This window comes from Tenacibaculum adriaticum (genome assembly GCF_008124875.1).
Classification (GTDB): Bacteria; Bacteroidota; Bacteroidia; order Flavobacteriales; family Flavobacteriaceae; genus Polaribacter; species Polaribacter adriaticus.
Window position 1 is genome coordinate 685,734 of record NZ_VNIA01000001.1, and the last position, 57,671, is coordinate 743,404.

General features: G+C 31.0%; 52 protein-coding genes and 1 tRNA gene (2 of these 53 cut by a window edge). 44 read left to right on the forward strand and 9 right to left on the reverse strand.

The window, feature by feature from the left end; translation table 11 throughout:
- From C7447_RS03185 to pdxA, 4 genes are all read right to left on the reverse strand, one after another.
- Window positions 1-259, reverse strand: the 5' end (the start) of a protein-coding gene (locus C7447_RS03185) for a beta-ketoacyl-ACP synthase III (RefSeq protein ID WP_148868729.1). It extends 737 nt beyond the left edge of the window; only the first 259 of its 996 coding nucleotides appear in the window; the start codon lies at window positions 257-259; the stop codon falls past the left edge of the window.
- A gap of 149 nt (window positions 260-408) precedes the next feature.
- Window positions 409-603: a 50S ribosomal protein L32 gene (gene rpmF / locus C7447_RS03190; RefSeq protein ID WP_148868730.1), complete on the reverse strand. Its 195-nt coding sequence runs from the start codon at window positions 601-603 to the stop codon at window positions 409-411.
- A gap of 1 nt (window position 604) precedes the next feature.
- On the reverse strand, window positions 605-1,147 hold the full coding sequence (locus C7447_RS03195; protein ID WP_148868731.1) for a YceD family protein: 543 nt from the start codon (window positions 1,145-1,147) through the stop codon (window positions 605-607).
- Window positions 1,148-1,220: 73 nt separating this feature from the next.
- Window positions 1,221-2,255 (reverse strand): 4-hydroxythreonine-4-phosphate dehydrogenase PdxA, encoded by a 1,035-nt coding sequence (gene pdxA / locus C7447_RS03200; RefSeq protein WP_148868732.1) that lies wholly within the window; start codon window positions 2,253-2,255, stop codon window positions 1,221-1,223.
- Window positions 2,256-2,312: 57 nt separating this feature from the next.
- Between pdxA and C7447_RS03205 the strand changes: the two genes are divergently transcribed.
- The 9 genes from C7447_RS03205 (at window position 2,313) to cydB (ending at window position 9,465) form a co-directional block, all read left to right on the forward strand.
- Window positions 2,313-2,900 (forward strand): riboflavin synthase, encoded by a 588-nt coding sequence (locus C7447_RS03205; RefSeq protein ID WP_148868733.1) that lies wholly within the window; start codon window positions 2,313-2,315, stop codon window positions 2,898-2,900.
- A 14-nt stretch (window positions 2,901-2,914) separates the two neighbouring features.
- Window positions 2,915-3,556 carry a Crp/Fnr family transcriptional regulator gene (locus C7447_RS03210; protein WP_148868734.1) on the forward strand — a complete coding sequence of 214 codons (642 nt, stop codon included), beginning with the start codon at window positions 2,915-2,917 and terminating at the stop codon, window positions 3,554-3,556.
- 108 nt (window positions 3,557-3,664) lie between these two features.
- On the forward strand, window positions 3,665-4,660 hold the full coding sequence (locus C7447_RS03215; RefSeq protein ID WP_246143005.1) for a Tll0287-like domain-containing protein: 996 nt from the start codon (window positions 3,665-3,667) through the stop codon (window positions 4,658-4,660).
- Window positions 4,661-4,664: 4 nt separating this feature from the next.
- The gene (trxA, locus tag C7447_RS03220) at window positions 4,665-4,964 is read left to right on the forward strand and encodes a thioredoxin (RefSeq protein ID WP_148868736.1); all 300 of its coding nucleotides are present in this window, start codon (window positions 4,665-4,667) and stop codon (window positions 4,962-4,964) included.
- Window positions 4,965-4,968: 4 nt separating this feature from the next.
- A complete protein-coding gene (locus C7447_RS03225; RefSeq protein WP_148869491.1) occupies window positions 4,969-5,565 on the forward strand; it encodes a methyltransferase domain-containing protein in 597 nt (198 codons plus the stop codon).
- A gap of 132 nt (window positions 5,566-5,697) precedes the next feature.
- Entirely contained in the window at window positions 5,698-6,423 is a 726-nt protein-coding gene (locus C7447_RS03230) for a peroxiredoxin (RefSeq protein WP_148868737.1), read from the forward strand.
- Window positions 6,424-6,530: 107 nt separating this feature from the next.
- The gene (locus tag C7447_RS03235; protein ID WP_148868738.1) at window positions 6,531-6,968 is read left to right on the forward strand and encodes an OsmC family protein; all 438 of its coding nucleotides are present in this window, start codon (window positions 6,531-6,533) and stop codon (window positions 6,966-6,968) included.
- Window positions 6,969-7,054: 86 nt separating this feature from the next.
- Window positions 7,055-8,386 (forward strand): cytochrome ubiquinol oxidase subunit I, encoded by a 1,332-nt coding sequence (locus C7447_RS03240; protein ID WP_148868739.1) that lies wholly within the window; start codon window positions 7,055-7,057, stop codon window positions 8,384-8,386.
- A gap of 2 nt (window positions 8,387-8,388) precedes the next feature.
- The gene (gene cydB / locus C7447_RS03245; protein ID WP_148868740.1) at window positions 8,389-9,465 is read left to right on the forward strand and encodes a cytochrome d ubiquinol oxidase subunit II; all 1,077 of its coding nucleotides are present in this window, start codon (window positions 8,389-8,391) and stop codon (window positions 9,463-9,465) included.
- Here the strand turns inward: cydB and C7447_RS03250 are convergent.
- Window positions 9,462-10,448, reverse strand: coding sequence for a helix-turn-helix domain-containing protein (locus tag C7447_RS03250; RefSeq protein WP_148868741.1), 987 nt, complete (start codon window positions 10,446-10,448; stop codon window positions 9,462-9,464). The two genes, cydB and C7447_RS03250, sit on opposite strands and share 4 nt — an antisense overlap.
- 110 nt (window positions 10,449-10,558) lie before the next feature.
- On the opposite strand from C7447_RS03250, the gene C7447_RS03255 reads away from it, so the two are divergent.
- The 27 genes from C7447_RS03255 (at window position 10,559) to ppsA (ending at window position 45,881) form a co-directional block, all read left to right on the forward strand.
- Window positions 10,559-12,904 carry a TonB-dependent receptor gene (locus C7447_RS03255; protein ID WP_148868742.1) on the forward strand — a complete coding sequence of 782 codons (2,346 nt, stop codon included), beginning with the start codon at window positions 10,559-10,561 and terminating at the stop codon, window positions 12,902-12,904.
- Window positions 12,905-12,973: 69 nt separating this feature from the next.
- Window positions 12,974-14,101 carry a PepSY-associated TM helix domain-containing protein gene (locus tag C7447_RS03260; RefSeq protein WP_148868743.1) on the forward strand — a complete coding sequence of 376 codons (1,128 nt, stop codon included), beginning with the start codon at window positions 12,974-12,976 and terminating at the stop codon, window positions 14,099-14,101.
- 12 nt (window positions 14,102-14,113) lie between these two features.
- On the forward strand, window positions 14,114-15,289 hold the full coding sequence (locus tag C7447_RS03265; RefSeq protein WP_148868744.1) for an alpha/beta hydrolase-fold protein: 1,176 nt from the start codon (window positions 14,114-14,116) through the stop codon (window positions 15,287-15,289).
- Window positions 15,290-15,494: 205 nt separating this feature from the next.
- The gene (locus C7447_RS03270; protein ID WP_148868745.1) at window positions 15,495-15,959 is read left to right on the forward strand and encodes a MarR family winged helix-turn-helix transcriptional regulator; all 465 of its coding nucleotides are present in this window, start codon (window positions 15,495-15,497) and stop codon (window positions 15,957-15,959) included.
- Between the two features lie 10 nt (window positions 15,960-15,969).
- The gene (locus C7447_RS03275; protein ID WP_148868746.1) at window positions 15,970-17,085 is read left to right on the forward strand and encodes an efflux RND transporter periplasmic adaptor subunit; all 1,116 of its coding nucleotides are present in this window, start codon (window positions 15,970-15,972) and stop codon (window positions 17,083-17,085) included.
- 3 nt (window positions 17,086-17,088) lie between these two features.
- Complete coding sequence (locus tag C7447_RS03280; RefSeq protein ID WP_148868747.1) at window positions 17,089-20,289, forward strand: efflux RND transporter permease subunit; 3,201 nt, start codon at window positions 17,089-17,091, stop codon at window positions 20,287-20,289.
- A complete protein-coding gene (locus C7447_RS03285; RefSeq protein ID WP_148868748.1) occupies window positions 20,276-21,592 on the forward strand; it encodes a TolC family protein in 1,317 nt (438 codons plus the stop codon). The genes C7447_RS03280 and C7447_RS03285 overlap by 14 nt, the downstream gene beginning before the upstream one ends.
- A gap of 122 nt (window positions 21,593-21,714) precedes the next feature.
- Window positions 21,715-22,329, forward strand: coding sequence for a DUF2202 domain-containing protein (locus tag C7447_RS03290; RefSeq protein ID WP_148868749.1), 615 nt, complete (start codon window positions 21,715-21,717; stop codon window positions 22,327-22,329).
- Between the two features lie 67 nt (window positions 22,330-22,396).
- On the forward strand, window positions 22,397-22,903 hold the full coding sequence (locus C7447_RS03295; protein WP_148868750.1) for a ferritin-like domain-containing protein: 507 nt from the start codon (window positions 22,397-22,399) through the stop codon (window positions 22,901-22,903).
- Window positions 22,904-23,078: 175 nt separating this feature from the next.
- Window positions 23,079-24,539, forward strand: a complete 1,461-nt coding sequence (locus C7447_RS03300; RefSeq protein WP_148868751.1) for an NAD(P)/FAD-dependent oxidoreductase — start codon at window positions 23,079-23,081, stop codon at window positions 24,537-24,539.
- Between the two features lie 38 nt (window positions 24,540-24,577).
- Entirely contained in the window at window positions 24,578-24,712 is a 135-nt protein-coding gene (locus C7447_RS15030) for a hypothetical protein (RefSeq protein ID WP_262712196.1), read from the forward strand.
- 42 nt (window positions 24,713-24,754) lie between these two features.
- Complete coding sequence (locus C7447_RS03305) at window positions 24,755-25,474, forward strand: peroxiredoxin (RefSeq protein WP_148868752.1); 720 nt, start codon at window positions 24,755-24,757, stop codon at window positions 25,472-25,474.
- A gap of 177 nt (window positions 25,475-25,651) precedes the next feature.
- Window positions 25,652-26,329, forward strand: coding sequence for a DUF6799 domain-containing protein (locus C7447_RS03310; RefSeq protein ID WP_148868753.1), 678 nt, complete (start codon window positions 25,652-25,654; stop codon window positions 26,327-26,329).
- A gap of 62 nt (window positions 26,330-26,391) precedes the next feature.
- Window positions 26,392-27,300 carry a hypothetical protein gene (locus C7447_RS03315; protein WP_148868754.1) on the forward strand — a complete coding sequence of 303 codons (909 nt, stop codon included), beginning with the start codon at window positions 26,392-26,394 and terminating at the stop codon, window positions 27,298-27,300.
- Between the two features lie 101 nt (window positions 27,301-27,401).
- On the forward strand, window positions 27,402-28,706 hold the full coding sequence (locus tag C7447_RS03320; protein ID WP_148868755.1) for a TolC family protein: 1,305 nt from the start codon (window positions 27,402-27,404) through the stop codon (window positions 28,704-28,706).
- A gap of 8 nt (window positions 28,707-28,714) precedes the next feature.
- Window positions 28,715-29,797 (forward strand): efflux RND transporter periplasmic adaptor subunit, encoded by a 1,083-nt coding sequence (locus C7447_RS03325; protein ID WP_148868756.1) that lies wholly within the window; start codon window positions 28,715-28,717, stop codon window positions 29,795-29,797.
- A gap of 198 nt (window positions 29,798-29,995) precedes the next feature.
- A complete protein-coding gene (locus C7447_RS03330) occupies window positions 29,996-33,190 on the forward strand; it encodes an efflux RND transporter permease subunit (protein ID WP_148868757.1) in 3,195 nt (1,064 codons plus the stop codon).
- A gap of 89 nt (window positions 33,191-33,279) precedes the next feature.
- On the forward strand, window positions 33,280-33,585 hold the full coding sequence (locus C7447_RS03335; RefSeq protein ID WP_148868758.1) for a hypothetical protein: 306 nt from the start codon (window positions 33,280-33,282) through the stop codon (window positions 33,583-33,585).
- A gap of 18 nt (window positions 33,586-33,603) precedes the next feature.
- On the forward strand, window positions 33,604-33,789 hold the full coding sequence (locus C7447_RS03340) for a YgaP family membrane protein (protein ID WP_148868759.1): 186 nt from the start codon (window positions 33,604-33,606) through the stop codon (window positions 33,787-33,789).
- 139 nt (window positions 33,790-33,928) lie between these two features.
- A complete protein-coding gene (locus C7447_RS03345) occupies window positions 33,929-34,318 on the forward strand; it encodes a hypothetical protein (protein WP_148868760.1) in 390 nt (129 codons plus the stop codon).
- 70 nt (window positions 34,319-34,388) lie between these two features.
- On the forward strand, window positions 34,389-38,702 hold the full coding sequence (locus C7447_RS03350; RefSeq protein ID WP_148868761.1) for a CusA/CzcA family heavy metal efflux RND transporter: 4,314 nt from the start codon (window positions 34,389-34,391) through the stop codon (window positions 38,700-38,702).
- Between the two features lie 13 nt (window positions 38,703-38,715).
- Window positions 38,716-39,840 carry an efflux RND transporter periplasmic adaptor subunit gene (locus tag C7447_RS03355; RefSeq protein ID WP_148868762.1) on the forward strand — a complete coding sequence of 375 codons (1,125 nt, stop codon included), beginning with the start codon at window positions 38,716-38,718 and terminating at the stop codon, window positions 39,838-39,840.
- Between the two features lie 88 nt (window positions 39,841-39,928).
- Window positions 39,929-40,753, forward strand: a complete 825-nt coding sequence (locus tag C7447_RS03360) for a 5'-nucleotidase, lipoprotein e(P4) family (protein ID WP_148868763.1) — start codon at window positions 39,929-39,931, stop codon at window positions 40,751-40,753.
- 124 nt (window positions 40,754-40,877) lie between these two features.
- Complete coding sequence (locus C7447_RS03365) at window positions 40,878-41,726, forward strand: universal stress protein (RefSeq protein ID WP_148868764.1); 849 nt, start codon at window positions 40,878-40,880, stop codon at window positions 41,724-41,726.
- A gap of 463 nt (window positions 41,727-42,189) precedes the next feature.
- Entirely contained in the window at window positions 42,190-42,837 is a 648-nt protein-coding gene (locus C7447_RS03370) for a dienelactone hydrolase family protein (protein WP_148868765.1), read from the forward strand.
- On the forward strand, window positions 42,830-43,486 hold the full coding sequence (locus C7447_RS03375; RefSeq protein WP_246143006.1) for a phosphoribosyltransferase: 657 nt from the start codon (window positions 42,830-42,832) through the stop codon (window positions 43,484-43,486). Before C7447_RS03370 ends, C7447_RS03375 begins: the two co-directional genes overlap by 8 nt.
- Window position 43,487: 1 nt before the next feature.
- A complete protein-coding gene (gene ppsA / locus C7447_RS03380) occupies window positions 43,488-45,881 on the forward strand; it encodes a phosphoenolpyruvate synthase (RefSeq protein ID WP_148868767.1) in 2,394 nt (797 codons plus the stop codon).
- Window positions 45,882-45,969: 88 nt separating this feature from the next.
- Here the strand turns inward: ppsA and C7447_RS03385 are convergent.
- Window positions 45,970-46,043, reverse strand: a tRNA-Ile gene (locus C7447_RS03385).
- Between the two features lie 52 nt (window positions 46,044-46,095).
- The gene (locus C7447_RS03390; protein WP_148868769.1) at window positions 46,096-47,067 is read right to left on the reverse strand and encodes a polyprenyl synthetase family protein; all 972 of its coding nucleotides are present in this window, start codon (window positions 47,065-47,067) and stop codon (window positions 46,096-46,098) included.
- A gap of 125 nt (window positions 47,068-47,192) precedes the next feature.
- Here C7447_RS03390 and C7447_RS03395 point away from each other — a divergent pair, with 125 nt between their 5' ends.
- The 5 genes from C7447_RS03395 to C7447_RS03415 all read left to right on the forward strand — a co-directional run bounded on the left by C7447_RS03395 (window position 47,193) and on the right by C7447_RS03415 (window position 54,373).
- Window positions 47,193-47,789, forward strand: coding sequence for a TetR/AcrR family transcriptional regulator (locus C7447_RS03395; RefSeq protein ID WP_148868771.1), 597 nt, complete (start codon window positions 47,193-47,195; stop codon window positions 47,787-47,789).
- Between the two features lie 6 nt (window positions 47,790-47,795).
- Window positions 47,796-49,139 (forward strand): TolC family protein, encoded by a 1,344-nt coding sequence (locus C7447_RS03400; RefSeq protein ID WP_148868773.1) that lies wholly within the window; start codon window positions 47,796-47,798, stop codon window positions 49,137-49,139.
- Between the two features lie 7 nt (window positions 49,140-49,146).
- Window positions 49,147-50,328 (forward strand): efflux RND transporter periplasmic adaptor subunit, encoded by a 1,182-nt coding sequence (locus C7447_RS03405; RefSeq protein ID WP_148868775.1) that lies wholly within the window; start codon window positions 49,147-49,149, stop codon window positions 50,326-50,328.
- Between the two features lie 23 nt (window positions 50,329-50,351).
- A complete protein-coding gene (locus C7447_RS03410; RefSeq protein ID WP_148868777.1) occupies window positions 50,352-53,816 on the forward strand; it encodes an efflux RND transporter permease subunit in 3,465 nt (1,154 codons plus the stop codon).
- 86 nt (window positions 53,817-53,902) lie between these two features.
- Window positions 53,903-54,373 carry a regulatory protein RecX gene (locus tag C7447_RS03415; protein WP_148868778.1) on the forward strand — a complete coding sequence of 157 codons (471 nt, stop codon included), beginning with the start codon at window positions 53,903-53,905 and terminating at the stop codon, window positions 54,371-54,373.
- A gap of 2 nt (window positions 54,374-54,375) precedes the next feature.
- Here the strand turns inward: C7447_RS03415 and C7447_RS03420 are convergent, their stop codons facing one another.
- Both C7447_RS03420 and C7447_RS03425 read right to left on the reverse strand, forming a co-directional pair.
- Window positions 54,376-54,894: a nuclear transport factor 2 family protein gene (locus C7447_RS03420; protein WP_148868780.1), complete on the reverse strand. Its 519-nt coding sequence runs from the start codon at window positions 54,892-54,894 to the stop codon at window positions 54,376-54,378.
- The gene (locus C7447_RS03425; RefSeq protein ID WP_148868781.1) at window positions 54,894-55,541 is read right to left on the reverse strand and encodes a hypothetical protein; all 648 of its coding nucleotides are present in this window, start codon (window positions 55,539-55,541) and stop codon (window positions 54,894-54,896) included. Before C7447_RS03425 ends, C7447_RS03420 begins: the two co-directional genes overlap by 1 nt.
- Before the next feature lie 181 nt (window positions 55,542-55,722).
- On the opposite strand from C7447_RS03425, the gene C7447_RS03430 reads away from it, so the two are divergent.
- The 3 genes from C7447_RS03430 to C7447_RS03440 form a co-directional block, all read left to right on the forward strand.
- Window positions 55,723-56,691 (forward strand): NAD-dependent epimerase/dehydratase family protein, encoded by a 969-nt coding sequence (locus tag C7447_RS03430; protein WP_148868783.1) that lies wholly within the window; start codon window positions 55,723-55,725, stop codon window positions 56,689-56,691.
- 46 nt (window positions 56,692-56,737) lie between these two features.
- Entirely contained in the window at window positions 56,738-57,325 is a 588-nt protein-coding gene (locus C7447_RS03435; RefSeq protein WP_148868784.1) for a thioredoxin family protein, read from the forward strand.
- A 77-nt stretch (window positions 57,326-57,402) separates the two neighbouring features.
- On the forward strand, window positions 57,403-57,671 hold the 5' portion of the coding sequence (locus C7447_RS03440; protein ID WP_148868786.1) for an ABC transporter ATPase. It continues 211 nt past the right edge of the window; 269 of the gene's 480 nt are visible here — the first part of the coding sequence; the start codon lies at window positions 57,403-57,405; the stop codon falls past the right edge of the window.

Below are 57,671 nucleotides of genomic sequence, written 5' to 3' on the forward strand. Positions count from 1 at the left end.
GAGTTGCAGTTGCAACTATAACAAGGTCAATTTCTTTTGGGTTAACTCCCGATTTTTGAAGCAAATCTTCGGCAGCTTTGATAGCCATAAAAGAAGTGCCTGCATTTTTTTCTTTTAAAATCCTTCGTTCTTTTATTCCTGTTCTTGAGGTAATCCACTCGTCATTAGTTTCTACCATTGTTTCTAACTCTTTATTGGTTAGAATGTATTCTGGAAGGTATTTTCCCACTGCTGTAATAGCTGCAGTTAATTTAGTCATAGTTGTTTGTTTGTTATGAAACTAGTTTTCAAAAATAGTGATTTTTTTCTCACTTTTTGAAGTAAAAAACGTCAAAAACATTCATTTTTGACGTAAAAAAGCAAAAATCCCCCAAAATGAGAGATTTTTAATTTTATGTAACTTGTTTACTAAGCTTCAGCAATTGTACCATCTAATACAACTTGCCCACGGTAATATAATTTACCTTCGTGCCAGTGTGCTCTGTGGTATAAATGTGCTTCACCAGTTGTTGGATCTGTAGCTATTTGAGGTACAGAAGCTTTATAATGAGTTCTTCTCTTATCTCTTCTAGTTTTAGATATTTTTCTCTTTGGATGTGCCATTTTATGTGTTTTTTCCTGTTAGTAAATCCTTTAATTTATCCCATCTTGGGTCTGTTGATTCTTCCTCAACAATCTTATCTTCTTTAATCTCTAATTCTTCTAACTTCTTTAAAGTTTCAGATTCCATAGTGCCATCTAACACTTTTGGGTGAATCCTTTTTGTCGGAACAGACAATACAATTAATTCATATATGTATTGTGCAACGTTGATTTCATATGCTTCGTGTGGTAGCACTAAAATATCTTCATTATCATCGTTGTATTCTGGACCAAATTTTACAATTAATAGCAAATCTCCTTCAAACTCTAAATCGAAAGGTTCGTTAGTGGTATCGCAAGGAACATTTACCGTACCTTTTGCTTTAAAATTAAGCTCCATTAAGGTGCTTTTTTTAATAAAGCTGATATCCACTTTTATTTGCGCATTGTTAAATTCATCAAACTGAAATGCTTCAAAGAACTTCTTGTCAATTTGATACTCGAATGTATGACTACCTTCTTTTAAACCTATAAAAGGTATATTGAATTGTTTTAAGTCTTTCATCTACAACATCAATTTGAGCGTGCAAAGATATAAAAAATGTTTTTATATTTATATATTGTTGTAAAAATTTAAACTATTTCGCTTTTAGTGCGTTAGCTTCTAGTTCTGACAACTCTTTTCTGTTATTAAATATCTGTATTGAAGCAAATAAAGCCTCTTTAAATGATTCATGATTTGCGATTCCTTTTCCTGCAATATCATAACCTGTACCATGGTCTGGGGAGGTTCTTATTTTACTTAAACCTGCAGTAAAGTTTACTCCATTTCCGAAAGATAAAGCTTTAAAAGGTGCCAATCCTTGATCGTGATACATGGCCAATACTCCGTCAAACTGGGTATAATTTTTCGAACCAAAGAAACCATCTGAAGCATAAGGCCCAAAAACCAACTTACCAGTTTCTTTAATTTTTTCAATAGTTGGACGGATAATTTCATCATCTTCTTTACCTATTACACCTTTGTCACCACAATGTGGATTCAAGCCTAAAACTGCAATTTTAGGTTTGTTAATGTTAAAGTCTTGCTTTAAAGAACGGTGCATAATTTCAACTTTTTCTTTAATGAGTTCTGGTGTAATAGTGCTTGCAATTTGCGAAACAGGAATATGCCCTGTAATTAAACCAATGCGTAATTCATTAGTCATTAGAATCATTAAACTCTTACCTTCTAAATTAGCTTCTAAATATTCTGTATGTCCTGGAAAATTAAATTCATCCGATTGAATATTTTCTTTGTTAATTGGAGCAGTAAGCAAAACATCAACTTGGTTGTTTTTTAAAGCATCAACTGCTGCTGAAAGTGATTTTAAAGCATAATTACCACCTTCTTTAGTCGTTTTTCCTAATTCAACTTTAACATCTTCTTTCCAAACGTTAACTAAGTTTATTTTTCCATGTACAATTTTATCTACAGATGGAATGCCGTGGATATTATTTTCTAGATTTAATATTTTTTTATGAAGAGAGACCACTCTGTTAGAACCAAATAATACGGGAGTGCAAAACTCCAACATTCTCTTGTCTTCAAAGGTTTTTAAAATTATTTCTAAGCCTATACCATTTATATCTCCTATCGAAATCCCTACAATAATTTTATCTGATTTATCCATATTTCCTTACGTAATGTCGTATTTTTGATCTTAACAAAAGTAACTAAATTTTATAGAATGTTTACAGGAATTATAGAAACTCTTGGTGTGGTAACTGAGCTAAAAGCTGAGCAGAAAAACTTACACATCACTGTAAAGAGTAATATAACAGGTGAGTTAAAAATAGATCAAAGTGTAGCGCATAATGGGGTTTGTCTAACGGTTGTTGCAATTAATAACGAAGAGTACACGGTTACTGCAATTAAAGAAACACTCGATAAAACAAATATAGGAGATTTAAAAGTTGGTGATGAAGTAAATCTAGAACGAGCAATGAAGTTAGGAGATCGATTAGATGGGCATATTGTACAAGGTCATGTAGATGAAACAGGAATTTGTAAATCTATTAAAGACGAAAAAGGAAGTACAATTTTTACTTTTGAATACAAGTCTGCAAACAATAATGTTACGATAGAAAAAGGCTCTATAACAGTTAACGGGGTTAGTTTAACGATTGTGAATTCTAAGAAAGATGAATTTAGCGTGGCAATAATTCCATATACTTTACAACACACTACATTTAAAAACTTTAAAGTAGGAACCCAAGTTAATTTAGAATTTGATGTTATAGGTAAATACGTGGCTCGACTAACCCAAACACAATAAATTTTTATTAAATAATGATAGATTTAAAACAAGCATTACAAGATAATTACGGACATATTTTTGAAAAAGAGTTAATTGAAGAAATTGCAGAAGTAGGTATTTATAAAGAGATTGAAAGTGGTGATAAGTTGATGGAAATAGGTAGTTATATCAAGTCTATGCCGCTTTTACTATCTGGAGCTATTAAGATTTTACGAGAAGATGATGAAGGAGATGAACTTTTACTCTATTATTTAGAAAAAGGAGAAACTTGTTCTATGACAATGACTTGTTGTATGGGAAATCAGCAAAGTAAAATTAGAGCAATTGCAGAAATTCATACAGAACTCGTTATGATTCCTATTGGTAAGATGGAAGAATGGTCTGCGAAGTATAAGTCTTGGAGAAATTTTGTGTTTGAAAGTTACAATAATAGAATGAATGAACTTTTTCAAACGGTAGATAGTATTGCATTTAATAAAATGGATGATCGTTTAATTGCTTATTTAAAGGAAAAAAGAAGAGTAACTAATGATGAGATAATTAACAACACACATCAAGAAATTGCGTACGAAATGCATACTTCAAGAGTGGTGATTTCAAGATTATTAAAAAAATTAGAAAATCTAGGAAAAATTAAACTTCATAGAAATTCTATAGAAGTTATTAATTTATAGAAGCCTGCTTTTCAGCAGGTTTTTTTTGTAACTATTGTTACTGTGTTTATTGTAGCGAATAAATAATTTAGCTTGATGAAAATTAATTATTACTAATTTTAGTAGGATATGATGAAAAAGAGAAATATCATTTATGCAGTTATAATAGTAGCTTTTTTTGTACTAGTAAGCTGTAATTCTAAAAAAGAAAAATATACTTCAAAAACGAAGGTTGATAAAACGGAAGAGAAATTAGCAGAACATCTAGGTGAAAAACTTTTAAGAAGACAATGTTATGTCTGTCATAATCCGTCAGCTTCTCATAATTCGATAGTTGCTCCGCCAATGATAGCTATTAAAGCTCATTATATAAACAAAAATACTACTAAAGAAGAATTTACTAAAGCTTTTGTAGATTTTGTAACCAAACCAACAAATGAAAATGCGAAACTTCGTGGTGCGGTGAGAAGATTTGGTTTAATGCCAATTCAAAATTATAAAGAAGATGATTTAAAGTTGATTGCAGATTATCTTTTTGACTATCAAATTGATGAACCAAAATGGTTTAAAGAGCATTGGCAAGAAATGCAAGGTAGATCTTACATAAATTCAGGAAAAACATCTGAAAAGAGCAGTTCGAAAACAAAAGCAGATATTGGTTTAGAATATGCTTTAGCCACTAAAAAAGTATTAGGTAAAAACTTAATGGGTAAAATTCAAAAAGAAGGGACTCTTGAAGCCTTAAAATTTTGTAATGAAAAAGCGTATCACTTAACCGATAGTATGGCAACAAAATTCAATGCAACTATTAAGAGAGTTTCAGATAAACCGAGAAACCCAAAAAATAAAGCAAACAAAAAAGAAATTGAGATTATAAATCAATATAAAAATAGCGTAAGTGCAAATGAAAGTATAGAGCCAGTTGTAGAAGAAAGCAATGGTAAAACGCAGTTTTATTATCCAATAATAACAAATTCCATGTGTTTGCAATGCCACGGAAAATCCAATGATCAAATAAAACCGAGTGTTTTAAATGAGTTAGCCAACTTATATCCTCAAGATAAAGCAAAAGGGTATAGTGAAAATCAAGTAAGAGGAATTTGGAGTATAACATTTAATAACTAAGTATATGTCTTCGTTTACAGAAATTATAAATCAAGAGAAACCCGTTTTAATAGATTTTTTTGCAGATTGGTGCGGACCTTGTAAAATGATGAGTCCCATACTTAAAGAAGCTAAACAAGAATTGGGAGATACTGCAAGTATTATTAAAATTAATATAGATAAAAATCCGAAATTAGCAACAAAATACGGAATTCGAGGTGTGCCTACTTTTATCCTTTTTCAAAAAGGAGAAATGCTTTGGCGACAATCAGGAATGTTGTATAAAAATGATTTAATTAACGTTATTAATCAACACAAAAATTAGGATGATTGATTTATCAGAAGAATTTTGGAATAATAAATATCGAAATAATAAAACAGGTTGGGATTTAGGTGCTGTTTCAACACCTTTGAAAACGTATTTTGATCAACTTACAAATAAAGACCTTAAAATATTAATTCCCGGAGGTGGAAATTCGTATGAAGCAGAATATCTGTTTAAAAAAGGATTTACTAATGTTTTTGTTATTGATATTGCAGAAGAAGCGATTGAAAATATAAAGAAGAGGCTTCCAAACTTTCCTGAAGAAAATTTAATTCACAATAATTTTTTCAACCTGAAAGAATCTTACGATTTAATTATTGAACAAACATTTTTTTGTGCACTTAACCCTGATTTAAGAAGTGATTATACTAAAAAAATGAATGAATTATTGAATGAAAATGGGAAATTAGTTGGATTACTTTTTGATGCTGAATTAAATTTTGATCATCCACCATTTGGAGGAGGCAAAAAAGAATATGTAAAACTCTTTCAACCGTATTTTGATATTCAAAAGATGAGTGATTGTTATAATTCTTCTAAAGGCAGGGAAGGAATGGAGTTGTTTATAAATGTATTAAAAAAACATTCAAAACTTTCCTGATCTTAAGTATAGTTTTTTTCTATTTTCATATCAACATTTGATATTACTTATGTAACATCTGTTACAAAGGACTTTTTTAGTATAGATTAATTTTACGATAAGTAAAAAAAATATAAATTTAATCTATTTAATATGAATACAACAGAAACACTACAACAAGAACAAATGTTTTCAATGCCAAGAATTGGTGATAAAGCACCAGAATTTAAGGCAGTGACAACACAAGGTGAAATTAATTATCCTTCAGATTATAAAGGAAAATGGTCAATATTATTTAGTCATCCAGCAGATTTTACTCCTGTTTGTACGTCTGAGTTTATGACGTTTGCCCATTTAGAAGAAAAATTTGAAAAAGCAAATTGCAGTCTTATAGGTTTATCAATTGATGGTTTATACAGTCATATTGCTTGGTTAAGAACGATTAAGGATAAAATTAAATTTAACGGAATGGAAAACATAGAAGTTAAGTTTCCTTTAATTGAAGATATTTCTATGGACGTTGCTAAAAAATATGGAATGATTCAACCAGGAGAAAGTAAAACACAGGCTGTTAGAGCTGTCTTTTTTGTTGACCCAGAAGAAACAGTTCGTGCCATAATTTATTATCCTTTAAGTTTAGGGCGTAATTTTGATGAGCTATACAGAGCTTTGATTGCAATGCAAACTTCAGATAAATTTAACGTTGCAACTCCAGCAGATTGGAATCCAGGAGAAGATGTTATTGTTTCACCAGCAGGATCTTGTGGAGTAGCTGAAGAAAGAATGACTTCGACAGAAGATTTAGATTGCAAAGATTGGTTCTTCTGTACTAAAAAATTAGATAAGGATTTAGTTTTAAACGAAATTCTTAAAAAATAATTTTTTTAAAAAAGAGACCACTTCCTTAGAAAACGGTCTCTTTTGTAATAATAGTTACATATAGTTTTTAATAAAGAATATAAATTTGACTAATAAATAATAAAAAAATGGCAGAAGAACATTTTTATCAGGTTAAAGTAAACTGGAAAGAGAATAGAAACGGAATACTTTCTTCAGAAGTATTAGATGAGAAAATCACGATTGCAACACCACCCGAATTCCCAAAAGGAGAAGCCAATATTTGGTCTCCAGAGCATTATTTTGTAGCAGCAATTAATGGTTGTTTATTAACAACTTTTTTAGCAGTGGCAGAAAATTTTAAATTAGATTTTGTTGATTTTGAATCGGATGCAGAAGGAAAGCTAGAGGTAGTTGACAGAAAATATGTAATTAGCGAAGTGGTTTTGAAACCAGTGATAATTATTAAAAAAGAAGAAGATAGAGAATTAGCTCAAAAAGTGATTGAAAAATCAGAAAAGGCTTGTTTAATTTCCAATTCTGTGAAATCAAATATAAAAATGGAAGCAATTATTAAAGTTGTTTAAATTATTTAATAAAGGATGGCTTTTAATGCCATCCTTTTTTGTTATTTTTAAAGAGTAATTAATTAACCATCCAAAATCCATTTTCAATGGAAGACATGTTATTTTACGATCGTATGCAATTTGCATTTACGATCACTTTTCATTATTTATTTCCACAACTTACTATGGGATTATCGTTAATGATCGTCTATTTTAAATGGAAATTTTTAAGAACTCATGTTGAAAAATATAACGATGCTGCAAAATTCTGGATGCGGATTTTTGCACTCAACTTTGCTATGGGGGTGGTCACAGGAATTCCGATGGAGTTTCAGTTCGGAACGAATTGGGCAAAGTTTTCAGAATTAACAGGAGGAATCATTGGGCAAACGTTAGCCATGGAAGGAATGTTTTCTTTCTTTTTAGAATCATCCTTTTTAGGATTATTTCTCTTTGGTGAAAAATTACTAGGGCATAAACTTCATTTTGTTACAGGGTTCTTGGTTTTTTTAGGTTCTTGGGCAAGTGGATTTTTAATCATTGCTACACATTCGTGGATGCAACACCCTGTAGGTTATGAAATTTTAGAAAACGGAAAATTTGTGTTAAATAATTTCGGAGCTCTATTTTCTAATGTTTGGTTATGGCCATCGTATTTACATAACCAAGCTGCGTCTATTGTAACAAGCTCTTTTGTAGTTGCGGCCATTGGTGCATTTTATATATTGAATAATAAGCATAATGAATTCGGAAAATTATTTGTGAAAACAGGTGTTGTTTTTGGATTGATATCAAGTCTTATTGTTGCTTTTCCAACAGGAGATATGGCTGCAAAAAATGTAGTGAAACATCAACCTGTAACCTTTGCAGCGATGGAAGGAATTTTTGAAACTGAAAAAGGAGGTTCAGAAATCGTATTGATCGGGCAACCAAATATGCTAGAAAAAAAGCTTGATAACAAAATTGCAGTTCCTAATATTTTAAGCTTTTTAACTTATCAAAGTTGGGATGCAGAAATTAAAGGACTAAATGAATTTGATAAGAAAGATTATCCTACAAATGTTCCTGGTTTGTACTATGCATATCATATCATGGTTGGTCTAGGAACTATATTTATTGGTTTAATGTTTTTTGCAGTAGTACAACTTTTCAGAAAAAAACTATACACCACTAAATGGATTTTATGGTCGTTATTATTTATGTTACCATTTCCATATATTGCAAATACGACTGGTTGGTATACTGCCGAATTAGGTAGGCAACCCTGGTTGGTTTATAATCTTTTGCGAACTGCAGATGGTGCTTCTCCAACAGTATCATCAGGGAACACATTATTTACGTTGTTAGGATTTATAGGGTTGTATTTGCTATTAGGAATGTTGTTTTTGATATTGGTTGGTAAAATAATTAACAAAGGCCCACAAACTATAAATGCATAACTATGGAATTATTTTGGTATATCGTTTTAATGACAATGTTGGCTGTTTATGTAATTTTAGATGGCTACGATTTTGGTGCAGGAATTATTCATTTGTTTTTTGCAAAATCTGAAAAAGATAAAAAAGCAATTACCAATGCAATTGGCCCGTTTTGGGATGCAAATGAGGTTTGGCTTATTGCTGCAGGAGGTGTTTTGTTTTTTGCTTTCCCAACGTTATATGCATCTTCTTTTAGTGGTTTTTATTTACCATTGATTATGATTTTATGGCTGCTTATTTTTAGAGCTACAGGATTAGAATTACGTGGACAGATTCATAACAAAATGTGGGAAACAATTTGGGATAAAGCTTTTGGTGTTTCAAGTTTATTATTAGCGCTTTTCTTTGGAATTGCTCTTGGGAATGTAGTACGTGGAGTTAATTTAGGAATGGTAGAAAATGGTGTGTCAACACAAGAAGCCCATTATTTCTTCTTACCGTTATGGAATACGACTTTTAGTCCGCAAGCAGAACATCTCGGAATTATTGATTGGTTTACCATTTTATTAGGGTTAGTAGCAGTTGTAACATTAACTATTCATGGAGCTAATTGGATTATTTTTAAAACAAACTCAAGCTTAAACACAAAACTCAAAAAAATAATTTTTAACCTTAATTTTGTATTATTAGCATTGGTGATTATTTCGTTATTAGTTTGGCATGTTATTGAACCCAAACCATTTCATAATTTTCTTAAAAATCCTTGGCTTTTTCTTTTTCCAATAATCACTTTTACAGGATTATTTGGTTTGTTCAAAGTAAAATCATTTAAAAAAGAAGGCTTAGGCTTTCTGTTTTCGTCACTGTTTTTATTTGGAGGATTAACTTCAACAGTAGCCTCAATTTTTCCAAAAGTATTACCATCTACAAATGCTGTAAATCCTTCACTTACCTTATATAATGTTGCAGCTCATGAATATGGTTTATCAGTTGGTGTTTATTGGTTTGTAATTGCGGTAATTTTAGTAGCAGCGTATATGGTTATTCAATACAAAGTTTTTAAAGGAAAAATGGATAATGTAGGTTATGGAGAGCATTAATTTTTTATCATTTTACTAGGTAAGTAGCCATAAAGCTTCTTAAAAGCGACTGTGAAATGCTGAGAATGTTTATACCCAACTTTATAAGCTGCTTCAGAAACCGTATAATCACCGTCAATAATTAATTTTTTTGCTTTTTCCATACGAAGTTTCGTAATAAATTTAAAAATAGTGATGGAAAAGACTATTTTAAAATCGTGCTTGAGCTTTGAGGTATTAATTCCCGCGATAATTGCTAGTTTTGGTATGGTTAAGGATTTTTCTAAATTAGACTTTATATAATGCTCTACTTTTAAAATATTATTGTAATCTTCTTTAGTCAATTCTTCATTTCTATTTTCTAAATGACTTTCATTTGTTTTCTCCAATAAAAAAATTAAAAGTTCATTTATTTTTGCTTGTAAATATGCTCTTTTTAAATTTTCTGAGTATTCACAATTTATGATTTCTTCTATATGAACATTTAATTCATCAGTAATTGGCTGACTTTTTTTCCACATTAAAAAGTCGCGCTTTTCATGTATACTATTACCAAATTTTTTCAAATCTTTTTTATAGTCATCACCAATAATTTTCTTTATATAATTTTCAGTAAAAAGAATCTCTAAGGTTTTTCTGTAATTTGTTTTATAAGTTAATTCTCCATTAACTTCAGGGAGATAAAATAAATTATAATACCCTCCAGGAATATATACCTCTACTCCTGATTTATTAAAAGGTTTATAATGACTTGATCCTTCAATTTCAAACTGTAATTTAAAAAAAGGGAAATCATGCGATACATTAATTTTATAATTTGAGGTTTTAATATTTCTATGTACTATTCTAATTCCATTTAATTGGATTTCTCTTACAGTACCTATTTCACCAGAATTATTAAGTTTAATAGTATTTTCTTTAAATGAATCTACTTCAAAATCTTGGTTAAAATATTTAACCAAGATTTTGTCTTTAAATATTGAACTTTTTAAAACTGTCTTCATTTCTTCTTTTCTCGTTATTTAAAATCCCTTTTACGTTAATCGCTAAATCTGTCTATCATATACATTTGCAAAAATAAATATTATTTATATCAAATCTAAATAAACATAAAATGAAAATAAATTATTCAAATTTAAAAACAATAAAAAAAAGCATATTCTTTGTATGTTTCTTTACTTTTCATTTATTATATGCTCAAAGCAACGGAAGTATTAAAGGAAAGATTTTTACGAATGATAATAAAGCTGCTGCTTATGTAAACATAATAGTAGAACATACAAATAAAGGTGCTATTTCTGATGAAAATGGATATTATCAAATCAATAGTGTTAGTCCAGGCAACCATAAATTAACATTTTCATTGTTGGGTTTAGAAACAAAATCTATTGAGATTGATGTTTCTGAAGGTGTAGTAACAAAAATAGAAGACATAACTCTAAATGTAAGTGAAGAAAAATTACAAGAAGTAGTACTTGAAGTTCGAAGAAAAAATAAATTTAATCAAAAAGAATCTCCTTACGTTTCTCGTTTACCATTGAGTAATATTGAAAACCCACAAGTATACACGGTTATTACAGGTGAATTATTAGACGAACTACAAATTACAGATATTCAAGGGGCTTTACAAAACGCTCCTGGAATTAGTAATGTAATGCAAGGTATTGGATCAGGTGGTGTAGGTGTAAATCTGTATTTAAGAGGTTTTAGTGCAGATATTGCTATGAGAAATGGTATCGGGACTTCAATTAGAACGAGTACAGATCAAGCAAATATTGAACGGATTGAGGTTATAAAAGGTCCTTCTGGTACTTTATTTGGAACCAGTATTGTGTCATCTTATGGAGGTGTGGTAAATCTTGTTACTAAAAAACCTTACGAGACTTTTGGTGGAACTGCTGGTTTTTCAACAGGAAGTAATAACCTTTCTCGTTTAACCGTAGATATAAATACACCATTAAATAAAGAAAATACTGTTTTATTTCGTTTAAATGCTGCAAAACATGCCGAGCATAGTTTCCAAGACTATGGATTGACAAGAAACTGGTATGTTGCTCCAGCTTTAACTTACAAAGCAAGCGATAGATTGACTCTAAATGTTGAAGCTGAAATTTACAATAATAATTCTCCCAGTATTTATTTTAATCCAGGAAATGCTGAATTAACAACGATGAATGATTTAAATTATAATTTCGAAAATTCTTACGGTAGCGATTATTTAAGTAATGAAATCAAATCTTATAATGTTTTTGCAGAAGCTAAATATAAATTATCCAATAATTGGACCTCTCAAACACTATTGTCTTCGAGTAATTCTGACAATAGTACTAACTATTTATTTTTAGATTTTTTAGATGAAAATGATGCAGAAAGAAGAATAATGAACATTGAGAGTCAGTTTAATACGACACAAATACAACAAAATTTTATTGGAGCGTTTAAAATAGGAAATCTTGATAATAAATTGATTGTTGGTTTAGATTACTACGATTTACAAACTCCTTACAGAAGAACCCAATTAGTATACGATGTAATTGGTGCAGATAACCCTGTAATGGACTTTAACCCTAAAAAATATGAAAACTTATTAGGAGAAATTGAAGCTTTCCGTATCGGACAAAGAGACCAAAATAGTTTTAGTATCTACGCTTCTGATGTTATTAATTTTACAGAAAGACTTTCTGTAATGGCGAGTTTAAGATTAGATAATTACAATGATAAAGAAAATGATTATAAACAATCATATGTAGCTCCAAAATTTGGTGCAGTTTATCAAATTGTAAAAAATGGAGTATCTCTTTTTGCAAACTACATGAACGGATTTACAAATGTAGCTCCAGATTTATCTTCGGGAGTAAAGATAAGTTTAAAGCCTGAATTTGCTACACAAATTGAAGGGGGAGTTAAAGCAGAGTTATTTAACGGAAAATTAAGCACAACTTTAAGTTACTATGATATTACCGTAAATGATGCAGTAAGATATGTAAACAATGGAGGGACTTGGTCACAAATTCAAGATGGAGTAAAAAGTAGTAAAGGTTTAGAAGTAGAAGTAATTGCTGCCCCTGTAAAAGGATGGAATATTGTCGCTGGTTATGCGAACAATAACAGTGAGTTTATAGAAGGTGCAGAATCTGTAATTGGGAAAACACCATACGCAGCACCAGAAACCACTATTAATTTGTGGACGAGCTATAAAATGCCAGTAGGAACAGCTAAAGGTTTAGGGTTTGGGTTTGGCGCAAATCATGTTAGTGATACTTACGTTGATGATATGAATACACTTTTAGCTCCAGGACATACTGTATTGAATAGTTCTGTATTCTTAGACAAACCGACTTATAGAATAGGAGTTAAATTCAATAACATTACTAATGAAAAATACTGGGCAAATATGGGCTCATATGTTCAGCCACAAAAAACACGTAATACTGTAGTTAGTTTTACGTATAAGTTTTAAAATTTTTAAATAAAAATAATATTTAAGGGGCGGTATAAACCATCGTCCCTTTTTCAAGTTTTTGAAACAATGAAAAAAAAAGGAAAAAGTAAATTTCAAAAAATAGTATCCTGGATACATCTTTGGCCAAGTTTAATAGCTGGAATTATTGTTTTATTTGTCTGCCTAACAGGTACAATAATTGTTTATACTGATGAAATAATGGATTTAACTGCTGGAGATGCTCTATATGTTGAAGCTAAAAGTGAAAAAATATCACATGAAAAAATTTTTGAAGTAATTAACAACCTAAATCCTAATTATAAACTTTCTGAAATTGTTTTTTACAAAGATCCAAATCGTAGTTTTAGACTTCGGGTTTTTGATTTAAAAGAAAAAGATTTAATGATGATTTACATGGATCCTTATACTGGAAACATTCTTAAAACAGATCATACCATTTACTTTTTTTATATCACAGCCCATTTACATGCACAATTGTTGGCGGGTTCTTTTGGCGGGTGGTTAGTTATTATTTCTACGATTATATTTTTAATTGGTTGTATAACAGGGCTTATACTTTGGTGGCCAAAAAAATGGAACAAAAACACTCGCAATGCAAGTTTTACAATTAAATGGAAAGCTAAATTTAAACGCTTAAATTACGATTTACACAACGTACTTGGGTTTTACACGCTGCCAACAAGTATTATTTTAAGTATTACAGGTCTATTAATATTCTTTCATCCATTAATGGATTTTACTGTAAAAATTTCTGGTGGAGATGATTTAGGGATACAAGATATTTTACCTAAAGCAGACAGCACAAAAGTGTCTAAAGATCTTGTTGCCTATGCATATAAAACATTAGAAGAAGAATATCCAAAGAAAAAAGCTGTGAATTCTTGGGTATTTCGTTTAGATAAATTGGGTGCTTTTACTATAAACTCAGGAAAGCCTGGGTTAAAAAGTATGGAAAATGTAGATTATACTATTTATGATAGATATACAGGAGAAAAAATTATCCCTTCAACCGGACAAATAACACATGAAAAAGTTGAAAACATGGTTTGGCAACTTCACATGGGACAATGGTGGGGGCAAATAGGAAAATTTATCACATTTCTTACCGGAATTATTGCCACATCATTATCAGTAACTGGTTTTTTAATTTGGTGGGGAAAACGTAAAAAGAAAAACAAAGTAAAAACCGCATAATAAATAAGTAAAATGAAAAAAATACTTTTCTTAATAATTCTACACATTTTTATTTTTAAATCACATAGTCAATCAAAAATAGTAATAGGAGAAAAATTTAAAATATTTTCTAAAACTTTAAATGAAGAAAGAGAATATTGGATATCTCTACCAGACAATTATAACGACACAATATATGAACCAGAAAAATATCCTGTTACCTTTTTTTTAGACGGAGATAGACATTTTCAATCCTTAACTGGTATACATGATTTTTTAAGTAAAGGGCCATATGCATCTTTACCAGAAATGATTTTAGTTGGTATATTAACAACTAAAAATAGAACGAGAGATCTAACTCCTACAAGTGTAAAGCAAGCACAAACAGGAAAAAATTTTGTATTTAAAGATAGTGGTGGAAATGAAAACTTCATGATATTTCTTAAAAATGAATTACTTCCTAAGATTGAAAAAGATTACAGAACAAACGGTTACAAAACTATTATTGGTCATTCATTTGGAGGCTTAACGGTATTAAATACTTTATTTACAGAACCAAAATTATTCAATTCATATATAGCAATAGATCCGAGTATTTGGTGGGATGATGAGTATGTGTTAAAAAAAGCAATAAATAAATTACAAAACTCAAATTTAGAAGAAAACTCATTATATTTTTCATTGGCCTATGAAGAAACTATCCCAGAAAATATTGCCATTGAACATGAAAATGCCATTAACAAATTTAAAAATAGTTTAGAAAATTTAAAATCTGAATTAAATTGGAAATTTCAATTTTTAAAAGAGGAAGATCATGGAACTATTTCATTACCTTCAGAATATTATGGATTAAAGTTTATTTACGATGGTTATCAATTACCAGTGAAAGAACTAGCGAGTAATACAAATTTAGTTACAAATTTATTTGATAAGTTATCAAAAAAGATGGACTTTGAAATAAAACCTGCTGAATCTCGTATTGACTGGATTGCTTCATATTGCTTTAAAATTGGTAAACCTCAAGAAGCAATACAACTATTAAAGATAAATCTTAAAAATTACCCCAATAGTGAAAACGTGTACACTAGTTTGTCGAATGCTTATAAAAAAACAGGAAATAATTTTGATGCAAAATCAATTTTAGAAAAAGGGTTAAAATTGCTTCCAAAATCAGAAAGGATACGTTATAAAATAAAAGAACTAAAATAAGTAAATTTTAGTTAGGAGGTTTTAATATATCATGTTCGTACTTCAATTTATAACAAAGCTATAAGCATTACTTTTTTCAATACAAAAAAATAAAAAGAATAGATAATTTAGGTTACGGAGAGCATTAGTAAAGATTAAGATTTTTTTAACAAAACCCTAAGTAGTTGCATATGCAACTACTTAGGGTTTTGTGTACTTTTGCAAAATGAAATCTGATGAAAATAATATTGATTTTGAAAACTCGATTGGACCTTGGTTAGGTAAGACCGTTAAGTTGGTTGATTATTTTTTACAAGAATCATTTAGCTCAAAAGACCTTGATTTAACAAAAGAGCAGATGGTTGTTCTTAAAAAGCTGCACGATAAAGATGGTTTAAATCAAAATAAACTTGCTTTTCTAACACTTCGAAATAAATCTTCATTAACACGCTTACTTATAAAAATGGAAGCCAAAAATTATATTTTTAGGGAGCATAGTAATGAAGATAAGCGGATTAAAAATGTATACATAACTGAATTAGGTAAAGAAGTGTATGCAAAAGCGAAACCTGTTATTAAAAATTTAATGACAACGATGGAGCAAAATATTTCTTCGGAAGAAAAACAACAAATAATTCAAATTCTAAAAAAAATTCAAACTAATTTTTGTTCTAAAGCAGAGCACATTTAACTAACAAAACATGAGAAAAATAATTCTTTCACTTTTTGGAGTATTAATTATCGTCGGGACTTTATTACTTGGAAAGTACATTATTGCCAACAAACAAAAACCAAAACCAGTATTCAATAAAATTGTGAAAACGGTTTTTGTAGAAAATGTTAAGAACAAAGAAATTCCAATTGTATTAACCACAAGTGGAAACTTAACAGCTAAAAATAAAATAGAATTATTTTCGGAGGTTCAAGGAGTTTTAAAACCATCAGCAAAACCATTTAAAGCCGGAACAAGCTTCTATAAAGGACAATCTTTATTAAGTATTAATAGTGATGAGTTTTATGCTAGTTTACAATCGCAAAAAAGTAACTTATTTAACCTCGTTACTTCCATAATGCCCGACCTACGTTTAGATTACCCAGAGAATTTTAAAAAATGGGAAGCATATTTACAGCGTTTTGATCTCAATAAATCAACACCAAAACTACCCGAAGCTTCATCAGAAAAAGAAAAATATTTTATCTCAGGAAGAGGTATTACTACCGCTTATTATAACGTTAAGAATTTAGAGGTAAAACTAGGTAAATATAGAATTAGAGCTCCTTTTAATGGAATTTTAACCGAAGCTTTAGTAACACCAGGAACTTTAGTTCGAGTTGGTCAGAAATTAGGAGAATTCATAAGTCCATCAGTATTTGAAATGGAAGTTTCTATTAATGCAGAATATGCAGATTTATTAAAAGTAGGCAACACAGTTTCTTTATCAAATTTAGAACACACTAAAAAATATACAGGAAAAGTAGTTCGCGTAAACGGGAAGATAGACCAAACCTCTCAAACCATAAAAGCATTTATAGAAGTAAAACATCAAGATTTAAAAGAAGGAATGTATTTAGAAGCCGATTTGGTTGCAAAATCTGAAAAAGAGGCTTTTAAAATTTCAAGAAAATTGTTGGTAGATAATAACAGTGTGTATATCGTTAAAAACGACAGCATTTTAAGCTTGGTTAAAATAGACCCTGTTTATTTTGGAGCAGAAAATGTTATTATAAAAGGCTTAGAAAACGATACTAAAGTTTTAACACAAACACTTCCTGGAGCATATAGCGGAATGACTGTTAAAATTAATAAAACTCAGTAACCAATGAAAAAAATAATAACCTATTTTATTAAATATCCGGTTGCTGTTAATGTTTTTATAATTGCGTTTATCGTTTTCGGATTATTAGGTGCTTTAAGTATGAAGTCGTCTTTCTTTCCGTTGGTAGATTCGCAATTAATCAGCATTAATTTGGTATATCCAGGGGCTTCTCCACAAGAAATGGAAGAAGGAGTTGTGTTAAAAATTGAAGACAATTTAAAAGGAATTGTCGGTGTAGAAAGAATAACATCAGTTTCTCTTGAAAACTCTGCAAGAGTATATGTAGAAGTAGAAAAAGGAAAAAATATTGATGTTGTTTTATCGGATGTAAAAAATGCAGTAGATAGAGTTCCGTCTTTTCCTAGCGGAATGGAACCACCAGTTATTGCAAAAGTAGAAAATATTAGATCCACCATTAGTTTTACCGTTAGTGGGGAAAATTTACCACTAACCACATTAAAGCAATATGCTAGAAATATTGAAAATGATTTACGAGGTATTGACGGAATTTCCCAAGTAGATTTATCTGGTTTTCCCGAAGAAGAAATAGAAATTGCTGTTAGAGAAAATGATCTACGTGCATTTAATATGTCTTTTACAGAAGTTGCTAATGCTATAAGAAATTCAAATATCTTAATTACAGGTGGTAACATAAAAACAGATGAAGAAGATTATTTAATCCGAGCAAGCAATCGTTCTTATTATGGAATTGAGCTTCAAAATTTAATTGTTAGAACAGAATCTTCAGGAAATATTATAAGGTTAAAAGATGTTGCAGAAGTAAAAGATATTTGGTCAGAGAATCCAGATAGATTGTACTATAATGGAAATCTAGCTATTGATATTACGGTAAGTAATACAAACAATGAAGATTTAATTTCATCGGCAGATAAAATTAAAGAATACATTCATAAATTTAATCAACAACACGAAAATGTTCAGTTAAATGTTTCTAGTGATTCTTCAGTTACATTAAATGGAAGAACGCAACTATTAATAGAAAACGGAATTTTTGGGATCTTATTAGTATTGTTGTTTTTGGCCTTGTTTTTAAATGTAAGATTAGCTATTTGGGTAGCTTTTGGTTTGCCGATAGCCTTTTTCGGAATGTTTATTTTTGCAGCACAATTAGGCGTTACTATTAATGTATTATCACTCTTCGGGATGATTATTGTTATTGGTATTTTGGTTGATGACGGAATTGTAATTGGAGAAAACATTTATCATCATTATTACGATTTAGGAAAATCTAAGATTAAAGCCGCTATTGATGGAACCATGGAAGTAATTCCGCCAATTGTTTCAGCAATTTTAACAACTATAATTGCCTTTTCTACCTTCTTTTTTGTGGATGGAAGAATAGGTAGTTTTTTTAGTGAAGTTTCTACTATTGTATTGCTCACACTATCTGTTTCTTTGGTAGAAGCTTTAATTATTTTGCCAGCACATATTGCTCATTCGAAAGCGCTTCAAAGAAAAAAAGATGAAAATGGAATAGCTATAAAAGAGAATAAATTAGATGCTTTTTTTACAAAAGTGAATGAGAAAGCAGATGGCTTTTTAGTAAATATTAGAGATAAATATTACATGCCATTTCTAAGATTTTCTCTTCAAAATAAGCTTTTTGCTTTCGCAATTCCTATTGCATTGTTAATTTTCAGTTTTGCAGGAATTGGTGGAGGAATTGTAAAAACATCATTTTTCCCTTCTATAGCAAGTGATAGAGTTCAGATATCGCTAAATATGCCACAAGGAACCAATGAAAAAATTACAGATTCCATTATATCTTCAATCGAAGAAAAAGTTTGGATTATCAATAAAGAATACACCCAAAAACAAACTGGAAATATTGATGTTGTTCAAAATGTAATTAAAAGAGTAGGTCCAGGTACCGCAAATGCAACATTAACAGTAAACTTATTGCCTGGAGAATCTAGAGATTTTTCATCACCAGAAATCACCAATTCAATTAGAGATAAGGTAGGAAAAGTATATGGTGTAGAAAGCTTAATGTTCGGTTCTGGAGGGAATTTTGGGGGTAGCCCGGTAGCTGTTTCTTTATTAGGAAGTAATATTGAAGAATTGAAAGCAGCCAAAAAAGAGTTGAAAGATGAATTGGAAAACAATCCTCTTTTAAAAGATGTTGCAGATAATGATCCGGCAGGAATTAAGGAAGTGAAAATTAAACTGAAAGATAATGCGTATTTACTCGGATTAAATTTACAATCGGTAATGTCGCAAGTACGTTATGGTTTTTTTGGGTTCCAAGCACAACGTTTTCAACGTGGACAAGACGAAATAAAAGTTTGGGTACGTTACGACAAAAAAGATAGATCTTCTATAAAAAATTTAGATGAAATGAGAATTGTAGCTCCTAACGGAACGAGAATTCCATTTTCTGAAATTGCTACTTATGAAATTGAAAGGGGAGATATCGCTATTAATCATTTAAGTGGAAAAAGAGAAATTCAAATTTCTGCAGATTTAAAAACACCAGGTGAAGGAGCAACGGAAATTATAGAGGATATTAAAACGAGATTAATGCCAGAGATTACCTCTAAGTATCCAACAGTTTCTCCTTTATATGAAGGACAAAATAGAGAGGCTAAAAAGACAACAGATTCTGTAAATGTAGTAGGCCCTATTATTTTGTTGTTAATCTATATAACAATTGCATTCACATTTAGATCTTACAGTCAGCCAATTTTATTGATTTTAATGATTCCTTTTAGTATGATAGGAGTAGTATGGGGGCATTATTTTCACGGATTTGCAATTGGTATTTTATCTTGGTTAGGAATTATTGCTTTAATAGGAATTATGGTAAATGACGGATTAGTTTTAATAGGGAAATTCAACAGTTATTTAAAAGAAGGGGTAAAATATGATGAAGCTTTAATTAGAGCAGGTCAATCTCGTTTTAGAGCTATTTTATTAACATCATTAACAACCATTGCAGGTCTAGCACCTTTATTATTAGAAAAAAGTAGACAAGCTCAATTTTTAAAGCCTATGGCAATTTCAATTTCTTATGGTATTGGAATCGCAACTATTTTAACCCTGGTAATGTTACCGTTATTATTATCGGTTTCTAATTCAATAAAAGTGTTTATAAAATGGTTAAAAACAGGAAATAAAGTAAGTAAAGAAGAAGTTGAAAGAGCAATTATAGAATCTAAATTTGATAGCGATGAAATTCATTAATAAATATATATGTATAGGAGCTGTTTTATTTTCTTTTCAGCTAGTAGCTCAAAATACACTAACCAAAAAAGAAGCGTTAAAAATTACATTAGAAAATAACTATGGTATTAAGATAGCGAATAATAATATTAAAGTGGCTAAGAATAATTCTAGTATTTACAACTCGGGATATTTACCAACAATTTCGGCTACTTCAGGAGCCAATTATAGTAATACAAACCAAACAGTTGTTCGTCAAGACACCACTATAAGTATTAATGGAGCAGTTACAAAATCGTACAATGCATCTGTTGGTTTAAATTATACCATTTTTGATGGTTTGGGTAGAAAATATAATTACGATCAGTTAAAAGAGCGATATGATTTATCTGAATTACAGGCTAGAGAAACGATTGAGAATACCTATTTACAACTATTTACCGTTTATTTTCAAATAGCACGTTTATCTGAGAACACCTCAAGTTTACAAGAAGCATTAAAAATATCTAAACAACGATTGAAACGTGCAGAATATCAATATGAATATGGACAGTCAACCAAATTAGAATTGTTAAATGCTGAGGTAGATGTTAATAATGATAGTATAGCTTTTATAAATTCGAAACAGCAATTTGCGAATGCAAAACGTAGTTTAAATATTATTCTAGGAGTCTCAAAAGAGGTTGGTTATGATGTTGAGACAGAGGTTAGCTTTAGTACACTGTTAAACTTGGATGATCTTTTATCTGAGGCTAAATCTAATAATGTATTGTTAAAGCAAAACGAAAAAAATATAGCTATAAATGAGTTTAATATTAAAGTTAACAAAGCAAATTATCTACCAAGTTTAGGATTAACAACTTCTTATGGGTGGAATAAAAGTGAAAATCCGGCAACTTCATTTGCTACGGGTTCAACATCAGACGGGTTAAGTGCAGGTTTAAATTTATCATGGAATTTATTTGACGGAGGAAGTACAAAAACACGTGTGGCAAATGCGAAAATTGCGTTAGAAAATCAAGAGATTTTATTAGAACAACAAGAAGAAACTTTAGAAAATAATTTAAAAAACACTTGGGAAGATTATCAAAATAAACTGTTTGTTTCAAGAGCTCAAGAACAAAATGTGATTACAAGTCAGAATAACTTTGATAGAACGGAAGAGCGTTACAAATTAGGACAAGTTTCATCCATAGAATTCAGGCAAGCACAAATCAATTTAATAAATACAAAAACAGCGTTAAACAACGCAAAATTTGATGCGAAACTAATAGAATTACAATTATTACAATTAAGCGGACAAATTTTAAATACTGAGTTTTAAAAATAGATTTTAATCTAATTAAAAAAACAGCCTATAGGCTGTTTTTTTTTTGTGTAACAAAAGTTGCTGTTTGTTAGAGTGTTATGTCGGAAATTAGTGAAGCAATTTTAAATGATATTGACATGAAAAGAACAAGGTTACTTATTGTAGTATTTGGACTTATATTAGTTACTTCTTTTATTTCTTGTAGTAAGGATGATGATAACACTGGAAATAATAATACAGAAATAACACAAACAGATAAAGAAGCTTTGTTGTTTATGTTAGAAGAGGAGAAATTAGCTCGAGATACTTATTCGTACTTATACGGTTTATGGAGAATTGTGCAATTCTCAAACATTAAAAGCAGTGAGCAATCTCATATGAATGCTGTTGCTAATTTATTAGATCTTTACAATATTGATTACACAATCTTAGAAGAAGGATTATTTGTGAATCAAGATTTACAAAATCTTTATAATCAGTTTGTAATTGATGGAGCAATAGATCAAACAAAAGCACTACAAATTGGAGCGACTATTGAAGATTTAGATATTGTGGATTTAGAAAACAATATTAAAGTTACTTCAAATACAGCTATTATTTCGGTATTTGAAAGTTTACAATGCGGTTCAAGAAATCACTTAAGAAGTTTTGTTTCTGCTATAGAAATTTTTGGAGAAAAATATACACCTCAATATTTAACACAAGAAGAGTATAACTCAATAATAAACAGTAGTAATGAACAATGTAATTAATGATAAATGTCATTGTATGAAGGTTCTTTATTTCTGAATTTTATAGCCAAATTAATAAATTAAGATCATGAAAAGCATAATTAAAAACAGTCTGTTAATTTTTCTTTTAGCGGTTTCATATATAAGTTTCTCTCAAGATAAAAGTATGAGTGAAATTGAGGATATGAAATATATGGTTGAAGAAGAAAAAATGGCAAGAGATGTATATGAATATTTAGGTGATAAATGGAATTTAAGAGTATTCAATAATATTAAACAAAGTGAACAACGTCATATGGAGATGATGCAAAACTTACTAGAGGTAAATAAGATTGATTATACGATAAGTAAAGAAAAAGGTGTGTTTTTCAATAAAGAATTACAGAAGATTTATGATGCACTAATTACTCGCGGATCAACATCAGTACTTGAAGCAATAGAAGTTGGTAAATTAATTGAAAAAAAAGATATTGAAGATTTGGAAGGAGCGATACGCAACTCACAAGACGATTTTGCAAAACAAGTATATTCATATTTATTAAAAGGTTCACAAAATCATTTAAGAGCTTTTAACAGACAATTATCAAGATATTAAAAAGGGTAGCATTAATGCTACCCTTTTTAATGTAACAAAAGTTACTTCTAAAAGTATTTAAAAGGATAATCTTTACAAAATCTTTAAACATGTATTGTTCACACAACCAACATGATGAATGTCATTTTATGTAATAAAATCTTAAACTAAATTTATCCTAACTAAATAATAGAAAATGTCAAAAATAGTTGTTTTAGGAGCTGGAATATCAGGCCATGTTGCCGCAGCTCATTTACGAAGAAAACTACCTAAAGAACATGAGGTTATTGTAGTTTCTCCGAATAGTAATTACCAATGGGTTCCTTCCAACATTTGGGTTGGTATTGGAAGAATGAAATCTAAAGAAATTTACTTTCCACTAGCACCTTTGTATAAAAAGAAAGGAATAGGTTTTAAACAAGCAAAGGTAGTTACTTTTCATCCTGAAGGTGATAAAGATATAGCTAAACCTTATGTGATGGTTGAGTATGTTACAGAAGAAAGAAAAGGAGAAAAAGAGAAAGTTACCTACGATTATTTAATTAATGCTACAGGGCCAAAATTAAATTTTGAAGCTACAGAAGGGTTAATACCAGGTACTAATAAAACATATTCCGTTTGTACATATCATCATGCAGATGAAGCATGGAAAGCTTTAAGTGAACTGATTCAACAGATGAAACAAGGAAAAAAAGCTAAAATTATGATTGGTACAGGACATGCGAAATCAACTTGTCAAGGAGCAGCTTTTGAATACATTTTAAATGTAGAGCAAGAATTAAGGGAGCACAAAGTAAGAGAGAATGCAGAAATAACTTGGATTGCAAATGAACATGAACTTGGAGATTTTGGTATTGACGGCATGTTGATGAGCTATGGAAATATGACTATGAAATCTAAAGAAATGGTAGAAATGATTTTTGAGGATAGAGGGATTAAATGGATCATTGAAGCAGGTGTGAATAAAATAGAAGACGGAAAGTTACATTACGAAACCTTGGATGGCGAATTTAAAACCGAAACCTACGATTTTGCAATGTTAATTCCTGCTTTTTCGGGTCATGGTTTTAAAGCGTATAATAAAGAAGGTGTAGATATTACAGATAAACTTTTTAAAGGTTTTATGATTGTTGATGCAGATTATACTCCGAAACCATATGAAGAATGGTCGGTTCAAGATTGGCCTGAAACTTATCAAAACCCATCATACCCAAACATTTTTGCTCCGGGAATTGCCTTTGCTCCACCACATCCAATTTCTAAGCCGCGTACAAGTAAAAACGGAACCCCAATTTCTCCATCTCCTCCAAGAACAGGAATGCCTTCTGGTATTACAGCAAAAATAGTTGCCGATAATATTATAGATACCATAAAAAAAGGAGGTGATATTTCTTTACATCATAAAGGGTCTATGGGAAATATGGGTGCTGCGTGTATTGCTTCTGCAGGTTATGGATTAACAACAGGAAGCGGAATGAGTATCACTACTTTTCCAATAGTTCCAGATTATCATAAATACCCAGATACTCAAGGTAGAAAACTAGGAAAAACCTTTGGGTCTATTGGTTTAGCAGGGCATTGGTTAAAGCTAGCATTGCATTATGCTTTTTTATACAAAGCAAAAATGAAACCATTTTGGTGGTTAATTCCTGAATAATCCTAAAAAGTTAATCCTTGAATAAAAATAGCAGTATCATGACACAAAGAATATCAAAATATCAACGATTCATAATGATGAATCCAATCATTCAGTTTTTTAAATTCATTTTTTTAAGTATTAAAATAATGGTAATTGTAGCTGGTGGACATGGAGGAACAAAATCTGAATAACAACCAAAATTAGTAGAAATAAAAATTAACGAATAAAACAAAATGGAAACAACACTAGAACAACAAGAAGTACTATCAATGCCAAGAATAGGAGATAAAGCACCGTCATTTACCGCAGTAACAACTCAGGGAGAAATTAATTTTCCTGAAGATTATACAGGAGAATGGTCAATTTTATTTAGTCATCCAGCAGATTTTACACCAGTGTGTACATCCGAGTTTATGACATTTGCTCATCTTGAAGAAAAATTTGAAAAGGCAAATTGTAAACTTATCGGGTTGTCTATTGATGGGCTATATAGTCATATCGCTTGGTTAAGAACTATTAAAGATAAGATAGAATTTAATGGAATGAAAAACATCGAAGTAAAGTTTCCATTAATTGAAGACATTACGATGAATGTTGCAAAAAAATATGGAATGATTCAACCAGGTGAAAGTAAAACACAAGCAGTAAGAGCCGTGTTTTTTATTGATCCAAAATCTATTGTTAGAGCTATTATATATTATCCGTTGAGTTTAGGACGTAATTTTGATGAAATTTATAGAGCGCTTATTGCGATGCAGACTTCGGATGCTTTTAATGTAGCAACCCCAGCAGATTGGAATCCTGGAGATGATGTTATTATTTCACCAGCAGGGTCTTGTGGTGTTGCTGAAGAAAGAATGACAAATACTGATGATTTAGAATGCGAAGATTGGTTTTTCTGTACTAAAAAATTAGATAAACAAACCGTTTTAGATACAATTATCAAAAAATAATAAATTTTAAAGAAGTTGAATTTTCACACTTCTTAAATTTTAAATGAAAACACCTGCTTATAAGCAGGTGTTTTCATTTAAAAAACTGATTTTAAAATAATTAGTATGATATAAGTCATTTTTATTTATTAATGATGTATATACATTTACATAATTATAACCCAAAAATGTATCAAAATGAAAAAAATACTTTTAGTAATAGCCTTTGTTGTTTTAGGAACAGCAACTATGAGTGCACAAGACCCAGACCAAGTTAGAGATAGAGATCAAGTACGATTAATGTTAGTTGATGGTGATGTTTTACAAATCAGGGATCGAGATCAAATTCGATTAAAAGATAAAGTAACCTTAAACGACGGAACAGTTCTTAGTTTAAATGGAAGATATCAGACAAAAGACCAACAAAAACTTCGTTTAAAAGATGGAGAATGTATGGATGTAGATGGTGTAAAATATCGTAACGAATATCAATACAGATACAAAGTACAACAAGAAAATAAAGGATTATCACAAGCTCAGATTCAAGAACGAAATCAAAATAGAGTTCATTACATGCTAGTTGATGGTGAAGTTTTACAAATTAGAAATCAAGAACAAAATAGATTACAAAAACAATTAAAACTTAGTGATGGCTCTATGGTAAATCCCGATGGTTCTTATCAGACAAAAGATAGAAAGCAATTACGTTTAAAAGATGGAGAGTGTGTTAATTTAGAAGGTAAAATGTACCGAAATACCTATACACAAAGAAAAATGCTGCTTCAAAAAAATAAAAAAGCGAGTAAGAATTTAATGAAGAAAAAAGTTCAGAAAAAGCCTGTTGTTCAGAAAAAGGTTATGAAAAAAGGAAAGTAATAAATCAATAAAAAGGATTTATAATTATTATAAATCCTTTTTTATTCTTAAAGCCTAATATTATGAAAACTACAAAGTTTAAATTTACTACACTATTAGTCCTTTTTTATTTATTCAGTGGTACTATAATTAGCCAAAACAAAGATATTGATCAAAATATTGTAGTAAATGATTCGTCTTACGTAAAAGAAAAAGATTCATCGTATGTGCTAGCAGATGTGAGTTTTATAAATGATGCGGTTTTTATGGGTAGAAAAGATTCGATAGCAGCACCCTATTTATATCCTTCAATAATGTATCATAATAAATCTGGGTTATATGCAAAAGGTTCTTTTTCGTATTTAACAGGGTCGGAAGAAAACAGAATAGATTTGTTTTTACTTACAGCGGGATTTGATTTTACATCAAAAAAATTAGAAGGAGATATTTCTGTTACTAAATATTTTTTTAATGATGATAGTTATAATGTTATTTCAGAAGTTGAGATAGATTTAACAGCAAGTTTTAAATATGATTTTAGTATTATTAATTTAGGAATAATAGCGAGTACATACCTTAATAAAGGTGATGATTCGGATTTCTTTTTGTCATCAGAAATAAGTCATGATTTTATGAGTTCGGACAATAAATTTCAATTTTCTCCCACAGCAGGAATTCATTTAGGGTCTCAAAATTTTTATGAGCAATACTATATAAATAATCGCTTTGGTAATAGAAAAGGAGGTTCTGGACAAGGAAGTGGCTCACAACAAACAGCCCAAATAAATATACAAGAAAGCGAAAACTTCGATATTATGGCAATTGAATTTAGTTTACCAATCTGGTTTACAGATAATTCATTTATAATTTCATTTATACCTTCTTTTGTATTACCGCAAAACGAACCAACACTTCTTATTGAAGACTCTGTCATAAAAGAAAATTTAGAGAACACCTTTTATTGGATACTTGGTGTAGGCTATAAATTCTAGAAAGAACAATCCCCTTTTTATCATTCTCCCCTAGGTAACAAATGTTACTTACTAGCGCGTTTATGCGTGGTAATTTTGCGTCAAATTAATTGAATTATATAATGAAAAACAAATTGTTAATAATACCATTAATATTACTTTCTTCCTTTGTAAAGGCGCAAGAAGTAGTAACGGTAACTAAAAGTGAAGTTATTTCTAAAGTAAAAGAAAATAACAATACTATTAAGATATCACAGCAAGATATTTTAGCAGCAAAAGGAGATTTTAATCAAACCAACGCTGTGTTTTTACCAAATATTACAGCATCTCATACAGGAATAGCAACTACAAATCCGTTAATGGCTTTTGGTTCCAAATTAAATCAGGAAATTCTTACACAAAACGATTTCAATCCTGCTTTATTAAATGATCCGGCAGAAACCAAAAATTTCGCAACTAAAATTGAAGTACAACAACCTTTAATAAATGTAGACGGAATTTTTCAACGTAAAGCGGCAAAAGCAAAGTTGAATGCAACTAAGTTACAATCTGAAAGAACTAAAGATTATATAGAGTTAGAGGTTGAAAAGGCTTATATGCAATTACAATTAGCGTATAAAACGGTAGATGTTTTAGAAAAAGTAAAAGAAACAGCTTTAGAAAATAAACGATTAGCAGATAACAGTTTTAAACAAGGTTATTTACAAAGAGCAGATGTTTTGGCTGTAGAGGTTCGTGTAACCGAAATCAACAATCAGTTACAATATGCTAAAAGTAATATTGAAAATGCATCAAACTACTTATCGGTACTAATGAACGATAAAACGTATAGCATTTTTAAACCATCAGATTCTTTAACGGTAACTACGGAAGCAATTTCTGTTGATGGATTGTCTGAAAACAGAGCAGATATCCAAGCAATGACATACGCTAAAGACGCTTACCAACAAATGCATAAAGCAGATAAAATGACGTTTTTACCTCGTTTAAATGCTTTTGGAAGTTATGAATTATACGACGATAAAATTTTTCAAGCAGATGCTAACGGATATTTAGTTGGGGTACAATTAAGCTGGGATATTTTTCAAGGTTCTAAGCGTTTTGGAAAAGCTCAAAAAAGTAAAGCTGAGTTTGAAAAAGCTGAAATAGAGTTGCAAGATTATATGGCTAAAAGTCAGGTTGAACTAAATAAGGCAAAACGTATGTTACAAGATGCTAAAAATAATTTAGCTCTTACCGAATTAGCATTACAACAATCAGAAGAATCATTAAGAATCAGAAAAAACAGATTCGAACAAGGATTAGAAAAAACAACTGATTTATTAATGTCTGAAGCGAAGTATGCACAAAAGCAATTAGAATATTATGCAACAATTTTCCAACACAATTATGCATATGCATACGTACAATTTTTAACTAAAGAATAATTTTTAAGATGAAGAAATATATATACACAATCGCTCTAGTATCATTATCCCTTTTAGTAACAAGTTGTGGAAGTGATGATAAAAAAGTAACAACAGATAATTCAACACCAATTGCTGTAAAAGTAAAAGCAGTACAAGCAGACGGTAACAATCCTTTTGTAACAGCAAGTGGAAAAATTCAAGCAGAAAACAGTGCCGATTTAAGCACTCGTATGATGGGGTTTGTAAACAAGGTTTACGTAAATGTTGGAGATAAAGTTAGCAAAGGACAATTATTAATGTCTATAAACAATGCTGATTTACAAGCAAAACGTGCTCAAGTAAACGCAGGTATTACAGAAGCAACTGCAGCGTATAACAATGCAGAAAAAGATTACAATCGTTTTAAGAGTTTGTTTGCTGAAAAAAGTGCTTCACAAAAAGAAATGGATGATATGACAGCACATTTCGAAATGGCTAAAGCACGTTTAGAAGCTGCAAATCAAATGAAGAATGAGGTAAATGCTCAATTTAAATATGCTAATATAACAGCTCCATTTAATGGTGTTGTAACGAGTAAGAACATTGAAGCAGGTGATATGGCAAATCCAGGAATGCCTTTAATTTCTGTGGAAGCTCCAGGAAAATTTGAAGTAATGGCAATGGTTCCAGAAAGTGAAATATCTCAAATTAAAAAAGGAACTGAAGTTAGTGTGGTTGTAAAATCTATCAATGAAACATTAAAAGGAAAAGTAACAGAAGTGAGTACATCGGCAAAAAATACAGGCGGACAATTCTTAGTAAAAGTAGCTTTAGATAAAACAGATGCTAAAATTTTATCAGGAATGTTTACAACCGTTCAGTTTCCAGTAGCTAAAAAAGCAACGGCTTCAACAATGATTTTAATTCCAACAAGTGCTATTGTTGAAAAAGGTCAACTTACAGGAGTATATACAGTTAGCCAAAGTAATACAGCTGTGTTACGTTGGTTACGATTAGGAAGAACTTTTGGAGACAATGTTGAGGTTTTATCTGGTTTATCAGCTAAAGAATCATATATCGTTTCTGCGGAAGGAAAATTATACAACGGAGCAAAGATCTCAATTAAATAACAAATAAGCCGCGTTGAGGGTAGTAGTGAAAATTCTTTTTAACTTAATAAATAAGTTGTCATTACGAGGAGTATAGCGACGTTGTAATCTCCTAATCGATTAAGAGATTGCCACAGTAAATTAAGAAATTTACTTCGCAATGACATATAAAAAGATTGAAACGAATAGCCAGTTAAAACGCTAAAAAAAATATAAATTATGAAAGAAGGTTTAGCAGGAAAAATTGCCAAAAGCTTTATAGGCTCTAAGCTTACTGTGCTTCTAATGATCGTGTTTATGGTTATTGGAGTGTATAGTTCGTTTTTAATTCCACGTGAAGAAGAACCACAAATTGATGTGCCAATGGCGGACATCTTTGTTGGATATCCGGGAGCGAGTCCTACGGAAGTGGAATCGAGAGTTATAAAACCATTAGAAAAATTAATTTCCAACATTAAAGGTGTTGAGTATGTGTATTCAACATCAATGAAAGAGCAAGGAATGGTCATTGTTCAGTTTTATGTTGGTGAAGATATTGAACGTTCGTTTGTAAAGTTATATAACGAAATCAATAAACATATGGATCAAATGCCGAAAGGTGTAACGTTTCCATTAGTAAAAACACGTGCTATTGATGATGTGCCTATGTTAGGGTTAACATTGTGGAGTGAAAACTACGATGATTATCAATTAAGCCAAATGGCTCAGGAGCTAGAAAGTGAAATTAAAAAAGTAAATGATGTTGCTATCACACATAAAATTGGAGGTAGAAACCGACAATTGCGTGTAGTTTTAGATAAAGATAAATTAGCTTCTAGCGGATTAGATTTCTTATCGGTTTCTGAAATGATCAAAGCGAATAACTCACAATTAAATTCAGGAAGTTTTGATAAAAATGACACCGAGTTTTTAGTAAATACAGGTAAGTTTTTAGAGTCTGTTACCGATGTTGAAAATTTAGTAGTTGGTGTACAACAAAATCAACCTATTTACTTAAAACAAGTTGCAAAGATTATTGATGGTCCTGAAGTTCCACAAAATTATGTGTCATTAGGATTTGGACAAGGAAGTGAAAAAGCTTCAGAATATAAATCAGAATATCCTGCAGTTACTATTTCAGTAGCGAAAAGAAAAGGAGCGGATGCAATGAAAATTGCAGATGTTATTATTGATAAAGTTGAACACTTACGCTCAACGTTAATTCCAGATGATGTGCATGTTGAAATCACTAGAAATTATGGTGAAACAGCATCTCATAAAGTGTCAGAATTATTATTACACCTTATTGGTTCTATCATTGCTGTTACACTTGTGGTAATGTTAGCAATGGGTTGGCGTGGAGGATTGGTAGTGTTCTTATCAGTACCAATTACGTTTGCCTTAACGCTGTTAAGTTATTATATGTTAGATTATACTTTAAACAGAATTACCTTATTCGCGTTAGTATTTGTAACAGGTATTGTGGTAGATGATTCTATTATTATTGCTGAAAATATGCACAGGCATTTTAAAATGAAACGCTTGCCATTCAAACAAGCTGCTTTATATGCCATCAACGAAGTTGGTAACCCAACAATCTTGGCAACATTTACGGTAATTGCTTCGGTATTACCAATGGCGTTTGTATCAGGGTTAATGGGGCCATATATGGCGCCAATGCCTATTGGAGCATCTATTGCAATGATTTTATCATTATTTGTAGCATTAACCATTACTCCATATTTAGGATACATTTTCTTGAGAGAGAAAGATAAAAAAGGAGTAGAGGAGAAACCTGAAAAACCAGTTGAAGACACTTTAATTTATAAGATTTACAACAAGTTTGAAAGACCTTTATTAGAAAACAAAACTAAACGTTGGTTGTTTTTAGCAGGAACTTTCCTGTTGTTAATGGGAACAATGGTGTTGTTTGTTACCAAATCGGTTGCTGTGAAAATGTTACCTTTTGATAATAAAAATGAATTCCAAGTAGTAATAGATATGCCTGAAGGTACAACACTGGAAAGAACAGGTGTTGTTGCTCAAGAAATCTCGCAATACTTATCTACACGTCCAGAAGTGGTGAATTATCAGAATTATATTGGAACTTCGGCTCCAATCACTTTTAATGGTTTGGTACGTCATTACGATTTACGTGGAGGAAGTAATATGGCAGATATTCAGGTGAATTTATTGGATAAAAAAGATCGTAGTGCTCAAAGTCATGATATAGCAAAATTGTTACGTCCAGATATTCAAAAAATAGCTTCAAAATACAATGCGAATGTAAAATTAGTTGAAGTTCCACCAGGACCTCCAGTATTATCTACCATTGTTGCTGAAGTTTATGGACCAGATTATGATGAGCAAATGAAAATTGCTAACAGCGTTCAGGATATCTTAAAGAATTCTGAAGATGTTGTAGATATTGATTGGATGGTTGAAGACGATCAAACAGAATATCAGTTCAATATTGATAAAGAAAAAGCAATGTTGTACGGTGTTGCACCACAACAAATTGCCTATACCATGAATATGGCGTTGTCTAACAGAGCAATCACCAATTTGTATGATGAAGATGCTTCAAATCAAGTAGGTTTAGTATTAGCTTTAGATGAAAAAGAGAAATCGACTATTAGTGATATTTCTCAATTGAAAGTGAAGTCTAAGCAAGGAAATATGGTTCCTATTGCAGATTTAGTAGATGTCAAACAAACTACTGCTGCTAAGAGTATTTATCGTAAAAATCAAAAGCGAGTGGTATATGTAATGGCAGATATGGCTGGAGAGCTAGAAAGTCCAGCATATGCAATATTAGGAATGGAAAAGAAATTAAAAGAAATTCCATTGCCTGCAGGTTACGAGATTAACGAAATGTATTTGGGTCAACCAGATTTTGAAGATGATTATACAGTAAAATGGGATGGTGAATGGCAAATTACCTTAGAAGTATTTAGAGATTTAGGAATTGCCTTTTTAGGAGCCATCATTTTGATTTATATTTTAATAGTTGGATGGTTCCAAAACTTTAAAGCACCAGTTGTGATGATGGTTGCAATTCCGTTATCATTAATCGGAATCATATTAGGACACTGGATGATGGGTGCATTTTTTACAGCAACTTCATTTATTGGAATGATTGCGCTAGCAGGAATTATGGTGAGGAACTCGGTATTACTGATTGATTTTATCAATCTGCGAACAGCAGAAGGTGTGCCATTAAAACAAGCAGCTATTGAAGCTGGAGCAGTTAGAACAACACCAATTTTATTAACAGCTGGAACCGTTGTAATTGGAGCATTTGTAATCCTTTTTGACCCAATTTTCCAAGGATTAGCAATTTCGTTAATGGGAGGAACAATTGTATCAACTGTGTTAACATTGTTGGTTGTACCATTAGTTTATTATATGATTGAACGTAAAAATTATAAATAAGATGAAATGAGACAACTGGGTTTGATATTGTATAAGGATACTTTTAAGTCGAATTCCATTTGTCAAAAATTCAAAATAAAACAATTCAAATGAAATTATTAATAGTTACCGTTGTAGAACAATTTCAAAAGGAAATACTACAACTTTTCAAGAAGGCAAAAATTGAAAGCTTTAGTGGTTCAGAAATTGACGGATATAAAAATGTTGAGTCTTTGTTAATGACTACGAGTTGGTTTCCAAGTGAAAAAGGAGGAGCAGAATCAAGTTTGTTTTTTTCTTTTACAGAAGAAGAAAAGATCGATGAGTTATTCGACCTTATAAAAGAATTTAATCAAAATTTAGATACGAATAACCCAATAAAAGCGGTTGTAGTTCCTATTGAAAAATATATTTAAACTTAAAAATTAATTAAAATGTTAAATAAGTATTTTAGAATTATCGTTGGTACAATGGTATTATTAAGTGTTGTGCTTACTATTTATGTTCATCCAAATTGGATGTGGTTTACTGTATTTATTGGTGTAAATTTAATTCAATCTGCATTTACAAAATGGTGCCTCTTAGAAACCATTTTAAAGAAATTAGGAGTTAGAGAGTAATTATAAATAAAAACCGTTCTTATTAAAAACAGGAGCGGTTTTTAATTTTTATTTATCATATTAAAAAATAGGTATCTTTCAAATAATGTAACTTTTGTTACGTAAAAACTTTTAAGTTTTTTGTACCTTCGGCATTCACATGAGTAAATTGTTTGCCATATCGTATTCATTATTAATTCTCGTGCAGAGTTTTAATATTAACCTTGAGGATGTTTCTAAATTCAAGGTGTTATTAGAACATGCAGAATTTCATCAAAAAACCTATGGAGATAGTTTTTTTGAGTTTATAGCAGAGCATTATGGTAGTGAAAAGTATACCCATGGCAGTGATCATAAAGAACATGAAAATTTACCTTTTAAGGGAGACCATCAAATGTGCTCTCATATTCACATTCCTTTTACTATAAATTCAACAAATTACAATATTGAGCATCCTTCATTTGTTGAAATTCCTTTCAATTTTTTTTATAAAGAATCCCATTCTATTTTCGAGAAACATGCTGTTTTTCAACCACCTAAGTGCGCATAATTCATACTGATTAAAATCATTTCATTATAAGCTGTTTATCAATAGCTTACAACGTTTTTATACATGAATTATGTTAGAAAATATTATAAAATTCAGTTTAAAGAATAAACTTATTATTCTTTTATTAATAGCCTTTATTATTGGCTTCGGGGTTTTCTCGGTAACTCAAATACCTATTGGAGCCGTTCCTGATATTACCAATAACCAAGTACAGGTTATTACTACATCCCGAAATTTGTCGACTCAGGATGTTGAACAATTTATTACCTATCCTGTGGAATTAGAAATGGCTAATTTACCAGGCGTTGAAGAAATTCGTTCGGTTTCAAAATTTGGTCTTTCGGTTGTCACTATTGTTTTTAGTGATGATTTAGGCACCTTTTTACCAAGACAACTCATTGCCGAAAAAATAAAATCGGCTTCAGAGAAAATTCCTCAAGGTTTTGGATCTCCAGAAATGGGACCAATAACGACTGGTTTGGGTGAAATTTACCAATACATTTTAGATGTAAAACCAGGATACGAAAATCGTTATTCTGCTACAGAACTAAGAACCATTCAAGATTGGATTGTAAAACGGCAACTCTCCGGAATACCTGGAGTAGTTGAAGTCAATACTTGGGGTGGATTTTTAAAACAATACGAAGTTGCTATCAATCCGCAGAAATTAAAAGCAATGAACATCGCTATTTCAGATATTTACATGGCACTAGAAAAAAATAATAGTGTTGCTGGTGGTGGTTATATTGAAAAGACAAATAAATCCTTTTTTATTCGAGGTGAAGGATTGGTATCCTCGCTTGAAGATATTGAGAATATCGTTGTTAAAAATGAAGGTTTGCCAATTTACATAAAGGATATTGCAAAGGTTGGTTTTGGTAGTGCCACTCGTTTTGGAGCCATTACAGGAAATGGAGAAGGAGAAAAAGTCTTAGGACAAGTTATGATGCTAAAAGATGGTAACTCCAAAGAAGTAATAGATGCTGTTAAAGAACGTGTAGCTTCCATCCAAAACTCATTACCAGAAGGCGTTTATATTAATGGTTTTTTAGAGCGAAGTGAACTGATTGGCAAAACCACTTTTACAGTAGCCGAAAATTTAATATTAGGATCTCTCATCGTAATTTTTGTAGTGGTTTTATTGTTAGGAAACTTACGTTCTGGTTTGGTAGTTGCTTCAGTAATCCCTTTAAGTTTACTATTTGCAATTTCATTAATGAATATTTTCGGAATTGACGCCAACTTGATGAGTTTGGGAGCGATCGATTTTGGAATTATCATTGACGGAGCTGTTATTATTGTGGAATTTATTGCTTTTCGAATTACAGCTCAAGCGGTTAAAATACAATCCTTATCAAAAGAAGAACAGCAAGCAGATGTAGATACTATTACATTAAAAAGCGCATCTAAAATGATGAATTCTGCCATTTTTGGCCAACTGATCATCCTTATCGTCTTCATTCCAATTTTATCATTAAGTGGTGTGGAAGGAAAAATGTTTAAACCAATGGCATTAACCTTCAGTTTTGCATTAATTGGGGCAATGTTATTTTGTTTAACCTATGTTCCCGTAATTTCTTCCATGTTTCTAAAACCAAGCATACAGAGCGACAAAAACATTTCAGTACGCTTAATGAAATTCTTAAATAAAGGGTATAAGCCAATTATAAATTGGGCGCTAGGACATAAAAAAACAGTGATTTCACTTTCAGTACTCTTATTGGTTTCAAGCTTCTGGATTTTCAGCAAAATGGGTGGCGAATTCGTACCGACTTTAGATGAAGGGGATTTTGTAATTCAACCGGTTTTAAAAACAGGAACCTCATTAAGTAAGACCATAGAAATAACAACAAAAATTGAACAAATACTACTAGATAATTTTCCTGAAGTAGACCAAGTGGTGAGTAGAATTGGAGCTGCCGAAGTTCCAACAGACCCAATGTCTATGGAAGAAAGTGATGTGATTATTAAATTAAAACCAAAAAAGGAATGGACATCGGCAAAAAGTAAAGATGAATTGGCCGATAAATTTAAAGAAACTTTGACCATAATTCCTGGTATGGAAGTAGAGTTTACACAACCTATCGAAATGCGATTTAACGAGTTAATTACTGGAGTTAGAGCTGATGTTGCGGTAAAGATTTTTGGTGAAGATTTATCCGTTTTAGCAAATAAAGCAAATGAAATAAAATCACTGATTCAAAATGTTGAAGGAGCATCAGATATTACGATTGAAAAAGTAGAAGGTTTACCTCAAATGAGTGTGAGTTACAACCGAAGTAAAATTGCACGTTATGGTTTAAATATAGCTGATTTAAACCAGGTGATTTCTATGGGATTTGCTGGCGGAACAGTAGGAAATGTTTTTGAAGGTGAAAAGCGTTTTGATTTGGTGATTCGTTTAGATGAAGCGCATCGAAAAAACTTAGAAAGTCTTCAAAATTTATATGTAGATACAACTAATGGAACGAAAATTCCGTTGAGAGAATTAGCCGAAATTAAATATACAACGGGTCCTGCAAAAATTTCGAGAGACGACACCAAGCGTCGTATTGTAGTTGGTATTAATGTTAGAAACAGAGATTTACAATCGGTTGTAGATGATGTTAGAAACATTATTGAAAGCAACCTTAAATTACCTACAGGGTACACGATTACGTATGGCGGGCAATTTGAAAATTTACAAAGCGCAAAAGCACGTTTAATGGTGGCAGTTCCAATTGCATTGGTGCTTATTTTTATCTTGCTCTACTTTGCATTTAATTCGGTTAAAGAAGCGCTTATGGTATATTCTGCGATTCCGTTGTCTGCGGTTGGAGGCATTTTATTATTATGGATTAGAGATTTGCCTTTTAGTATTTCTGCAGGTGTTGGTTTTATTGCACTTTTTGGAATCGCCGTATTAAATGGCATTGTTTTAATCGAACATTTTAAAGAGCTTAAAGAGCAGGGTATTACTGAGGTTGATGAGCGAATTAAAAAAGGAACATCGGAACGTTTACGTCCGGTTTTATTAACAGCTGCAGCTGCAGCCTTAGGGTTTTTACCGATGGCAATTTCAACAAATGCAGGAGCTGAAGTACAACGCCCTTTAGCAACAGTAGTTATTGGTGGATTGGTAACAGCAACAATTTTAACTTTAGTTGTATTACCTGTTTTATACGCTTGGTTTGAAGAAAAAACAGCATTAAAAATGAATAAAAAAGGAATAGCTTCAGTGGTAATTATACTGCTCTCATTCACAATAAGTGCACAGCAGAAACCATTAACGATTGATGAAGCAGTTGCATTGGCTATTGAAAACAATGCAGGTTTAAAAGCATCGTCTTTAAAAGTTGATGAATCTGAAGCATTAATAGGAAGTGCTTTCGATTTTGACAAAACATCAATTTATTACAATTATGATGAGAATAATTTAGCAATAAACGGAGATCCTTTAAAGGTGTTTGGAATCGCACAAGACTTTAAATTTCCAACGGTTTATTTTGCTAATAAAAAGGTAAATAAAGCCAAAAACAGCATAGAAAAGTCTAATTACAATATCAAATTAGAAGAAGTTAAAAGAGAGGTGTATTTGTCTTTCTACAATTTGAGTTATGCTAAGAATAAAGTCAAAACTTATCGGTTTTTAGATAGTTTGTATCAAAATTTCGCTAAAGTAGCAGCGCGTCGTTTTGAATTGGGAGAGACGAATTATTTAGAAATGATTACCGCAAAATCGAAGCAAAAGCAATTACAAACGCTTTTTAGTCAGGCACAGCAAGAAGCAATTTTGAATTATGAGCAACTTAAAGAAGTGGTGCAAGTAGACGGTATTGTAATTGAAGAGAACGCGTTGATAAAACTTCCTTTGAAAACTATTTCTAAAGAAAATAATATTGGTTTACAATATTTTGAAGCCTCAAAAACCTATTACAATGCATTGCATCAGCAGGAAAAACAACATTTACTTCCCGATTTAAGTGTAGAATATTTTCAAGGGAGCAACGATGCTCTAAATAGTAATGTTAAAGGATATCAACTCGGAATTAAAATTCCGTTGTTGTTTGGTGGGAAATTATCCAAAATAAAAGCTTCAAAGATTGCAAGAGAGATTATTGAAGAGCAACAAAATGATTATAAAGCAAAACTTTTTTCAGAATACAATAAGCTATTGGCAAAACTTCAACAATATGAAGACGCAGTAAGTTATTATGAAGCTCAAGGAAAATCTTTATCTCAGGAAATTATAAAAACAGCTGGAAGTAGTTTTAAAAACGGTGAGATAGACTTTTTTCAATACATACAAAGTGTAGAAAATGCGACAGATATTGAACTGAATTATCTTGAGAATTTACAGATATACAACCAAACAGTTATTACCATAAATTATTTAACCTTATAGAAATACAAACGTTATGAAACGCATATATATATTACTTTTTTCACTTGCATTAGCGTCTTGTGGAAAGTCTGAAAAAAACACTGAAACAGCAATAGAACAAGTTACTAGTAATAACACTATAACTATTACTCAGTCTCAATTTGAATCTGAAAAAATGGAGTTAGGAACATTATCAGAGCAATCATTTAATGAAACAATAAAAACAAATGGCTTTATTGATGTTCCTCCACAAAATAGAGCAAGTGTGAGCACTTTTTTAGGAGGTTATGTTAAAAGAACACCTTTATTAATTGGGGATAAAGTTAAAAAAGGTCAATTGGTTGTTATACTTGAGAATACTGAGTTTGTAGAAGTTCAACAAGAGTATTTAGAAGTTACTGAACAACTTAATTATCTAAAAACGGAGTTTGAAAGACAACAGACTTTGTATAATGAAAAGATCACTTCACAAAAGAATTTTTTGAAAGCTGAAAGCACTTATAAAAGCTCGTTGGCGCAATATAACGGTCTACGAAAAAAATTAAAAATGATGAATATTAATCCAACTTCTGTAGAACAAGGGAATATTTCATCAACAATAAATATTTATACACCCATTCAAGGGTATGTAACTAAAGTGAATGTGAGCAACGGAACTTATGTTTCTCCTTCGGAGACCATAATTGAAATTGTTAATACAGATCACATTCATTTAGAATTGACTGTGTTTGAAAAGGATATTTTGAAAATAAAAAAAGGTCAGGTTATTCACTTTAAAATTCCTGAGGCGTCAAATAAAGTTTACAAAGCAGAAGTGCATTTGGTGGGTACCTCTGTAAATGAAAAAGACAGAACGGTTAAAGTTCACGGACACCTCGAAGATGATGAAAAAACCAATTTTGTAACAGGAATGTTCGCAGAAGCAGAAATAATAAGTAGCACAAAAAAGACATTAGCCTTACCAAAAGAAGCTATAACTGAAGTTGATGGAGATTATTTTGTATTGGTTTTAAAGAATAAAAATGAAGGAGTTTACACTTTTGATACGCTAAAATTGGAAGTAGGAAAACAATCAGAAGAATTTGTTGAAGTGACAAATATTTCAGATTTAAAAGGGAAAGAGATCTTAACCAAAGGTGGATTTATGTTGTTGAACTAACTAAAATTAGATGTTAATATCATTTGAAAATGATATTAGATTCAGGTAGCTTTGAATTATCTTTGTTAAAAATATAGATAGTAAATTTATGAAAAACAGAATAGCTCTTCTATTATTAATACTCACTATTGGTTGTAAATCGACAAGTATTCAATCTAATGATTCGATTTCTAAATCACAAAAAGGCGATGTACTAAATAAAGAATATTCAATATTGGCTGTTTTATGGCAACAAAATTCAGCTGAATACAAAGCACTCACATATCAGGCTTTTAATACGGCTCAACTTCAATTAGATAATATGCTCCGTAACAAAAAAGGTTCTGAAAAACCTATGGCAATTGTTACAGACATAGATGAAACACTCCTGGATAACAGCCCTTATAACGCAAAAATGATTGAGTTAAATGAAGATTATTCAGAAGCTAGGTGGATAGAATGGGGAAAAGAACGAAAAGCAAAAGCAATTCCAGGAGCATTAGAGTTTTTTAAATATGCTAAAAGTAGAGGTGTGGAAATTTTTTACATATCTAATCGTTTATCAAAGCAAAAAAGAGAGACTATTGAGAATATGCAAAAATTGGGCTTTCCTTTTTCAGATGATCAACATGTTTTATTGAAGACAGATACGAGTAAAAAAGAATCAAGGAGATTTCAAGTTGAGAAAACACATGAAATAATAATGTTACTGGGAGATAATTTATCTGATTTTCATTTTGTTTTTGATGATCAGCCATCAGAAACAAGAAGCCGTAAAGTTGATAGCTTAAAAACGTTTTTTGGAAATAAATTTATTGTATTACCCAATCCAATGTATGGAGATTGGGAAACCGATGGAATATTAGAAGGAAACTATAAATGGACTCCATATCAAAAAGATTCTATCCGACGTAGCAAAATACGATCGTATTAGGATTTTACTTATCTCAATTTATTTTCTAACAAGTAGTATATAAAGCCTCTAACATGACTATTGTCATTTTAGGGGTCTTTTTAGTTTGATACTTTTGAATAATCATTGTACTAAATTAATCAAGATGAAAAGAGTAATACTACACGCAACCGATTATTCAGAAAATGCGATACCAGCATTAAAGTATGCTTTTAGTTTAAGTGAAAAATTAAATGCGAGTTTATTTATAGTTCATATTTTCGATTATCCTACAATTTTTGATGAAGGCCTTAAAGAGCCTTATAATTCTTTAGAAAAAGAGTCTTATAAATTACATCATGACAAACTAGTTGATTTTTGTAAAAAACATTACAAAGGTGATCTAGATAAAATAGATGTAACATTTGAAGCTATTGAAGATAAATCAATAGAAAATGGAATTATAACCAAAATAAATGAATTAAATGCCGATTTAATAGTTACTGGCACTAAAAGTGAAAAATTATTAAAAGAGTTGCTTTTAGGTAGAACGATAAAACATCTTATCGATAGGGCTCCATGTCCTGTTTTAATGGTTCCTAAAAAAGCTAAAGTAAGAGAAATTAGAACCATTGTTTATGCGTCTGATTTTGAAGAGAGAGATATTAATGCTATTCAAGATTTACTTAAAATAGCAAAACCGTACAATGCAACCTTAAAAATTGTTCATTTTTCTACCAAAGAAGAATATCATGGAGATGAACAAATGGAATGGTTTAAAGAATTACTTCGAGAAAAAATTTCATACAATAATATTGAAACAGAGATCTTATTTTCTGATAATATCTTTAACTCATTAAGAGAATATCTAGGGAAAAATAAAGCTGATATAGTAGCGATGTTAGAAAGAACCCCGAAAGGCTTAGTAAAAAAAATATTTCATGCTGATTTGGTAAAAAAAATGGGAACTTTAGGAAACTTTCCTTTAATGAGTTTTAACGAAAACCGTTTATAAAAAATATTTAAAATTAGGACAAATGGAAAGAAGAATATATAGAATATTAATTGTTATCTCATTAGTGTTAGGTGTTTATCTTTTTAACATAAGAGAATCTCATTCGGTCCTTTTTGTGTCGCTAACTTTAGGATTAATTTTTTTTCTTTTTAGTGCTGGTGTCCATGGGTTATTAGCACATTCGATTAATCCAAAACTTAAAAACTATACTATTGTGTATCCAATACTTATGGGACTATTTTGGGTTTTTTTATTAATGATATTAATATTTTTTATCATTCCAATTTACTGTCCTAATTTCATATATAAAGGATAATTTATAATTTTCGAAACTCACTTGCTAAGTGAGTTTCCTTTTTAATTATACAGCGTAATTTTTTAATCAATTGATTATTAATGATAAATGTCATTTCTAAAACTGCTTTAGAGATGTAATTTTAGCATTAAAATATTGGTATTGAAAATGATAGGAACAACTCGAAACGTAGAAATTAATTTAGGTAATGTTACGCTTAAAGGAATTTTAAGCGTTCCAGAAAACTCAAAAGGGATTATTATTTTCTCACATGGTAGTGGAAGTAGTCGATTGAGTCCGAGAAATAACTTTGTAGCCAAATTATTAAATGAACAACAGTTTGCAACACTTCTTTTTGATCTGTTAACAGAAAAAGAAGACAGGGTTTATGAAAACAGGTTTGATATTGAGTTGCTAACTCAAAGGTTAATCAATGTTACCAAATGGGTTAAAAACAATTTCGAATCATCATCAATTAATAATATAGGATATTTTGGTGCAAGTACAGGGAGTGCATCAGCATTAAAAGCAGCCGCGTTTTTTGGAGATTCAATTAAAGGTGTAGTTTCTAGAGGAGGAAGAACGGATTTAGCTGGTAATGAGGATTTAAATAAAATAAATTCTCCTACACTTTTTATAGTTGGAGGATTTGATGATGTGGTGATAGCTTTAAATCGTATTGCATACAGTAAATTGAAGTGTGAAAAAGATTTTAAAATTGTTTCCAATGCTTCTCATCTTTTTGAAGAACCAGGAAAGCTAGAAGAAGTAACAGCATTAACGATTAGTTGGTTTAATGAATTTTTTAATGATTAAAACGATGTTTGAAGATAGAACTGAAGCGGCCATATTACTAGCAAAAGAATTGCACCATTTAAAAGGTGAAAATACCGTTGTATTAGCGATTCCTAGAGGAGGTCTTCCGTTAGGAGCAATAATAGCAAAAGAACTTGAAGTGCCTTTAGATATAGTATTAACTAAAAAAATAGGACATCCTTCAAATAAAGAATATGCAATTGGTGCTGTAAGCTTAAAAAACTCTGTTTTAGGATTTGGTTCCGATAGTGTTTCAGAAGAATATTTAATAGATGAAATAGACAGCGTTAGAGAAACTTTAAAAAAGAGACTTCAAAAATTTTATCTAAACGTTTCTCCTCAAAACCTTAAAAATAAAACGGTGATTATTGTAGATGATGGAATTGCCACAGGAAATACTATTTTAGTTACAATCGAATTGGTGTATAATGAAAATCCAGCAAAAATTATTATTGCAGTTCCTGTTGCTCCCCCATCAGCCATACAAAAGCTAAAACGCTCTCCATATGTAGACGAAGTTATTTGTCTAGAAGAACCTTATGATTTTAATGCAGTTGGAAATCACTACAGAAATTTTGATCAGGTTAGTGATAAAGAAGCAATTTATTTATTAGAAGAAGCTAATAGTGCCTTAAAAAAGAAAAAATAAGATGAATAATGCTACTCTTAAAATGTTTAGTGAAATTGGTATTAATGATATTGCTGTTGTTGGTGGTAAAAATGCCTCATTAGGAGAAATGTATAATGAGTTATCTTCAGATGGGGTTCCTATACCTAACGGTTTTGCTACCACATCTTTTGCTTTTAGAGAGTTTTTAATCAAAAATAATATAGAAGAAACTATAAAGCAAGTTTTAAAAAAGTTAGATAGAAATACTTATAATAACCTTAATGAAATTGGTGAAAAGGTTAGAAAATTAATTTTAGAAGGCGAGTTACAAGAAAAATTTTCTGAAAGAATACTACAGGCGTACTTAGAATTAGGAAAAGGGAAAGAAATTGATGTAGCTGTAAGAAGTAGTGCAACTGCCGAAGATTTACCAGGGGCTAGTTTTGCGGGACAACACGAGTCTTATTTGAATATTAAAGGAGAAGCTAATTTGTTAAAGGCGGTAAAAGATTGCTTTGCTTCATTATATACCAATAGAGCCATAAAGTATAGAGAAGAAAAAGGATTTAAACACGAAGAAGTTGCGTTGTCGGTAGGAGTTCAAAAAATGGTAAGAGCAGATAAAGGATGCTCAGGTGTTGGTTTTACTATTGATCCAGAATCAGGATTTAAAGATGTGGTTTTAATTTCAGGGGTTTGGGGCCTAGGAGAGAACATTGTTCAGGGAGTTGTAAATCCGGACGAATTTTATGTTTTTAAACCTTCGCTTAAAAAAGGGTTCGATGCAATTATCAAAAAGAACATGGGATCTAAGGAAAAAACAATGGTGTATACCACATCAAATAATCATGCATCAACTATGAATGTAGATACCCCTTTGGCTAAACAAGAATCGTATGTGCTTTCAGAAGCTGAAATTAATAAACTAGCTAAATGGTCTTTAATTATCGAAGAGCATTATAAAACAGCGATTGATATAGAATGGGCAAAAGATGGTTTTACAAATGAATTATTCATTATTCAAGCAAGACCAGAGACAGTACATCAAGAAGATGATAAGAAATTCACTGTTGAATATAAATTGTTAAAAAAACAATCTTCGATATTAAATGGAAATGCAATTGGGCATAAGATTGTTCACGGTAAGGTTAAAAAAATAAACTCTCCAAAAGAAGCAGTTGAACTAACCAAAACAGATATTATAGTCACAGATTCTATTACGCCAGATTGGGATCCTTTATTAAAAAAAGTGAGTGCTATTATTACCAATAAAGGGGGAAGAACAAGTCATGCAGCGATTGTTTCTCGTGAACTCGGTATTCCTGCATTGGTAGGTTGTATTAATGCAACAGCAATTCTTTCAAATGATCAAGCTATTACTGTTTCATGTGCCGAAGGAAATACAGGATATGTTTATGAAGGAGAAGTACCTTTTGAAGAAAACAAGATCAACTTTTCAAACATAAAAATGCCGAAAACAGAAGCTAAAATTATTCTTGCAGATCCTGATAAGGCTTTCAGATTGTCATTTTATCCTAATGATGGAGTTGGTTTAATGCGAATGGAGTTTATTATAACACATTTAATAAAAATCCACCCAATGGCATTGGTGCGTTTTGATAAACTCAAAAACCCAGCAACAGCGGCTTATATTGAAAAACTTACGAAGAACTATACAGACAAACGGGAGTACTTTATTGATAAGTTGTCGCAAGGAATTGCTACTATTTGTGCAGCATTTTATCCGAAAGAAGTGATTGTTAGACTAAGTGATTTTAAAACGAATGAGTATGCAAATCTTATTGGAGGTCAACAATTCGAGCCAGCAGAGGATAACCCCATGTTAGGTTTTAGAGGAGCTGCACGTTATTATAATAAAGCGTATAAAGACGGGTTTAAACTTGAATGTGAAGCTATTAAAAGAGTTCACGCAGATATGGGATTAACCAATTTAAAAGTGATGGTTCCTTTTTGTAGAACGGTTGAAGAAGGAAAAAAAGTAATAATGTTGATGGGAGACTATGGATTAATAAGAGGCGAAAATGGCTTAGAAATTTACACTATGGTTGAAATACCAAGTAATGTAATTTTAGCAGAAGAATTTGCAGAAATATTTGATGGATTTTCAATAGGTTCAAACGACCTTACGCAACTTACATTAGGTATAGACAGAGACTCAGGGTTAATGTCAAATTTGTTTGATGAAAAGAACGAAGCGGTTAAAAAGATGATATCTATGGTTATTGAAAAAGCAAATAAAACGAAAACGAAAATTGGTTTATGTGGTCAAGCTCCGAGTGATTATCCTGAATTTGCTTCGTTTTTGGTGGCATCGGGTATAGATAGTATTTCATATAACCCAGACGCTTTGTTAAAAGGAATTGAGAATATGAATAAAGCTGAAGAGGAATTATTTTCTAAAGCACGTAGTTAATAATTTTTTTTAATATTTAGTGTTATATGCTTCATTTTCAGAATTAAAAAAGCCCAATTAAACAATGTTTAATTGGGCTTTTAAGTTGTGGTCCCACATGGACTCGAACCATGGACCACCTGATTATGAGTCAGGTGCTCTAACCAACTGAGCTATAGGACCTCCTAAAAAGGATTGCAAAAATAAAAACTTTTTTGAAACTAGAACAATAAAATTACACTTTTCTGTTCATTAAATTGTTTCCGAAATCTCGTAGGCCTTTTTTTGCTTCTTCAGAAATTTTTAAAGACGCTAAACTTTCAAAAGATTTATTGGTATAATCTTCAATTAGGTCTTGTGTAAATTTAGGAATATCGTTCTGCTCAAAAATACGAGAAACTTCTACTATTTTTATAGAGTTGTCTTCTAATTTTTGGTTGTAAAAAAACTTAAGTTTTTCAATATCATTATTATCAGCAATTTCTAATGATTTTAAATACAAATACGTTTTCTTGTTTTCAATAATATCCCCACCTACTTGTTTTCCAAATGTTTCAGGATCTCCAAAAGTATCTAAATAATCATCTTGTAGCTGGAATGCTATACCAAGGTTTAATCCGAAATCGTATAAATGATTTGCCTGTTCTTCATCAGCTTCTGCAACAATGGCTCCCATTTTTAAAGCAGCAGCCACTAAAACAGATGTTTTTAAAGTAATCATTTTTATATATTCATCAATAGTAACATCGTTTCGAGTTTCAAAATCGACATCTAGTTGCTGACCATCACAAACCTCCAAAGCTGTTTTGCTAAATAATTTTGCTAATTGCTGAAAAACTTTTGGTTTATAATTTTCAAAATACTGATATGCTAAAATCAACATCGCGTCACCAGATAAGATACCTGTATTTATATTCCACTTTTTATGTACAGTTTCTTTACCTCTTCTAAGCGGAGCTTCATCCATAATGTCATCATGAACCAAAGTGAAGTTATGAAAGGTTTCTACCGCCATAGCTGCAGGTATGGCTTTTTGATAATTACCAGAAAAAATATCCGCAGCAATTAAAGTCAAAATTGGTCTGATTCTTTTTCCTCCTAATTGGAGTATATATTCAATAGGAGCATATAAGTTTTTAGGTTCATTCTCAAACTTTTGGGTTTGTAAATAGTCTAAAAAGTCTGTTTGATATTTTAATAAATCCAAATCTCAAATTTTTTGTAAAAATAATGTAATCTGAAGAATGTTTAATACTGAATGTTAAAAAATCATTAAAACTTAGGAAACTTTTTTTGTTTCTAAAGTTTCCTGTTGTACATTTGCCGTCAATTATGAAAGAAAAAATTTTAGAAAAAGCGGGAGAAATGTTCCTAAACCTAGGGTTTAAGAGTGTTACGATGGATGATATTGCCAACGGAATAGGTGTTTCTAAAAAAACCATTTACACTCATTTTAAGAATAAAATAGAGTTAGTTAAAGAAGTGACCAGTTTTATGTTTAATTCTGTTTGTTGCGGAATAGATCATATTCATGAGCAACAAAAGAACCCTATTATAGAATTATTTGAGATTAAAAAGTTTGTAATGGGGCATCTTAAAAATGAAAAATCATCTCCACAATATCAATTACAAAAATATTATCCAAAAATTTATTCTGAAATTAAAAAGAAGCAATTTGATTTTATGCAAAACTCTATAAAAGAAAATTTAGAGAGAGGCCTAGAACAAAAATTGTTTAGAGATGATATTAATATTGATTTCATTTCAAGAATTTATTTTCAAGGAATGACAGCAATAAAAGACAACGAGCTATTTCCAGCTAGTCAATTTTCACAATCAGAATTAATGGATAATTATATAGAATATCACTTACGTGGCATTTGTACGCCAAAAGGAATAAAAGTTATTGAAAAACAGTTAATGAAATAAAAGTAAATGAAGAAAACAGTATTTATAATTTGTCTTTTTTTAGGATTAAATTCTATCAAGGCACAAGAGACCCCTTTTAAATTATCACTAGAAGAAGCTATTGACTATGCAATAAAAAATAACTACAATAACAAAGTAGCAGCTAAAAATATTGACGCAGCTATAAAAAGAAAATGGGAGACCACGACAATAGGTTTGCCACAGATAAATGGTACTGTTGATTATCAGAATTGGTTAAAACAGCAGGTTTCATTACTTCCGGGAAAAATAGCTGGTGGAGATCCAGGTACATTTGTGCCAGTGGCTTTCGGGACAAAACAAAATATCAATGCATCAGTAAGGTTAAGTCAATTAATATTTGATGGGTCTTATTTAGTAGGTTTACAATCTGCAAAAACCTATTTAAAAATTTCTGAACAAGCGAAAGAAAAAACAGAACTGACTACTCGTGAAGCAGTAATCAATGCTTATGGAAATGTATTGGTAACAGAAAAATCTATAGATATTTTAGAAAGTAATCAACGTATTCTTCAAAAGAATTTAAATGAAACTCAAAAAATTTATGATAACGGTTTAACGGAACTAGAAAATGTTGAGCAATTGCAAATCACCTTAGGGACTTTAGAAAACAATTTAAGAAATGCTAAACGCTTAAAAGAAATCTCTTATCAAATGTTAAATATTTCTTTAGGGAATTCAATTAACAAAAAATTAGAATTAACAGATTCACTTGAAAGTTTAACGATGTTGAATACTGATCTAAATTTATTAGCTCAAACTTTTGATATAAATAAACATATTGATTATCAAATAGCGCAAAACGATAGAGAAAGTAAACGTTTGCTGATGAAATTAGAGAAAAGCAAAGCTTTACCTAGTTTGTCTGCTTTTATTAACTACGGTGCCAGTGCTAATTCAGACTCTTTTGCTTTTTTTGATAGTGACCAAGAATGGTTCGATTATTCATTATTTGGTGTAACATTGAATGTCCCAATCTTCAGTAGTTTAGGTAGAAGTGCTAAAACTGCTCAAGCCAGAATTGAATTAGAAAACGCCGATATACGTTTAGAAGAAATTGAGCAAAATTTAAACTTACAAGCACAAACAGCAAAGAGTGAATATCAATTAAGTATCGAAAATTACGAAACGGCTAAGAAAAACATGGCCTTAGCAGAACGTATAGAGAAGAAGCAACAAGTCAAATTTTTTGAAGGAATTTCTTCAAGTTTCGATTTATCTCAAGCACAAAATCAATTATACACACAACAAAACAATTACGTGCAGTCAATGTTAAATGTCATTGCTAAAAAAGCACAGTTAGAAAACGCATTAAATATACCAGTAAAATAATCAACTAATGAGAAAGATATTTATAATAGCAGTAACCACCGTTCTTTTAATTTCATGTGGAGGCAAAAAAGAACAATCAGTAGAGCAAGTTTTAGCTACGAACGATTTAGCACAGATCAGAGCAAAAAAAGATAATTTAGATAAGCAGCAACAAGTTTTAGCAGATGAATTAAAACTATTAAACGCAAAAATTTCTGAATTAGACACGAATAAAAAAGTGTCGTTAATTACTACGATTGCAGCTAAAGAAAACCAGTTTGTACATTATTTAGAATTACAAGGAAATGTACAAACAAAGAAAAATGTATTGGTATATCCAGAAATGGCGGGTCAATTAGTAAGTATTTTTGTAAAGGAAGGTCAACAAGTTACTAAAGGGCAAGCATTGGCAAGAATAGATGATGGAGGAATGTCTAACCAATTAGCACAATTAGAAGCTAATTCAGCACTGGCAAAAACTACATACGAGCGTCAAAAACGTTTATGGGAACAAAAAATCGGATCAGAAATTCAGTTTTTACAAGCAAAAACAAGTTACGAGGCACAAACCAATGCAGTAAGTAATTTACGTAAAACAATAGCAAAATATACTATTAGAGCTCCGTTTACAGGAATTATAGATGATGTTATTAAAGAGCAAGGTACTGTGGTTGCACCTGGTCCTGGATCAGAAATTTTCCGAATAGTAAACTTAGGAGATATGTATATTGAAACTGATGTGCCAGAAAATTATATTACTTCTGTAAAAAAAGGAAAAACAGTAGAAGTTGATTTCCCAATTTTGGGAAAAAAAATAAATTCTGAAGTTCGTCAAGCAGGAAACTTTATCAATCCAGCTAATCGTACATTTAAAGTTGAAATTAGCGTGCCAAATAAAGACAGAAGCATAAAGCCAAATTTAACAGCAAAGCTTAAAATTAATGATTATACAAATCCTAATGCGATTTTAATACCACAAAGTATTATATCAGAAAATGCTAATGGAGAGCAGTATGTGTATATGGTAGATAGTATAAAGGGTAACAAAGGAGTTGCAAAACAAGTAATTATTGAAACAGGAAAAACTCAGGGAGATATTATAGAAGTAATAAGTGGAATTACTAGCGGAATGCATATTATAAACGAAGGAGCACGTAGTGTAAAAAATGACCAAGAGGTTAAAATCTTGAATGTTAATAGCGCTAAATAAACCAAATTAAAGACCTACGAATAATGACTAAAAAAAATAAAAAAGTAGATAAAGAATTCGGTTTGTCTTCTTGGGCAATTAACAACAAAACCACTGTTTATGTAATGATGGTGCTGATTTTCTTCTTTGGTATTTCTGCATTCTTAAGCATGCCTCGTGAAGATTTTCCAGAGATTAAAGACACCAAGATTTATGTAAACTCTATTTACCCAGGAAATACTGCGGAAGATATTGAAAAGTTAATTACTGATCCGTTAGAAGAAAAATTAAAAACAGTAAGTAATGTAACGAAGATTACATCGACATCGCAAGAAGATGTTTCGATGGTTATTTTAGAATTTGATGAGCATTTAACTATTGAAGAAGCTAAGCAAAAAGTTAAAGATGAGGTAGATCAAAAAGTATCGGGTGAAGACTGGCCTACATTTAACGGAGCTAAAGTGGAACCTAATGTTTTTGAGTTAAATATTTCTGAAGAAACACCCATTTTAAACATCAATATTTCGGGTGATTATCCTGTAGAACAACTTAAAAAATATGCTGAGTATCTTCAAGATGAAATTGAAGATTTAGATGAAATTAAGAAAGCAGATATCCGAGGTGCAGAAGACAAAGAAGTCGAAGTAGCGGTAGATATTTATAAAATGATGGCTGCTCAGGTGAGTTTTCAAGATGTTATACAAGCCATTGGAGAAGGAAATGCAACAGTTTCTGCGGGTAATATTGTAGCGAGTGGGCAACGTCGTACAATTCGTGTTTTAGGAGAAGTTCAAAATCCACAAGAGTTACAAAATTTTGTAGTAAAATCAGAAAAAGGAAACTCAATTTACCTTAAAGATATAGCGGTTGTTACTTTTAAAGACAAAGATAAAACAACCTATGCACGAGAGTTTGGGGAGCCTGTTGTAATGCTTGACGTTAAAAAACGTGCAGGAAAAAATATGGTTGCTGCGGCAGAAAAGATTACACAAATTGTAAAAGATACGAAGGAAAATATTTTTCCTAGTAATTTAAAAGTAACCATAGCGAACGATCAGTCGTCAAAAACAATTGGTCAAGTTGACGATTTGGTAAATAATATCATTTTTGGAGTAATCTTAGTAGTAACTGTACTAATGTTTTTCCTAGGGTTCAAAAATGCACTATTTGTTGGTTTTGCGATTCCTATGTCGATGTTCATGTCGTTAATGATCTTAAATTTGATGGGTTATACCTTAAATACCATGATTCTCTTCGGATTAATCATGGGGCTAGGGATGCTTGTTGATAACGGTATTGTTGTCGTAGAAAACGTATATCGTTTAATGGAAGACGAAGGGATGAACAGAGTTGAAGCCGCGAAAAAAGGAATTGGAGAAATTGCATTTCCTATTATCATTTCCACAGCAACAACAGTAGCTGCCTTTATTCCGTTAGGAATGTGGCCTGGGGTTATGGGACAATTTATGATTTATTTCCCAATAACTTTATCGGTAGTTTTAGGATCATCCTTATTTGTTGCTATCTTTTTTAACTCTGTTATGGTATCTCAGTTTATGACTACTGAAGATAAAGATATGCCATTGAAAAGAATCATAATGATGACGGCAATTATGGCTGTTTTTGGTCTATTAATTGTAATTTTTGGAGGTGCTTACCGCGCATTAGGAACTATAATGATTTTCACGGCAATCATGTTGTGGGTATATCGTTTATTTCTTCGTCCTATGGCAAACAGGTTTCAGAATAGATCTTTACCCCGTTGGGAGCGTTTTTATGAGCGAATGATTAGAGCTTCTTTAAAAGGATGGAGACCATACATTATTACAGTAGCAACATTCATTTTATTATTTATGGCCTTTGGAGGTTTTGGAGCATCTGTTGGTAGTCAACGTACGAAAGTTGAGTTTTTCCCAGATAACACCCCAAATCAGGTTATTGTGTATGTAGAGTACCCACAAGGGACAGATATAGATAAAACAAATCTTATTATGAAAGATTTGGAAGAGCGAGTAGATAAAATTTTAAACTCTTCTGAATATATGGACGGAGATTATAATTTTTTAGTAGAAAGTTCTATAGCACAAGTAGGGGCTGGTTCTGGAAATCCACAAACAGACGGAGGGTCTACTGCAGAAATGCCACATCGTGGTAAAATTGTAGCTAGTATGCGCGAGTATAAATACCGTAGAGGAGTGGATAGTAAAGAGCTTAAAAAGAAAGTTACCGATGCTTTACAAGGTATTTATCCAGGGTTATTAATTTCTGTAGAAAAAGATCAAAATGGACCGCCAGCTGGATACCCTATTAATATTGAAATGGAAGGGAAAGACTATGGAGAATTGATTAATACTGCAGAAAAAATTCGTGACTTTATCAATTCTAAATCAATACCCGGTATTGCAGAGCTAAAAATAGATGTAAACAAAGCAAAACCAACAATGTTGGTAAATGTAGATAGAAAGAAAGCAGGAGAATTAGGTGTTAGTGCTTCACAAGTAGGGCAACAATTACGTAATTCAATTTTTGGAAGTAAAGCAGGAGTTTATAAAGAGTCAGGAGATGATTACGATATTTACGTGCGTTTTAATAAAGAGAATCGTTACAACACCAGTGCTATTTTTAACCAAGCTATAACCTTTAGAGATATGGCATCAGGTCAGATTAAATCAATTCCTGTGTCTGCGGTAGCAAGTCAAAAAAACACCTCAGGGTTTAGCGCAATTAAACATAAAGAAGCAAAAAGAGTGGTAACAGTGTATTCTGCTTTAGCTCCAGGTTTTACAGATGCAGGCGCAATAGTTTCTAAGATTCAAAATGAAATGAAAGTTTTTACTGAATTACCCTCTGATATTAAAGTGGATTATACAGGTCAGATTGAAGAACAAAATAAACAAATGACATTTTTAATGGGGGCATTCTTCTCTGGTTTAGGATTAATTTTCTTTATTTTAATTTTCCAATTCAATTCAGTCTCTAAACCAGCAATTATTATGTTGGCAATATTTTTAAGTTTTATTGGTGTTTTTGGAGGGATTGTAGCATCGGGAGCATCATTTGTAATAATGATGACGATGATGGGAATTATTTCATTAGCAGGTATTGTGGTAAATAACGGAGTTGTGCTTTTAGATTATACTCAGTTATTAATAGATAGGAAAAAGATAGAGCTGGATATAGATAAAGAAGATTTTGTTGATGTAAATACGCTAAATGAAGCGATTATTACTGGTGGTAAAGCACGTTTGCGTCCTGTTTTACTAACTGCCATTACCACTATTTTAGGATTAATACCGTTAGCAACCGGATTAAATATTAACTTTTTTACGTTAGCAAGTGAGTTAAACCCACATATTTATATGGGAGGAGATAACGTAATCTTTTGGGGGCCATTAGCATGGACTGTTATTTACGGATTATTTGTAGCTACATTTTTAACTCTAATAGTAGTTCCAATATTATTCTACTTAGTTACACGTTTTAAAATGTGGCTTCGTACTATTCTATAATTAATTTTTTATTAACTATAAAAAAGGGTTGAAAGTGTAAAAATTTTCAATCCTTTTTATTTGCCATAATTAGCTACTTTCGTAAAATGAAAAAGCAGGTTTTTTCGGTTGAAGAAATAAAACGAAAGTTAGAACAATATTGTGTTTATCAAGACAGATGTCATAAAGAGGTTGAAAAAAAACTATCAGAATACAATTTAATTCCAGAAGCTAAAGAGTATATTTTATTACATCTTTTACAACATAATTTTTTAAATGAAGAACGGTTTGCAAAGAGTTTTGCTAGAGGTAAATTTAGAATTAAAAAATGGGGAAAACAGCGAATTATTCGAGAGTTGAAGTTTAGAGATATTTCTCAATACAACATTAAAACTGCACTTAAAGAAATTGATGACCAAGAGTATATAACTACTTTATATGAATTGGTTGAAAAGAAAAACGAGTCAATTTCTGAAACCAATATTTACAAACGAAAAAAGAAAATCATTGATTTTCTCAACTACAGAGGTTGGGAATCTAACTTGATTTTCGAAGCAGTGAATGAAATAGTTAAGTAAACTTACTTAAACTTAGATAAGAACAAAGAATCTCTTTTTTTCTTAATTTTAACAATAGGGTTTACATCTTCATTTGATACAGCAATAGAAAGCACATAGTGTTTTATTTTCCACTCATTTTGCTTTTTGGTAATAACTCCAGAACCACGACAAACTCCCATCCAAGTATTCAGTAATTCGTCAAACCAAACTAAAGCACCTGATTCATGGATATAAATATTTCTATCTACTGTTTTAAAAGACCATGCTTTTCCTTTATCAAAATAAGGTTTACTAAAATTTTCAAATTGTTTTTTGTCCCAAACTTCACTAGCATCTGTACCTACAAAAACAGAAATACTATCCATAGCACCAAAGTAATTTTCAAAATTAGCATCAGAAGCAGCTTTATGCCAGTTATCTAACAAATTACTGACTTCTGTTTTTACAGCTGATGTATTAATTTTTTCTTCTTGAGGTTGGTTACAAGAAAGAAAAGAAATACTTAAAAGAGTGATTAAAAAGGGAATTGAATTTTTCATTATTTAATTTTAAAAAATTGTTTTCGTTTCTTAACCTCAAGAGGCTGGTCTTTAAATACCTTTTCTTTTTTAGGGATACTTTTTATTTTCTCTTTTTCTTCTCTTTTTATTGATTCACCAATAGTATCTAGTTTAAAAAAGTTATTCAAATCAATCTCCTTGTCAAAGTTTTTTTGATCGTAAATGGTATTTATTTTGTCATTTAAACTGCCAAAAACAAGAAATATTTTATCGATTTGATTGTTGACTTCATCACCCTTTATAGCTGGGATTATAGACATGTCAGATAATCTTAAAATTTCGTTTTCTAATACATTTAATCTTGCATTGAAAGCAGGTGTTTTAAAATCTTCAATTATAATGCTGTCCTTTAAAGCTTTGGTTAATTCTTTTAATTCCGTAACATTACTAAAGGCTTCGTTTGGCGATGTAGTTTCAAACCTTTTTAAAAACTCGTTAAAATTTTTATACGCTACCCAGTTTTGAGTTTTTTTAATTGAAGCGTCTTTTAAAATAGCATATGTTTTGTGTTTAACAATAATACTTTTGTCGCTTTTTACAGTTTCTTTTTTAGCAGTTTGTATGCTTTTCTTACAGCTAAAAAGCAAAATAAAAATCATAAAAAAAAACAAAATTGACTTGTTCATAAAGGATAATTTAAAGAAGTAAAATTACATATTTTTAATCGTTTTAGAGATAATGAAAAGTTAAACCTTAACAATCAGTTTGTTGACAATATTTTTTATGAATAGTTAAAAATTAATAAATTATTATTACGAATTCTTAAATTTGATACCTTTGTTCTATACAATTTATGAGTTTTTAAAAATGAGTGAAACCATTTTAATTATAGGTGCTTGCGGACAAATAGGCACTGAGCTTACACAAAAATTACGATCTGTTTACGGTAATAATAGTATTATAGCTTCAGATATTCGAGAAGGAAATGAGGATATGATGCATTCTGGACCATTCGAAATTATTGATGCCACCGATAGAGAAACGATTATAAAAGTTATCGAAAAATATAAGATCACTCAGGTGTATTTAATGGCTGCTATGCTATCAGCTACTGCAGAAAAGTATCCACAGAAAGCTTGGGAATTAAATATGAACTCTTTGTTAATTGTTTTAGACTTGGCAAAAGAAAAGTTAATTAAACAAGTTTATTGGCCTAGTTCTATTGCTGCTTTTGGACCAACATCACCTAAAGTAAATACTCCACAACAAACGGTTATGGAACCAACAACTGTCTACGGAATTAGTAAAATAGCTGGAGAACATTGGTGTAATTATTACCATCAAAAGTTTGGGGTAGATGTTCGAAGTATTCGTTATCCAGGAATCATTAGTTGGAAAACTAAACCAGGAGGGGGAACAACAGATTACGCTGTAGATATTTATTTTAAAGCAATTGAAGAAGGTAAATACGAATGCTTTTTAGAAGAAGATACCCGTTTGCCAATGATGTATATGGAAGATGCAGTAAATGCAACGATACAAATCATGCAAGCTGATGAAAAAGAGGTGAAAACACGTACTTCTTATAATTTAGCGGCGATGAGTTTTACGCCAAAAGAAATAGCATCAGAAATTAAAAAACACATTCCTAATTTTGAAATTTCCTATAAATCAGATTTTCGTCAAGCAATAGCAAATAGTTGGCCACAGGTTATCGACGATAGTCAAGCAAGAAAAGATTGGAATTGGCAACATAAATTCGATTTAGAATCAATGACCAATGAGATGTTGATCAATATTAAAAAGCAACAAGAAGGAGTCTTACCGTCAATGTAAGTTTAAATAAGTCTTTTCGTCCAACAAGAAGTACAAAACAGATGTAATGAAAAAACTTTTAGAAAAAAGCTTACAAAAAGCAATTTCGTATTCTGACTATAGGACGTTGATTTCAGATTTATTAGCGGAAAATAAATCAACAGGGCCAAATCAAACAGAAGATTTATATAATTATAGTTTGCTAAATGATAGACGTATGAAGCGTCTTGATAAAACAATTAAAGTAACTGACATAACAAAACAATCAGTTCTAAAAATTAACGAAGCACAAACATGGTTGGTTTTAACTGAAGGTTGGTGTGGAGATGCTGCTCAAAACATACCTGTACTTAATAAAATTGCAGAAGAAAATTCGAATATTGATTTAAAATTGGTTTTGCGTGATGAAAACCTTGAGTTAATGGATGAATTTTTAACCAATGGAGGAAGGTCAATTCCGAAGTTAATCGTGTTAAATGCTAATAAAGAAATTTTATTTACTTGGGGGCCGAGACCAACTGAGGCAACAAATTTAATTGCTGATTATAAAGTAAAAAATGGAGTTGTAGATGCTAAAATAAAAGAAGATCTTCAAGTTTGGTATAATAAAAACAAAGGAGAGAATGTACAAGAAGATTTAGTTTCCTTGTTTTAAAAACAAAGGTTTTCATAAAACCTAAAATCCGTTTAATACTAGTATTAAACGGATTTTCTTTTCTATATATTTGCCAAATGTTAGTTAATCATGAAACTTTACAGGATGATGCTCGAGTTTGGGTGTATCCTAGTAGCCGAAAATTTTATCCTCAAGAGGTTGAAGAGCTTAATCAAAAGTTATGCGATTTTGTTTCTAATTGGAAAGCAGATGACGTAAATTTTAAGGCTTCTTATCAGTTTTTATACAATCGATTTATTGTTTTTCTTGCTGATGAAGATTCGCAGTTAGCCAATACAGATATAGATGCTCAAGTCGCTTTTATTTTACAATTACAACAAGAGTA

What these genes read in the sequence shown, in the direction of transcription:
- rpmF (WP_148868730.1), bottom strand. Translation starts at nt 603, where the DNA reads ATGGCACATCCAAAGAGAAAAATATCTAAAACTAGAAGAGATAAGAGA.
- C7447_RS03195 (WP_148868731.1), bottom strand. Translation starts at nt 1,147, where the DNA reads ATGAAAGACTTAAAACAATTCAATATACCTTTTATAGGTTTAAAAGAA.
- pdxA (WP_148868732.1), bottom strand. Translation starts at nt 2,255, where the DNA reads ATGGATAAATCAGATAAAATTATTGTAGGGATTTCGATAGGAGATATA.
- C7447_RS03205 (WP_148868733.1), top strand. Translation starts at nt 2,313, where the DNA reads ATGTTTACAGGAATTATAGAAACTCTTGGTGTGGTAACTGAGCTAAAA.
- C7447_RS03210 (WP_148868734.1), top strand. Translation starts at nt 2,915, where the DNA reads ATGATAGATTTAAAACAAGCATTACAAGATAATTACGGACATATTTTT.
- C7447_RS03215 (WP_246143005.1), top strand. Translation starts at nt 3,665, where the DNA reads ATGATGAAAAAGAGAAATATCATTTATGCAGTTATAATAGTAGCTTTT.
- trxA (WP_148868736.1), top strand. Translation starts at nt 4,665, where the DNA reads ATGTCTTCGTTTACAGAAATTATAAATCAAGAGAAACCCGTTTTAATA.
- C7447_RS03230 (WP_148868737.1), top strand. Translation starts at nt 5,698, where the DNA reads ATGAATACAACAGAAACACTACAACAAGAACAAATGTTTTCAATGCCA.
- C7447_RS03235 (WP_148868738.1), top strand. Translation starts at nt 6,531, where the DNA reads ATGGCAGAAGAACATTTTTATCAGGTTAAAGTAAACTGGAAAGAGAAT.
- C7447_RS03240 (WP_148868739.1), top strand. Translation starts at nt 7,055, where the DNA reads ATGGAAGACATGTTATTTTACGATCGTATGCAATTTGCATTTACGATC.
- cydB (WP_148868740.1), top strand. Translation starts at nt 8,389, where the DNA reads ATGGAATTATTTTGGTATATCGTTTTAATGACAATGTTGGCTGTTTAT.
- C7447_RS03250 (WP_148868741.1), bottom strand. Translation starts at nt 10,448, where the DNA reads ATGAAGACAGTTTTAAAAAGTTCAATATTTAAAGACAAAATCTTGGTT.
- C7447_RS03255 (WP_148868742.1), top strand. Translation starts at nt 10,559, where the DNA reads ATGAAAATAAATTATTCAAATTTAAAAACAATAAAAAAAAGCATATTC.
- C7447_RS03260 (WP_148868743.1), top strand. Translation starts at nt 12,974, where the DNA reads ATGAAAAAAAAAGGAAAAAGTAAATTTCAAAAAATAGTATCCTGGATA.
- C7447_RS03265 (WP_148868744.1), top strand. Translation starts at nt 14,114, where the DNA reads ATGAAAAAAATACTTTTCTTAATAATTCTACACATTTTTATTTTTAAA.
- C7447_RS03270 (WP_148868745.1), top strand. Translation starts at nt 15,495, where the DNA reads ATGAAATCTGATGAAAATAATATTGATTTTGAAAACTCGATTGGACCT.
- C7447_RS03275 (WP_148868746.1), top strand. Translation starts at nt 15,970, where the DNA reads ATGAGAAAAATAATTCTTTCACTTTTTGGAGTATTAATTATCGTCGGG.
- C7447_RS03280 (WP_148868747.1), top strand. Translation starts at nt 17,089, where the DNA reads ATGAAAAAAATAATAACCTATTTTATTAAATATCCGGTTGCTGTTAAT.
- C7447_RS03285 (WP_148868748.1), top strand. Translation starts at nt 20,276, where the DNA reads ATGAAATTCATTAATAAATATATATGTATAGGAGCTGTTTTATTTTCT.
- C7447_RS03290 (WP_148868749.1), top strand. Translation starts at nt 21,715, where the DNA reads ATGAAAAGAACAAGGTTACTTATTGTAGTATTTGGACTTATATTAGTT.
- C7447_RS03295 (WP_148868750.1), top strand. Translation starts at nt 22,397, where the DNA reads ATGAAAAGCATAATTAAAAACAGTCTGTTAATTTTTCTTTTAGCGGTT.
- C7447_RS03300 (WP_148868751.1), top strand. Translation starts at nt 23,079, where the DNA reads ATGTCAAAAATAGTTGTTTTAGGAGCTGGAATATCAGGCCATGTTGCC.
- C7447_RS15030 (WP_262712196.1), top strand. Translation starts at nt 24,578, where the DNA reads ATGACACAAAGAATATCAAAATATCAACGATTCATAATGATGAATCCA.
- C7447_RS03305 (WP_148868752.1), top strand. Translation starts at nt 24,755, where the DNA reads ATGGAAACAACACTAGAACAACAAGAAGTACTATCAATGCCAAGAATA.
- C7447_RS03310 (WP_148868753.1), top strand. Translation starts at nt 25,652, where the DNA reads ATGAAAAAAATACTTTTAGTAATAGCCTTTGTTGTTTTAGGAACAGCA.
- C7447_RS03315 (WP_148868754.1), top strand. Translation starts at nt 26,392, where the DNA reads ATGAAAACTACAAAGTTTAAATTTACTACACTATTAGTCCTTTTTTAT.
- C7447_RS03320 (WP_148868755.1), top strand. Translation starts at nt 27,402, where the DNA reads ATGAAAAACAAATTGTTAATAATACCATTAATATTACTTTCTTCCTTT.
- C7447_RS03325 (WP_148868756.1), top strand. Translation starts at nt 28,715, where the DNA reads ATGAAGAAATATATATACACAATCGCTCTAGTATCATTATCCCTTTTA.
- C7447_RS03330 (WP_148868757.1), top strand. Translation starts at nt 29,996, where the DNA reads ATGAAAGAAGGTTTAGCAGGAAAAATTGCCAAAAGCTTTATAGGCTCT.
- C7447_RS03335 (WP_148868758.1), top strand. Translation starts at nt 33,280, where the DNA reads ATGAAATTATTAATAGTTACCGTTGTAGAACAATTTCAAAAGGAAATA.
- C7447_RS03340 (WP_148868759.1), top strand. Translation starts at nt 33,604, where the DNA reads ATGTTAAATAAGTATTTTAGAATTATCGTTGGTACAATGGTATTATTA.
- C7447_RS03345 (WP_148868760.1), top strand. Translation starts at nt 33,929, where the DNA reads ATGAGTAAATTGTTTGCCATATCGTATTCATTATTAATTCTCGTGCAG.
- C7447_RS03350 (WP_148868761.1), top strand. Translation starts at nt 34,389, where the DNA reads ATGTTAGAAAATATTATAAAATTCAGTTTAAAGAATAAACTTATTATT.
- C7447_RS03355 (WP_148868762.1), top strand. Translation starts at nt 38,716, where the DNA reads ATGAAACGCATATATATATTACTTTTTTCACTTGCATTAGCGTCTTGT.
- C7447_RS03360 (WP_148868763.1), top strand. Translation starts at nt 39,929, where the DNA reads ATGAAAAACAGAATAGCTCTTCTATTATTAATACTCACTATTGGTTGT.
- C7447_RS03365 (WP_148868764.1), top strand. Translation starts at nt 40,878, where the DNA reads ATGAAAAGAGTAATACTACACGCAACCGATTATTCAGAAAATGCGATA.
- C7447_RS03370 (WP_148868765.1), top strand. Translation starts at nt 42,190, where the DNA reads ATGATAGGAACAACTCGAAACGTAGAAATTAATTTAGGTAATGTTACG.
- C7447_RS03375 (WP_246143006.1), top strand. Translation starts at nt 42,830, where the DNA reads ATGATTAAAACGATGTTTGAAGATAGAACTGAAGCGGCCATATTACTA.
- ppsA (WP_148868767.1), top strand. Translation starts at nt 43,488, where the DNA reads ATGAATAATGCTACTCTTAAAATGTTTAGTGAAATTGGTATTAATGAT.
- C7447_RS03395 (WP_148868771.1), top strand. Translation starts at nt 47,193, where the DNA reads ATGAAAGAAAAAATTTTAGAAAAAGCGGGAGAAATGTTCCTAAACCTA.
- C7447_RS03400 (WP_148868773.1), top strand. Translation starts at nt 47,796, where the DNA reads ATGAAGAAAACAGTATTTATAATTTGTCTTTTTTTAGGATTAAATTCT.
- C7447_RS03405 (WP_148868775.1), top strand. Translation starts at nt 49,147, where the DNA reads ATGAGAAAGATATTTATAATAGCAGTAACCACCGTTCTTTTAATTTCA.
- C7447_RS03410 (WP_148868777.1), top strand. Translation starts at nt 50,352, where the DNA reads ATGACTAAAAAAAATAAAAAAGTAGATAAAGAATTCGGTTTGTCTTCT.
- C7447_RS03415 (WP_148868778.1), top strand. Translation starts at nt 53,903, where the DNA reads ATGAAAAAGCAGGTTTTTTCGGTTGAAGAAATAAAACGAAAGTTAGAA.
- C7447_RS03420 (WP_148868780.1), bottom strand. Translation starts at nt 54,894, where the DNA reads ATGAAAAATTCAATTCCCTTTTTAATCACTCTTTTAAGTATTTCTTTT.
- C7447_RS03425 (WP_148868781.1), bottom strand. Translation starts at nt 55,541, where the DNA reads ATGAACAAGTCAATTTTGTTTTTTTTTATGATTTTTATTTTGCTTTTT.
- C7447_RS03430 (WP_148868783.1), top strand. Translation starts at nt 55,723, where the DNA reads ATGAGTGAAACCATTTTAATTATAGGTGCTTGCGGACAAATAGGCACT.
- C7447_RS03435 (WP_148868784.1), top strand. Translation starts at nt 56,738, where the DNA reads ATGAAAAAACTTTTAGAAAAAAGCTTACAAAAAGCAATTTCGTATTCT.